At 43.4% G+C, this 57671-nt stretch carries 54 protein-coding genes and 3 pseudogenes (2 of these 57 only partly in view); 47 read left to right on the forward strand and 10 right to left on the reverse strand.

The features are described 5' to 3' along the window. A protein-coding gene (locus ACSYSN_RS02285) for a hydroxymethylglutaryl-CoA synthase (RefSeq protein WP_491712588.1) crosses the window boundary here: on the forward strand, positions 1-221 show its final stretch. The gene continues 943 nt to the left of window position 1, outside the view; 221 of the gene's 1164 nt are visible here — the last part of the coding sequence; its start codon lies beyond the left edge, outside the window; it ends in the stop codon at positions 219-221. A 104-nt stretch (positions 222-325) separates the two neighbouring features. Here ACSYSN_RS02285 and ACSYSN_RS02290 read toward each other — a convergent pair whose 3' ends face one another. Together ACSYSN_RS02290 and ACSYSN_RS02295 are read right to left on the reverse strand one after the other, a co-directional pair. Continuing rightward, on the reverse strand, positions 326-1090 hold the full coding sequence (locus tag ACSYSN_RS02290; RefSeq protein WP_491712589.1) for a MerR family transcriptional regulator: 765 nt from the start codon (positions 1088-1090) through the stop codon (positions 326-328). 91 nt (positions 1091-1181) lie between these two features. Further along, positions 1182-1466, reverse strand: coding sequence for a hypothetical protein (locus ACSYSN_RS02295; RefSeq protein ID WP_491712590.1), 285 nt, complete (start codon positions 1464-1466; stop codon positions 1182-1184). Between the two features lie 69 nt (positions 1467-1535). Here ACSYSN_RS02295 and ACSYSN_RS02300 point away from each other — a divergent pair, with 69 nt between their 5' ends. After that, positions 1536-2483: an alpha/beta hydrolase gene (locus ACSYSN_RS02300; RefSeq protein WP_491712591.1), complete on the forward strand. Its 948-nt coding sequence runs from the start codon at positions 1536-1538 to the stop codon at positions 2481-2483. Positions 2484-2524: 41 nt separating this feature from the next. Here the strand turns inward: ACSYSN_RS02300 and rlmD are convergent, their stop codons facing one another. After that, a complete protein-coding gene (rlmD, locus tag ACSYSN_RS02305; protein ID WP_491712592.1) occupies positions 2525-3901 on the reverse strand; it encodes a 23S rRNA (uracil(1939)-C(5))-methyltransferase RlmD in 1377 nt (458 codons plus the stop codon). Positions 3902-4026: 125 nt separating this feature from the next. On the opposite strand from rlmD, the gene recX reads away from it, so the two are divergent. After that, positions 4027-4842 carry a recombination regulator RecX gene (recX, locus tag ACSYSN_RS02310; RefSeq protein WP_491712593.1) on the forward strand — a complete coding sequence of 272 codons (816 nt, stop codon included), beginning with the start codon at positions 4027-4029 and terminating at the stop codon, positions 4840-4842. A gap of 9 nt (positions 4843-4851) precedes the next feature. Then, positions 4852-5337 (forward strand): hypothetical protein, encoded by a 486-nt coding sequence (locus ACSYSN_RS02315; RefSeq protein ID WP_491712594.1) that lies wholly within the window; start codon positions 4852-4854, stop codon positions 5335-5337. Here the strand turns inward: ACSYSN_RS02315 and ACSYSN_RS02320 are convergent. Continuing rightward, positions 5334-5795 (reverse strand): hypothetical protein, encoded by a 462-nt coding sequence (locus tag ACSYSN_RS02320; protein WP_491712595.1) that lies wholly within the window; start codon positions 5793-5795, stop codon positions 5334-5336. The two genes, ACSYSN_RS02315 and ACSYSN_RS02320, sit on opposite strands and share 4 nt — an antisense overlap. A 100-nt stretch (positions 5796-5895) precedes the next feature. Here ACSYSN_RS02320 and ACSYSN_RS02325 point away from each other — a divergent pair, with 100 nt between their 5' ends. Together ACSYSN_RS02325 and ACSYSN_RS02330 are read left to right on the forward strand one after the other, a co-directional pair. Then, positions 5896-6765, forward strand: coding sequence for a hemolysin family protein (locus ACSYSN_RS02325; RefSeq protein WP_491712596.1), 870 nt, complete (start codon positions 5896-5898; stop codon positions 6763-6765). Further along, positions 6765-8336, forward strand: coding sequence for a peptide chain release factor 3 (locus ACSYSN_RS02330; protein WP_491712597.1), 1572 nt, complete (start codon positions 6765-6767; stop codon positions 8334-8336). Before ACSYSN_RS02325 ends, ACSYSN_RS02330 begins: the two co-directional genes overlap by 1 nt. 44 nt (positions 8337-8380) lie before the next feature. Here ACSYSN_RS02330 and ACSYSN_RS02335 read toward each other — a convergent pair whose 3' ends face one another. After that, a complete protein-coding gene (locus tag ACSYSN_RS02335) occupies positions 8381-8662 on the reverse strand; it encodes a DUF1827 family protein (RefSeq protein WP_491712598.1) in 282 nt (93 codons plus the stop codon). Positions 8663-8763: 101 nt separating this feature from the next. Continuing rightward, complete coding sequence (locus ACSYSN_RS02340; protein WP_491712599.1) at positions 8764-10956, reverse strand: ATP-dependent Clp protease ATP-binding subunit; 2193 nt, start codon at positions 10954-10956, stop codon at positions 8764-8766. Between the two features lie 203 nt (positions 10957-11159). On the opposite strand from ACSYSN_RS02340, the gene ykzS reads away from it, so the two are divergent. From ykzS to ACSYSN_RS02370, 6 genes are all read left to right on the forward strand, one after another. After that, positions 11160-11342, forward strand: a complete 183-nt coding sequence (gene ykzS / locus ACSYSN_RS02345) for a protein YkzS (protein WP_317637923.1) — start codon at positions 11160-11162, stop codon at positions 11340-11342. Positions 11343-11452: 110 nt separating this feature from the next. After that, positions 11453-11719, forward strand: a complete 267-nt coding sequence (locus ACSYSN_RS02350) for a phosphocarrier protein HPr (RefSeq protein WP_317637924.1) — start codon at positions 11453-11455, stop codon at positions 11717-11719. Continuing rightward, positions 11719-13452, forward strand: a complete 1734-nt coding sequence (ptsP, locus tag ACSYSN_RS02355) for a phosphoenolpyruvate--protein phosphotransferase (RefSeq protein ID WP_491712600.1) — start codon at positions 11719-11721, stop codon at positions 13450-13452. Before ACSYSN_RS02350 ends, ptsP begins: the two co-directional genes overlap by 1 nt. 144 nt (positions 13453-13596) lie before the next feature. Beyond that, positions 13597-13995: a transcriptional regulator SpxA gene (gene spxA, locus ACSYSN_RS02360; protein ID WP_317637926.1), complete on the forward strand. Its 399-nt coding sequence runs from the start codon at positions 13597-13599 to the stop codon at positions 13993-13995. A 102-nt stretch (positions 13996-14097) separates the two neighbouring features. Next, the gene (locus tag ACSYSN_RS02365; protein ID WP_491712601.1) at positions 14098-14829 is read left to right on the forward strand and encodes an adaptor protein MecA; all 732 of its coding nucleotides are present in this window, start codon (positions 14098-14100) and stop codon (positions 14827-14829) included. Positions 14830-14883: 54 nt separating this feature from the next. Then, complete coding sequence (locus ACSYSN_RS02370) at positions 14884-15741, forward strand: competence protein CoiA family protein (RefSeq protein WP_491712602.1); 858 nt, start codon at positions 14884-14886, stop codon at positions 15739-15741. Here the strand turns inward: ACSYSN_RS02370 and ACSYSN_RS02375 are convergent. Together ACSYSN_RS02375 and ACSYSN_RS02380 are read right to left on the reverse strand one after the other, a co-directional pair. Beyond that, the gene (locus ACSYSN_RS02375; protein WP_491712603.1) at positions 15719-16351 is read right to left on the reverse strand and encodes a DsbA family protein; all 633 of its coding nucleotides are present in this window, start codon (positions 16349-16351) and stop codon (positions 15719-15721) included. The two genes, ACSYSN_RS02370 and ACSYSN_RS02375, sit on opposite strands and share 23 nt — an antisense overlap. A gap of 81 nt (positions 16352-16432) precedes the next feature. Next, entirely contained in the window at positions 16433-17053 is a 621-nt protein-coding gene (locus tag ACSYSN_RS02380; RefSeq protein ID WP_491712604.1) for a CYTH domain-containing protein, read from the reverse strand. A gap of 390 nt (positions 17054-17443) precedes the next feature. On the opposite strand from ACSYSN_RS02380, the gene yjbM reads away from it, so the two are divergent. From yjbM to ACSYSN_RS02395, 3 genes are read left to right on the forward strand one after another with little or no spacing between them, the layout of a single operon-like run. After that, entirely contained in the window at positions 17444-18073 is a 630-nt protein-coding gene (gene yjbM / locus ACSYSN_RS02385) for a GTP diphosphokinase (protein WP_491712605.1), read from the forward strand. Next, complete coding sequence (locus ACSYSN_RS02390) at positions 18073-18879, forward strand: NAD kinase (RefSeq protein ID WP_317637932.1); 807 nt, start codon at positions 18073-18075, stop codon at positions 18877-18879. The genes yjbM and ACSYSN_RS02390 overlap by 1 nt, the downstream gene beginning before the upstream one ends. Further along, positions 18866-19768, forward strand: a complete 903-nt coding sequence (locus ACSYSN_RS02395) for an RluA family pseudouridine synthase (RefSeq protein ID WP_491712606.1) — start codon at positions 18866-18868, stop codon at positions 19766-19768. The genes ACSYSN_RS02390 and ACSYSN_RS02395 overlap by 14 nt, the downstream gene beginning before the upstream one ends. A gap of 19 nt (positions 19769-19787) precedes the next feature. Here ACSYSN_RS02395 and ACSYSN_RS02400 read toward each other — a convergent pair whose 3' ends face one another. Then, the gene (locus ACSYSN_RS02400) at positions 19788-20822 is read right to left on the reverse strand and encodes a lactonase family protein (RefSeq protein ID WP_491712607.1); all 1035 of its coding nucleotides are present in this window, start codon (positions 20820-20822) and stop codon (positions 19788-19790) included. Between the two features lie 111 nt (positions 20823-20933). Between ACSYSN_RS02400 and ACSYSN_RS02405 the strand changes: the two genes are divergently transcribed. From ACSYSN_RS02405 to ACSYSN_RS02485, 17 genes and pseudogenes are all read left to right on the forward strand, one after another. Beyond that, on the forward strand, positions 20934-21344 hold the full coding sequence (locus tag ACSYSN_RS02405; RefSeq protein WP_491712608.1) for a PTS glucitol/sorbitol transporter subunit IIA: 411 nt from the start codon (positions 20934-20936) through the stop codon (positions 21342-21344). A gap of 14 nt (positions 21345-21358) precedes the next feature. Continuing rightward, complete coding sequence (locus tag ACSYSN_RS02410) at positions 21359-22561, forward strand: AI-2E family transporter (RefSeq protein WP_491712609.1); 1203 nt, start codon at positions 21359-21361, stop codon at positions 22559-22561. A 48-nt stretch (positions 22562-22609) separates the two neighbouring features. Then, a complete protein-coding gene (locus ACSYSN_RS02415) occupies positions 22610-23167 on the forward strand; it encodes a tRNA (cytidine(34)-2'-O)-methyltransferase (RefSeq protein WP_317637937.1) in 558 nt (185 codons plus the stop codon). A 1-nt stretch (position 23168) separates the two neighbouring features. Beyond that, positions 23169-23561, forward strand: a complete 393-nt coding sequence (locus ACSYSN_RS02420) for a DUF1149 family protein (protein WP_491712610.1) — start codon at positions 23169-23171, stop codon at positions 23559-23561. Positions 23562-23580: 19 nt separating this feature from the next. After that, on the forward strand, positions 23581-26010 hold the full coding sequence (locus tag ACSYSN_RS02425) for an FtsK/SpoIIIE family DNA translocase (protein ID WP_491712611.1): 2430 nt from the start codon (positions 23581-23583) through the stop codon (positions 26008-26010). Positions 26011-26190: 180 nt separating this feature from the next. Further along, on the forward strand, positions 26191-26919 hold the full coding sequence (ymfI, locus tag ACSYSN_RS02430) for an elongation factor P 5-aminopentanone reductase (RefSeq protein ID WP_491712612.1): 729 nt from the start codon (positions 26191-26193) through the stop codon (positions 26917-26919). 65 nt (positions 26920-26984) lie between these two features. Continuing rightward, positions 26985-28088, forward strand: a complete 1104-nt coding sequence (locus ACSYSN_RS02435) for a helix-turn-helix domain-containing protein (RefSeq protein WP_491712613.1) — start codon at positions 26985-26987, stop codon at positions 28086-28088. Between the two features lie 19 nt (positions 28089-28107). Beyond that, complete coding sequence (gene pgsA, locus ACSYSN_RS02440; protein ID WP_317637942.1) at positions 28108-28668, forward strand: CDP-diacylglycerol--glycerol-3-phosphate 3-phosphatidyltransferase; 561 nt, start codon at positions 28108-28110, stop codon at positions 28666-28668. 169 nt (positions 28669-28837) lie between these two features. After that, positions 28838-29986, forward strand: a pseudogene (locus ACSYSN_RS02445) (ABC transporter ATP-binding protein). A 1-nt stretch (position 29987) separates the two neighbouring features. After that, positions 29988-30610: pseudogene (locus tag ACSYSN_RS02450) on the forward strand (ABC transporter permease). Between the two features lie 12 nt (positions 30611-30622). After that, a complete protein-coding gene (locus ACSYSN_RS02455; RefSeq protein ID WP_491712614.1) occupies positions 30623-30793 on the forward strand; it encodes a hypothetical protein in 171 nt (56 codons plus the stop codon). Further along, positions 30754-31069: pseudogene (locus ACSYSN_RS02460) on the forward strand (ABC transporter permease subunit); the annotation flags it as partial. The gene ACSYSN_RS02455 and the pseudogene ACSYSN_RS02460, both read left to right, overlap by 40 nt. Before the next feature lie 146 nt (positions 31070-31215). Then, complete coding sequence (gene recA / locus ACSYSN_RS02465; RefSeq protein WP_317637945.1) at positions 31216-32328, forward strand: recombinase RecA; 1113 nt, start codon at positions 31216-31218, stop codon at positions 32326-32328. 145 nt (positions 32329-32473) lie between these two features. After that, the gene (gene rny / locus ACSYSN_RS02470; protein WP_491712615.1) at positions 32474-34105 is read left to right on the forward strand and encodes a ribonuclease Y; all 1632 of its coding nucleotides are present in this window, start codon (positions 32474-32476) and stop codon (positions 34103-34105) included. A gap of 154 nt (positions 34106-34259) precedes the next feature. Then, the gene (locus tag ACSYSN_RS02475) at positions 34260-35240 is read left to right on the forward strand and encodes a helix-turn-helix transcriptional regulator (protein ID WP_491712616.1); all 981 of its coding nucleotides are present in this window, start codon (positions 34260-34262) and stop codon (positions 35238-35240) included. Between the two features lie 40 nt (positions 35241-35280). Continuing rightward, a complete protein-coding gene (locus ACSYSN_RS02480) occupies positions 35281-37086 on the forward strand; it encodes an FAD-binding protein (protein WP_491712885.1) in 1806 nt (601 codons plus the stop codon). 223 nt (positions 37087-37309) lie between these two features. After that, positions 37310-38464, forward strand: a complete 1155-nt coding sequence (locus ACSYSN_RS02485; protein WP_491712617.1) for a glycosyltransferase family 4 protein — start codon at positions 37310-37312, stop codon at positions 38462-38464. Positions 38465-38480: 16 nt separating this feature from the next. Here ACSYSN_RS02485 and ACSYSN_RS02490 read toward each other — a convergent pair whose 3' ends face one another. Beyond that, positions 38481-39137: a YigZ family protein gene (locus tag ACSYSN_RS02490; RefSeq protein WP_491712618.1), complete on the reverse strand. Its 657-nt coding sequence runs from the start codon at positions 39135-39137 to the stop codon at positions 38481-38483. Positions 39138-39184: 47 nt separating this feature from the next. On the opposite strand from ACSYSN_RS02490, the gene ACSYSN_RS02495 reads away from it, so the two are divergent. From ACSYSN_RS02495 to rapZ, 15 genes are all read left to right on the forward strand, one after another. Next, positions 39185-40468, forward strand: a complete 1284-nt coding sequence (locus ACSYSN_RS02495) for a helicase-related protein (RefSeq protein ID WP_491712619.1) — start codon at positions 39185-39187, stop codon at positions 40466-40468. Then, entirely contained in the window at positions 40465-41154 is a 690-nt protein-coding gene (locus ACSYSN_RS02500; protein WP_491712620.1) for a ComF family protein, read from the forward strand. The genes ACSYSN_RS02495 and ACSYSN_RS02500 overlap by 4 nt, the downstream gene beginning before the upstream one ends. Before the next feature lie 81 nt (positions 41155-41235). After that, on the forward strand, positions 41236-41781 hold the full coding sequence (hpf, locus tag ACSYSN_RS02505) for a ribosome hibernation-promoting factor, HPF/YfiA family (RefSeq protein WP_317637951.1): 546 nt from the start codon (positions 41236-41238) through the stop codon (positions 41779-41781). A gap of 129 nt (positions 41782-41910) precedes the next feature. Next, positions 41911-44310: a preprotein translocase subunit SecA gene (gene secA / locus ACSYSN_RS02510; RefSeq protein ID WP_317637952.1), complete on the forward strand. Its 2400-nt coding sequence runs from the start codon at positions 41911-41913 to the stop codon at positions 44308-44310. 70 nt (positions 44311-44380) lie between these two features. After that, positions 44381-45497 (forward strand): peptide chain release factor 2 gene (gene prfB, locus ACSYSN_RS02515; RefSeq protein WP_491712621.1). Its coding sequence is split into 2 segments (ribosomal slippage): positions 44381-44452 and positions 44454-45497, totalling 1116 coding nucleotides; the frame shifts between segments, so codons are not numbered across the junction. Between the two features lie 8 nt (positions 45498-45505). Then, positions 45506-45775, forward strand: a complete 270-nt coding sequence (locus ACSYSN_RS02520; protein WP_491712622.1) for a hypothetical protein — start codon at positions 45506-45508, stop codon at positions 45773-45775. An 18-nt stretch (positions 45776-45793) separates the two neighbouring features. Next, positions 45794-46753 (forward strand): HPr(Ser) kinase/phosphatase, encoded by a 960-nt coding sequence (gene hprK / locus ACSYSN_RS02525; protein WP_317637955.1) that lies wholly within the window; start codon positions 45794-45796, stop codon positions 46751-46753. Then, on the forward strand, positions 46754-47590 hold the full coding sequence (gene lgt / locus ACSYSN_RS02530) for a prolipoprotein diacylglyceryl transferase (RefSeq protein ID WP_491712623.1): 837 nt from the start codon (positions 46754-46756) through the stop codon (positions 47588-47590). A gap of 27 nt (positions 47591-47617) precedes the next feature. Beyond that, entirely contained in the window at positions 47618-48637 is a 1020-nt protein-coding gene (locus ACSYSN_RS02535; protein WP_491712886.1) for an NAD(P)H-dependent glycerol-3-phosphate dehydrogenase, read from the forward strand. 56 nt (positions 48638-48693) lie between these two features. Continuing rightward, the gene (gene trxB / locus ACSYSN_RS02540) at positions 48694-49623 is read left to right on the forward strand and encodes a thioredoxin-disulfide reductase (RefSeq protein WP_491712624.1); all 930 of its coding nucleotides are present in this window, start codon (positions 48694-48696) and stop codon (positions 49621-49623) included. A 116-nt stretch (positions 49624-49739) separates the two neighbouring features. After that, a complete protein-coding gene (locus ACSYSN_RS02545; RefSeq protein ID WP_491712625.1) occupies positions 49740-51464 on the forward strand; it encodes a phospho-sugar mutase in 1725 nt (574 codons plus the stop codon). A gap of 96 nt (positions 51465-51560) precedes the next feature. After that, positions 51561-53603, forward strand: a complete 2043-nt coding sequence (uvrB, locus tag ACSYSN_RS02550) for an excinuclease ABC subunit UvrB (RefSeq protein ID WP_491712626.1) — start codon at positions 51561-51563, stop codon at positions 53601-53603. Beyond that, positions 53593-56445, forward strand: a complete 2853-nt coding sequence (gene uvrA / locus ACSYSN_RS02555) for an excinuclease ABC subunit UvrA (RefSeq protein WP_491712627.1) — start codon at positions 53593-53595, stop codon at positions 56443-56445. Before uvrB ends, uvrA begins: the two co-directional genes overlap by 11 nt. A 51-nt stretch (positions 56446-56496) precedes the next feature. Next, complete coding sequence (locus tag ACSYSN_RS02560) at positions 56497-57039, forward strand: HdeD family acid-resistance protein (protein WP_491712628.1); 543 nt, start codon at positions 56497-56499, stop codon at positions 57037-57039. Between the two features lie 93 nt (positions 57040-57132). After that, positions 57133-57671: the 5' portion of an RNase adapter RapZ gene (gene rapZ, locus ACSYSN_RS02565; RefSeq protein ID WP_317637962.1), read on the forward strand. Its footprint extends 340 nt past the window's final position; only the first 539 of its 879 coding nucleotides appear in the window; the start codon lies at positions 57133-57135; its stop codon lies beyond the right edge, outside the window.

Genomic DNA, 57671 nt, shown 5'->3' on the forward strand with positions numbered 1-57671 from the left:
CCGGCCAGGTGGTTGCTGGCTATACTGACCACTTGAATCCTGAAAAAGACCTGGCGCTGCTGCAGCGGCGTCAAAAGGTGAGCGTGGCTGAATATGAGCACTTGTTTAATGAGGCCCTACGCCAGCCGGCAGATAACGTGGAACTGGTTAGTGATGAGGAAGAGGGCTACTGGTACTTTGCTGGCTGCAAGGATCATGTTCGCCAATATAAGCAGAAATAATAAAATCAATTGACCACTAGCACCATAACATAAAAGCCACAATGATTATTGTGGCTTTTATGTTACGTTAAGCACGTCGGGCTTGCTGGCTTAGTAAGTGGCAACTAGGCATAGTAGTCGATGATTTCTTTTAATGTCTGAGCAGCGTTCTGTTTACCGGTACCTGTTTCATAATATTGTTTAAACCGGGCATCGCAAGTATACATGGCGGCTAAGTTTTTGTGGGCTGCAGGTGAATAATTACCTGCTGGCCATGACATTTGTAAAAATTTTTGGTGCAAGTCAAAAAGATGTTTTGCGGCTGGTTGAGCCAGGTCACTAGTACCAACCAGCGGCTCAAGTTCGGTTAATATTTGCTGTGTAATTGCCTCTAAGTGGGTCATTTCGTTCTCCGTTAATGATGTAAATTTGCGGTAAGTATCTGCAATTGTTTGCTCGCTGTACTTGGCTCGTAATTCCTGGCCGTATTGCAGTTCGTTCTGTTCAACTGCCTTAGTTTTAAAGGCAGCAAATTTTTCTGTATCAGTCATTTTTGAGACTCCTTTCATTCTTGCAAGTGTTTTATCTAAATTAACTAACAAATTCGCTAACCGCTGTTGCTCAGTAATGATCTTTTGGCGTTGACGCTTCAGCATCTGGTACTGGACATCTTCAGAATCTTGCAAAACCTGTTTTATTTGGGCTAGTGATAAGTCAAATAACCGTAAAAATAAAATTTTTTGCAGTTGATTTACCTCGGTTTCTTGGTAATAACGATAATTATTTTGGGGATCGCGGCGCGCTGGTAAGAGCCCCTTTTTATCGTAGAATCGTAAGGTTCTGGTTGATACTCCAGCTAGTTTGGCTAATTCTGCGATTGAATATTGCATGGTTAATTCTCCTCACTTGCAGGGCAAAGTATAAGCTTTGTCGTAAGGTCAAGGTCAAGTAAAAAATAAAAAAGCGTCTGGCAACGCTTTTTTATGTTAATCTAATAGAGTTGCTTTCTGGCCTAATTTGAATACCGTATACCGGCACTTGTTCACCTTCGCCTTGAATAGCTAGGGGGAGGTTGCGGTCGTGCAAATTTTTGACTAGTTGCGTCAACTTGGTTAGCGTCATTGGACTGGTCCCTGGATACAAAATACAGGCCCTACTGGAAATTTTTAAGCTGGTTAGTGGTCGGACCCGGTCAGCAAGTGTCAGATAGAGGGTAGTCTGCTTGTTTAAGTCATTGGTTAACTGTAAAAAATCCGTCAGTCGCATAATTATATCCTATATGAAATTAAAGTGTGATACTATTAATACCAAATTATAAAAAGGTGGTTTTACCAATTGAAACATAAAAAGCTGTGGCTTGCACTAATTACAGTTGTGCTGGTGCTTGGCGTAGCACTAGTTGGAGCAGGCTATTATTTTTTTCAGGTTGCTTGTGTGCCAGGTGAAAAGAGCTTCTTGAGTTCTGAAAGCAAGACCATCAAGAAGTCTGATCCGCTCTACCGCGAGAAAAGTTGGTTTAAACGGACAGCCAAGCAAAAGTATCGGATTAGGTCAGCTAACCATAAGTACGAGCTCGTGGCCAACTATATTCCAAGTGCTGGGTCACGTAGGACCGCCGTAATTTTACCCGGTTACATGGACCGAAAAGAAGACATGGGTACATACGATGCACTCTTTCACGAGTTAGGGTACAATACTCTAACGCCCGATCCCCAGGCCCAAGGTGAAAGTGGAGGAAAGTATATTGGCTACGGCTGGGTTGAAAAGGATGATATTAAAAAGTGGATCGACTTTTTATTGCAGAAGACAGGCCGCCAGCAGCAAATTGTGGTTTTCGGCTTGAGTATGGGCGGGGCCACGACCATGATGGTGAGTGGGCTTAACTTACCCCAGCAGGTCAAAGCCTTGATTGAAGACTGCGGCTACACCAGTGTCAAGGACGAAATTGAGCATGAAGCTAAAGAACTATACAGCCTACCACTGATTCCTCGTTTTCCGTTAGTTGAAATACTCAGTGGCATCAACCGGCTCAAGGTGGGCTACTTGATGGGGGATGCTTCTAGTATTAAGCAACTGCAAAAAAATCACCGGCCGATGCTGTTTATCCATGGTGGTCGTGACAACTTTGTTCCAACGACAATGGTTTACCAAAATTATCGAGCCAGCAAAGGTCCCAAGGAAATTTGGGTGGCGCCAGGTTCCAAACATGCCAAGTCTTTTGCTGATCATCCTAAGGAATATCGGAAGCGAATAGCTACTTTCTTGTCCAAGTATCTTAAATAATAATAGTAAAAAAGTTGTTGCAATTGGCAACAACTTTTTTGTTATCTTAAGGTAAGCTTGACCACACATTCGCAGCGCGGCGTTTGCGGTAACATGTCAACGTTTTCGATTAAACGGACATTGTAAATTTCACTGAGTAAAACAAGGTCTTGAGCCAGTGTTGAAGGGTTACAGGAGATATAAACAAAGGTGCGTGGTTTAACCTTGAACAAGGTCTTAATCAGGCTTTTAGCTAGGCCAGTTCGAGGCGGATCAACAATCAGGGCATCAATTGGTACACCATTGTTGACCAATTCAGGTAAAACTTTTTCAACACTTCCCTGAATATAGTTAGCATTTTTGATGCGGTTTAGTTCAACATTATGTTGAGCATCAGCCACCGCATCTGGAATGGTTTCAATGCCGATGACCTGCTTTACTTGGTCTGCGGCAAGTATCCCGAGGGTACCAACTCCGCTATAGGCATCGATTAAGGTGTCTTCTGGACTAAGGTCTAAAAATTTAAGTGCCTTGGTATAAAGGGTAGCAGTTTGCACCGGATTCAATTGAAAAAAGGCCCGTGGCGATAGTGCGAATTTTTTACCCAAAATTTCATCAATGATTTGATTTTTACCAAGCAACTTTGCAGTCTTATTGCCCCAAACCTGCGGATTACGCCAGTCTGTTTCGTTTTGGTAAACGCTGACCACATTGGCTAGCTTCATTATTTTCTGAGCTAGATTTGGTAAATTGGTGATTTGGTGACCAACTGTGATGAGCGTGACCTGAATTTCTTTCGTGGCCTGGGCCTGGCGCACGACAATTGTCTTGAGACCATCAAGGTGACGGAAGGGGTCGGCGATTGGGACGCGGAGTTGCGCTGCAAGGTCTTTAATCGCGAGTTCTGTTGCTTGAGTGGCTTTGCTCTGGGTTGGCATCACCGGCAGGTCATATAGCTTGTGCGAATTAGGTGCAAATAAGCCTAGTATAGTTGCGCCATGATCCTGTTCAATCTGATATTGCGCCTTGTTGCGGTAGTGCCACTGATCCGGAGCAGGGATGGTTTTTTTAACCTTATACTTGTTAAAACCGCGGGGATGGTACTTGCTAAGTGCAGCTAACACGTTATCACGTTTGAATTCTAATTGTTGCGGATAGGATAAATGTGCCAGTTCTAGCCCTCCCACTGCGGGATCGACGCCCTGCGGAAAAGCTACCCGGTGCGGACTTTTTGCTTTGATGCGAATTAATTCACCCTGCAGGTGGTGGGGGAATTCGGCGGTGATTTTGGCGACAACAACTTCCTCCGGCAATGCGCCGGGAATAAAGATGATTTTTTTGCGGTAGTAACCAATGCCTTCGCCATTGATGCCAATCCGTTTAATCGTAATAATAACGTCTTTCTCTTGGTGACTTTGCGAGTTGAATTTTTCTTTCATAATTTTTCTTTCTACAAATAAATGGTTAACTGATAACAGTTTATTGTACTACCCAGGAAAAGTTTTTAGCAAGAATGAAGTAAATTTGCTAGCATATAAGTAAGTAGATAGAAAGGTGGAACAAGATGCCAATTATTACGAAAGTTAGCAGTCAAAAGCGGCCAGGTCGCTATAACATCTTTTTGGACGACCAGTATGCTTTTTCGGCCAGTGAGCAAACCGTAGCAGAGTTCGTGCTCTTAAAGGGACAAGCAGTCAGTACCGCCAAGGTTGCCGAGATCAAGCAATTTGATGCGGATGCCCGGGCAACTAATCTAGCTTCAAAATTTCTTAGTTATGAGCCGCGAACCATTTTTGAAGTTTTGCAATATTTGGGCAAGCATGAGATTGATGATCAAGCGGCACAAAATGCAGTTGTCCAGCTCAGTGAAATGGGCTTCTTGGATGACCGTAAGTATGTTAAGCTAGCACTTAAGCAGGACCTGCGGATCGGCACGGATGGACCACTCGGAGTCAGTCGCAAGTTGACTCTGAAGGGCGTTGATCCAGAGCTTGTTCAGGCAGAATTAGCTGCAATCGAGGATGAAGAGTGGCTAGAGCCCGGTCTGCGAGTGCTCAAGTCGATGAAGAGTAAGGTGGGGAGGATTGCTCAGCGTGAGCTTGAACGAAAAATGCGTACCAAGTTGATGAGTCATGGCTTTTCTGGACCGTTGGCTAGCATGGTGATTGCCGAAGTGGACTTGCAGGCAGGCGATGCTGACCAGGCCGAAGCCTTAAAAAAGCAAGGGGTAAAAGCTTATAAACGCTTTCGTCGTTTGCCCGAAGGTGAGCGCAAGAGCAAGATGCGCAATTACCTTTATACACATGGCTTTAGCAGTGGAGAAATTGATTCATTCTTGGCTGGTGAAGTTATTCCACTAGCTGAATTAGCAGATTATTAGGAGAATTTTATGAAGAAGTCACTAGAAAAGGCCAACTTTATTGGCCGGCCCTTTGCCGATCAGTTAATGGACGAGCAAAAGACCTTTACCAGGTGTAATTTAGAGCTAGAACAAGATCCAGTCTTCCAGCAATTCTTGGCTGACCACCACCTAGAAACAAAGCGAAGTAGTATGTTGGTTTTTGGCTTGGAGAACTTTATGTATTGGTATGGCGTCTTGGTATCTGATGAGGTCAAATGTCCGCAGGGCTTGATGCGGTTTGCGTTGCCACCAGCTGAGGTTGCGCTGGTTGAAAGCGATGCGGCAGGGCTTGCTAGTCTGAATCAGCCGCTCAACCAAGTTTTGCCAGCATTTTTAGCAAAAATTAGCAGTAATGGTATTCAAGTATATGAGAATCCCGGTGATAGCCAAACGCCTTATATTGTCCAGGACCTAAATTTGGCTACAAAAAAACTGGCCCAGATGTTATATCTTGATGCCAGCGAGGTAAATTAGTGTTGTTTAGGATCAATTGATAGGTTGTCATATTCAACATAGGCACCCAGACAGGTCGACAAGAGCATAATCAAAAAGACCACGCCAACAGATTGACCAACAATCTGGTCCAAAGTGAGGAAGGACCGAACTACGAAGGTGGCTGCAAAGCAGAGCATAAAGTCCAACAAGAAGTTAGCAACTTGAATCATGAGCCGTCGTCTAATGCTGAAAAAGCGCAACAATTGTTTGAGCACACCATCATCAACTTCTACTGCAAGCAAGTCAACCGGCCGCTGAATAGTTGCCTTGATGGCGAACATGATTAACGCTCCAACTGCTGCCCCAACTGTTGTGCGGAAGAGATCAGCAGAGTGTAAAACCAGGGCATCGTAGCCAATACCTATGATTGTCAGGCTACAGATATAGGGAATTAGCAATAAAAATGTAAAGACCAGCAGGACGTGACTTTTTTTCATGACTGAACCTCTTTTCTTACCTGCTATTCTAACATAACGGTTAAGTACATGATATAATGTTAGATACTTAAGTTGTTTTTTAAGAAAGAGAGCAAAAATTATGCCTAGCGACCCTGCTAAGGGGAGTTTATTAGAACGTTTCAAAAATAAACTTTCCCCTGCAAGCGATGAAGAAACCAAAGAGCAGTTAACTGAAGAAATTAAGGACTTGCATAATCACCAACAGATTAACGACAGCGAATACTCGATGTTAAATGCAGTTTTGGATTTCCAGGGACGGATGGTTCGAGAGGTGATGGTGCCCCGAATTGATGCCTTTATGGTTGATTGTGGTGATAGCTTACAAAGCAATCTGGAAGAGATTTTGCGCGAACCATACTCACGGATCCCGGTTTACCAACATGATAAAGATAAGATTGTTGGTGTCATCCATATTCGAACTGTACTGCGCAAGGCCTGGGAGAAAGGCTTTAAGCATTTGGACTACGATGATGTGATGAATCCGCCCTTGTTTGCTCCTGAAACCACAGAACTTAGCGAGCTTTTGGTGGAAATGCAGCAGACGCAGCAGCAACTAGCCGTTTTAACGGATGAGTATGGCGGTGTCGTTGGGCTGGCTACAATTGAGGATTTGATCGAAGAAATTGTGGGCAATATTGATGATGAAGTTGACCGTGCTGAAGTACTGGTTAAAAAGCTCGCACCAGATAAGTTTGTAATTTATGGTAAAATGACGCTTGATGACTTTAACGAGCAGTTTGGGACCAATCTCGAAATGGAGAATGTTGATACAATTGCAGGATATGTGATTACTAAATTAGGCATTATTCCGGCCAAGGGTGAAAAATTATCGGTTAAACTGGCTAATGGGATGGTTTTGACTACGCGAAGAATGATTAGATCAAGACTGCTGACGGTTTTATTGACAATCCCTCAATCAGCAGATAAGGAAGAAGAGCAAGGTAGTTAATGAGTGACGGACTTTTAGACAAGGTTAACAAGCGCAGAACATTTGCAATCATTTCCCACCCCGATGCGGGGAAAACAACGATTACGGAGCAAATGCTGCTTTTTGGTGGTGTAATTCGCAGTGCTGGTACGGTTAAAGCCCGTAAAACCGGCCACTACGCCACTAGTGATTGGATGGAAATTGAAAAGCAACGTGGCATTTCTGTTACCAGTTCGGTAATGCAGTTTGAATATCAGGGCAAGAGAATCAATATTCTCGATACGCCGGGGCACGAAGATTTTTCGGAAGATACCTACCGAACACTGATGGCAGTTGATGCGGCAGTGATGGTAATTGATGCGGCCAAGGGTATTGAGCCGCAGACTAAGAAACTTTTTAAGGTGGTCAAGCAACGCGGTATTCCAATTTTTACTTTTATGAATAAACTTGATCGCGACGGGCGGCCTCCGCTCGATCTGATTGCTGAATTAGAAGACTTGTTGGGCATTGAGGGGATAGCGATGAACTGGCCGATTGGATCGGGTCAGACGCTCAAAGGTCTCTATGACCTCGCTAATAACCAGGTCGAGTTATACCACCAGGAGGGGGAAGACCGGTTTTTACCGCTGGATCAAGCGGGCTTGTTACCAGCCACTGAACCTTTTAGTCAAAATCCTGAATTCCAGGACACCTTGGGTGAAATAGAGCTGATCAAGGAAGCTGGTAATAGCTTTGATCAAGGCAAAATCGCCAAGGGAGACCAAACTCCAGTCTTCTTTGGATCAGCCCTGACTAATTTTGGGGTTGAAACTTTTTTGAAGAGTTTCGTCCAATTAGCGCCTGCTCCAGCTAGCCATACGATTAATGAAGGTGAAGAGCTTAGTGCGGAAGATGCAGAGTTTTCCGGTTTTGTTTTTAAAATCCAAGCCAACATGAATCCTCACCACCGCGACCGGATTGCCTTTATTAGGGTTGGTAGTGGCGAGTTTAAACGGGGGCTTGACGTTACTTTGGCAAGAACCGGTAAGCCGATTCGCTTGAACAATGCGACTGAGTTTATGTCCAGCGAGCGTGTTCAGGTAACTGATGCCGTTGCCGGAGACATTGTCGGACTATATGACACGGGTAACTTTCAAATCGGCGATAGTATTTACGCGGGTAAGCGCAAGATTGTTTATCCGCCGCTGCCAGAATTTACGCCAGAATTGTTTGTGCGGGTAACGGCTAAGAATGTGATGAAGCAAAAGTCTTTCCACAAGGGGATGAACCAGTTGGTTCAAGAGGGTGCAATCCAGCTCTACCGTAACTACCAGACCGATGAGTATATCCTGGGCGCTGTTGGCCAATTACAGTTTGAAGTATTCAAGTTCAGGATGAAGAACGAATACAATTCAGATGTTGAGATGACCAGCATCGGCCATCGGGTGGCTCGGTGGATTGATCCCGACCAGCTTGATCCGGCGATGTCAAACAGCCGCAACCTGCTGGTCAAGGACCGCTATGACCAACCACTATTCCTCTTTGAAAACCAATTTGCAGAGCGCTTTTTCCAGGACAAGTATCCGGAAGTGAAATTGACTGAAAAATTATAAGTAACCAAAAAGACTGGCTTCATGCCAGTCTTTTTGGTTACTTATCACTTATCAATGTGAATTTCAATGACGTGTTGGCTTTTATCAGCAATTAACTCATATGCTGGATTCTTTTCTTTAATCAACCGTTCAATAACAAAGTTAGTCTCTTCCTTGCGAATGCGGCGATCATGATTCTCCAGTACAATGCCAATCGCCTCGTCACTTTCAGTATAAATGACGGAGGTATTACCCAAGGAGTATACCTTGACGTAGTTGACATTGGTTGTATTTAACTGGCTGTGAACTAATTCCCTATAACTATTGGTTACATCGATCAAATGCATGGATTTCACCCGTTTCTTTTAGTAGTTCTTTCATAGTTTAGTATACCGCTAATGGGGAAATTTTTCTTTAATAAATCATTCTTAACGTAAATTTGTTCTACTTAGCGTGGTTCTTCACTTTCAACGGGCGAGGTAACCGGTGCGGGTTCACTGATAACGATTTGGTCATCTTTGACGCTGGCTAAAAGATTCTTAGCGGCTAGGTGGTCAAGCTTGAAATCGGCTACCTTGTCTTCGATTTCTTCTTGAATAGTACGCCGCAGTGGGCGTGCACCCATTGCTGGGTTGTAGCCTTCTTCGACCAGCTTCTGCTTAGCATCGCTTGTTACGGTGATTTGCAGGCCCTGGGTTTTGACCATGTTGTTAACCTCTTCAAGCATTAGGTCAACGATTTGAACCAGGTCATCCTTAGTTAGTTCGTTGAATTCAATTACTTCATCCAGGCGGTTTAAAAACTCTGGCTTAAAGAATTGACTCATTGAACTTCTAGCCGAATCTGCTTTCTTATTGCTGCTTTCGGACGCAAAGCCGACGCTGGCCTGTTTGATATCTTGCCCGGCATTAGAAGTCATAATAATGATTGTATCCTTGAAGGAAACCGTCCGTCCTTGGGAGTCGGTTAGTCGACCATCATCCAAAATCTGTAAGAAGAGGTTCATGACAGATGGGTCGGCTTTTTCAATTTCATCTAGCAAAATTAGGCTGTAAGGGTTGCGGCGAACGCGTTCGGTTAATTGTCCAGCTTCCTCGTAGCCCACGTATCCTGGTGCAGAGCCAATTAACTTGGAGACTGAGTAAGATTCCATGTATTCAGACATGTCGAAGCGAATTAAGGCATTCTCTGAGCCAAACATTTGCTGGGCTAGTTGTTTGGCTAGTTCAGTCTTACCGACTCCGGTTGGTCCAACAAAGAGGAAGGAACCAATCGGTCTACCTGACTTGTTGAAGCCGATCCGGTTACGCCGGATGGCCCGTGCGACCTTGTCCACTGCCTTACTCTGACCAATCACATGGGCCTTCAGATTAGGTGCAAGGTTTTGCAATTGGTTTTCTTCTTGCTTTTGCAAGTCACCAACCGGAATACCCGTTTTTTCTTCAACAATCTTGTTCATAATTTTGTCAGTGATGATCGGCGATTTATCAGGATCAACCTTTTGGTCCTTCATCTCACTATACTTTTCAATTTGGTCCCGGTAATAGGCCGCTTTTTCGTAATCCTCATTTTTAAGTGATTCTTGCTTTAACTGTTGCGCTGCCTCAATTCGCTCTTTCATCTTTTCTTTGTCGACGTAAGGAATGGTTAGGTTCATCCGTGAGCCTGCTTCGTCGAGCAGGTCAATTGCCTTATCCGGTAAAAACCGGTCCTGGATGTAGCGCTCAGATAATTCAGCTGCCGCCTTAATGGCGTCATCGGTGTAGTGAACATGATGGTAGCCTTCGTAGCGCTTTTGGATACCCTTTAAAATTTTAATGGTTTCTGCAATTGAGGGCTCTTTCACATCAACTGGCTGGAACCGTCGTGCTAGCGCTGAATCTTTTTCGATTTCACGATATTCCTTCAGGGTGGTCGCACCAACTAGTTGCAAATCACCGCGAGCTAGCGCTGGTTTAATGATATTACCGGCGTCCATACCGCCTTCAGCGTTGCCCGCGCCTACAATCTCATGGATTTCATCAATAAATAAAATGATATCATCATGACTTTGCAATTCTTTGATTAACTGCTGCATCCGTTGTTCAAATTGCCCGCGAATTCCGGTACCTTGGACTAACGAGACTACGTTAAGTGAAATAATCCGCTTGTCTTGTAATTTGGCTGGCACTGAGCCATCAACAATTTGTTGGGCGAGTCCTTCAACGACTGCTGTTTTACCAACACCAGCTTCACCAATTAGGACCGGATTGTTCTTGGTTCGACGATTTAAAATTTCGATTACACGAGCGATTTCCTTGTCTCGGCCAATAACTGGGTCAATCTTGCCCTTTTTGGCCATAGCAGTTAGGTCTGTCCCAAACTGATCAAGCAGTGAGCGCCCGCCACCAGCGTTATTACCACTGCCGTTACTCATTTGTGGTCCATTGGGATTGTTGCCAGTATTTCCGTTATTAAAACTATTAAAGAGGTCGTTAAAGTCACCAAAGAACCCGTTGTTGTCGTTGTTCATATTGATATTTCCTTGTTGTTTCAATTCTTGATAACATTGTCCACATAAGCTGATTTCACGGCTCTGGCCATTCACCTTAGCAAAAAGATGGATGGATGCAGGCCGCTTTTGACAATTTTGACAAAGCAATTAAATTACCGCCTTTCACTTCAAGTTATGTTTATTAAATTATATAATTAGCACTCCCAATAATCAAGTGCTAAAACTTGGAACTTATTTTTTGTAAGCATCATCTAGTAGCACTGGTGTGATAGAATACAGCTGAGCAAACTAACCAAAATTTGCTAAAGCCGGTAGAAGTTAGTTTTAGTAAGAAAGAAATGGTGGTATATTTGGATTACCGAATAATTCTGGAGCAGCTTGCGACTGGTGAACTTGATCATTATGAAGTCAAACCAGAAGAGGCCTTTGCCTTCCAGGCTGCTTTAAGAACATTTGGCAAACGGCAGAATATAACCGGTAGGGCCTTACGGGGTGGAAAAATACTGTATTCGCAGTCAAAGACTGAACTTTGATGATGTAAACTGTTACATTTTTGTTGTTTAATTCACAAAAAAATGATAATCTAATACTCGAATAGGTAAATACTACCGGTTTGATTTTTTCAATTTAAAGGAGATATATAATGGAAAAACGCGATTTTCATGTCATTGCAGAAACAGGTATTCATGCTCGTCCAGCAACCCTTTTGGTCCAGGCTGCTTCTAAGTTCGGTTCAGACATCAACTTGGAATACAATGGCAAGTCAGTCAACCTGAAATCAATCATGGGTGTGATGTCACTTGGCGTTGGTAAGAATGCTGATGTTACAATCAGTGCCGACGGTGATGATGAGAAGGATGCAATTGAGACAATTTCCGAAACCATGAAAAAAGAGGGATTGGCTGAATAATGACCAAGACATTAAAAGGAATTGCTGCCAGTGATGGTATTGCTGTAGCTCCAGCATATCTCTTGGTAGAACCCGATCTTTCGTTTTCAAAAACTAATGTCAGTGATGTTGAAAGTGAAGTAGCCCGCTACAAGGATGCAATTTCAGTGTCAACGGCCGAAGTTGAAAAAATCCGTGATGATGCCAAGCAGAGTCTAGGCGAGGAAGAAGCTCAAGTTTTTGAAGCGCACCTGATGATTTTGAATGACCCTGAATTTACGGGTGCCATTGAAAATGAAATTAAGGAACAAAAGATTAACAGTGAAGCTGCGCTTGACGAAACTGCTCAAAAGTTCATTAGCATTTTTGAAGGTATGACCGATAATGCTTACATGCAACAACGTGCAGCGGACGTTCGTGATGTTTCGAAGCGGATTATGGCGCACTTGCTCGGCAAAGAATTGCCTAATCCAGCGGCCATCGACCATGAAGTAGTAGTTGTGGCCCATGACTTGACTCCAAGTGACACCGCTCAATTGAACAAGCAATTTGTTAAAGGCTTCGTGACTGATATTGGTGGCCGGACAGCGCACTCTGCCATTATGGCTCGCTCACTTGAATTGCCAGCCGTTGTAGGGACTGACTCAATTACTAAGGATGTTCAAAATGGTGACACTTTGGTGGTTGATGGTTTAAGTGGGGATGCAGTTATTGATCCAAGTAAGGAGCAGATTTCTGATTACCAGCAGAAGAGCGACACATTCTTAAAGCAGAAGGCTGAATGGCAGAAGCTAAAGAATGAACCGTCAGTGACTGCAGATGGCAAGAAGTTTACGATTGCTGCCAATATTGGTACGCCTAACGATATGGCAGGCGTGAACGAGAATGGTGCAGAAGCAGTCGGCTTGTACCGGACAGAGTTCTTGTACATGGATTCTAAGGACTTTCCTACTGAAGATGCGCAATATGATGCTTATAAAAAAGTTATCGAAGGCATGCATGGCAAACAAGTTATCATCAGAACCATGGACATCGGTGGCGACAAGCACTTGGATTACTGGGATTTGCCAGATGAAATGAACCCATTTTTAGGCGTTCGGGCCATCAGGTTATCTTTACAGAACGAAGAGATTTTTCGGACGCAGCTGCGTGCACTGCTGAGAGCGTCTGCTTATGGTAGTCTAGGAATTATGTTCCCAATGATTGGTACACTGAATGAATTGCGCAAAGCTAAGTCAATCTTAAATGAAGAAAGAGACCAGCTGACTAGTCAAGGTATAAGTGTTGGCAGTGACCTGCAAGTAGGAATGATGATTGAAGTTCCAGCTGCTGCAGTCTTGGCTGATCAATTTGCCAAGGAAGTTGACTTTTTCTCCATTGGTACTAATGACCTGATCCAATACTCAATGGCTGCTGATCGTGGTAATGACAACGTTTCTTACCTGTACCAACCGTCCAATCCAGCTGTCTTGCGGTTAATCAAGAACACAATTGACGCAGCTCATGACAATGGTATTTGGTGTGGCATGTGCGGCGAAGCTGCCGGTGATAGCACGATGTTCCCAATTCTATTAGCAATGGGATTAGATGAGTACTCAATGAGTGCAACTTCAATCTTACGGATTAGAAGTTTAATGAAAAAACTTGATACTAATGAAATTAAGGAATTGGCTAACCAGGCTTGTTTTGAATCTAAAACAGCTGAAGAGAACGAAAAGTTAGTTAGTGACTTAATGGCTAAAGTAGATAAATGATAAAAAGCACGTTAACGAAAGTTGATGTGCTTTTTTTAAATAAGTGCAAAGAAATGAATTATTTGCAAAAATCACTTACAAAAAAGAAGCATTGTGTTACAATGTTCACAGTAAGAAAAAAATGTTCAAAGGAGCGTGAAATATATGGTAAATTTATATATATCTCCAAGTTGTACCTCATGTCGGAAAGCCAAGGCGTGGTTAAAGAAGCATGATATTGCTTTTAAAGAAAGAAATATTTTTTCAGAACCACTGACAAAGGATGAACTAATTCAAATACTGCGGATGACTGAAAACGGCACTGAGGAAATTATTTCTACGCGTTCCAGAGCATTTCAACAGTTAAAAGTTAACCTTGATAATTTATCAATCGATCAACTGCTTAATTTGGTCGAAAAGAACCCTAGTTTGTTGAGACGACCAATTATCATGGATGACCGACGCCTACAAGTTGGCTATAATGAAGACGAAATTAGACGTTTTCTGCCAAGAAAGGTTCGGCGACTTGAGCTTGAAGAAATGCAAAAGATTGCTGACTTATAATTAATAAAGATTTACAAAAAAGTGTTAGTTTAGACTAACGCTTTTATTTTACAGGTGAAATGGGCTACAATAGATAAGAGAAACTGATGGAGGTGAGATTTCATGCAGGTAGATCATATTAACGAAAACACTATTCGCGTTCGTATAGATAAGAATGAGCTAGCTAGACGTGGCTTAAAAGTGTTAGATTTGCTGGGCGATAAAAACAAAATACAGCATTTCTTCTATTCAATTTTGGATGAAATTGATACAGATCATACTTTTAGCCAAGAAGCGCCGGTTACTTTTCAGGTGATGCCAAATAGTGGTGGCCTTGATTTGCTGATTACTAAGGTATCTGCTAAAGATCGTGATAGCTTGGCACAATTACTTGATGGCGAAGATAGCAGTGCAGGCGGTCAGGATTCACGGAGGACGTCATTTATGGATCTAGCAGATGAGGATGAAGCAGACGAGCAGGCTGAGGATGCTCAGTCTGAGGACAAATCTGACGATCAACCGCACAAGAAGCAGGGCACCAGTAAAAAAGCACCAAGGAAGCAGGCATACTGCTTCGCTGACCTGGGTACAGTTACGGAACTAGCAGAAAGCTTGCAAGCTCGCGATCTTTCCTCCAGTCTTTACTTTGAAAATGGGCAATTTTTCCTTGATTTGGTTTTTAATGATGAGAATTATACAGAACTCAAGCCAGTTGATGCTTGGGCAATTGCTAATGAATATGGATTGAAAATCAGACAAAGTGAACTGGCTCGGATTAAGCTGACGGGTAAGTGCCTGATTGAACACAGTGCGCTGGATCAGTTGCGGCATTATTTTGGTAAAATTAAGCATTAAGGAAAAAGGCAAGGTAAAACTTGCCTTTTTGCGTACTTAATCGAGGGTGATTTTTTGTATGCAGCACTGCTAAATAATGAACTAGTAACAGCGGTCACAATGGCTAGCAAAAGTCGGGATGAAAGCAGGTTGGCCGCAGCGCAGCACTATTTTTGTCCGCACTGTCAAAAAGAAGTACGGTTAGTGGTCGGGTCTAAGACGGCCTATTTCAAGCATTTAGCTCGTTTTACTAACCAGCAGAATGAACGGGAAGAGCATGCCTTAAGCAAGAAATTACTTCAATTAGCGCTAACGGAGGCACATTTTGCGGCTGCGACTGAAGTTACACTGGCAGCTGGACAACTGCGCTCAGATATTCGGGCTAGTTCAAATCTGGCCTTTGAGATCCAGTGTGCTCCGTTAAGCCAGACGGAATTCCAGCACCGGCATAACTTGTATAAAAAAAGTGGTGTGTTAGATATTTGGTTGGTGGGCCAGCAGCATTACCTTCGCCATCAACTCAAAAAAACACAGCTGATTTATTTTCGAACAAATCAGCTGTGGCAAGATTATTATTTAGAAATTGCCCCATTTCAAAGGTGTATCCGCTTAAAGTACAATGTCATGCTTGAGCCTTTGACTAACCGCCTGCACTACCAGCTGGCCACCTTTAGCTTAAGCGGTCAGGGGTTGACTAAGTTGTGGCAGTTTAAGCCGAAATTAAAAGGCTATTCGGTAAACCCCCTTGCCCAAAAACAGTATTTAAATAGACAAATAACCCAGAAAAGCCTTAAAGGACTGGAAATTGCTTCCAAGTTGTATCAAATGCAGCTGACCGTCGATGATTTACCGCAGTGGGTCTTTAGGACATTGCGCTGTGTGACCGCCACTGATAATGCCGCTAGTTATTTCAGATTAAGCGCAGATGACTGATGGTTGAATAGCTATCTTCTTGGTCTTCTGCTGCCGGTTCAATACAGCCGGTGTTTTTAAGCAAGGTAATTAACTTGTCGTGGGCGACGGCACCTTCAAGCAAGATACCGTTATAGTTACCGCTTTCGTTAAAAATAATCGTGGTTGGGATGTTGCGGACATTGAACTTGCGAGCCAAGTTTTTGTCTTGCTGAATTGAATCATCAACGTAACCTTTGATTTTGGAATCAATAATCTTGTCATAATCCAAATCAAGGTTAAACGCGACTTGGCGGGCGAGGTTTCTAGTGTAATGATTAAAGTCACGACTAACTGCTTGTTGAAAGCTAAGCAGGTATGACCTGGCTTTTTTGTTGCCATAGATAAACTTAATCGCATGGTAGTCGCGCAGAGCTTGAAATGATGCCATTGTATACTGCGACAGATCTTTCATCCGCTGGCGCTCTTTTTTTCGTCTAATAATATCTTCCTTGATTACGCTAACATTGGTAATCGGGACAAAATGCAAGGTTGAATTGATATCTAGGTCGTCAATCGCTGTTTTAATTGAGACTTCTGTATCATAGCAGTAAATACCGATTGGATTAACAAAGATAAAAATCTCAAACATGACTAGATTCCTCCATAGTTGACGGGACAAGTTGTTTTGTCAAACGTCTGTTTAACAAAATAAAATTGTATACTCGTACAATCATATTTTAGCACGATGCCTGAAAGCGCGTGCAATTTTTGCTTGGTTAATCTTGGTGTCAGCGGTAGAAAAGTCATAAGTTTTTTGCAGTTGCTGGAAAACAATTTTAATTAGGCCCGGATCAGTATTTTCAATTTCTAATTCAAAGTCGGTATAACCATCGGGGTATTGTGTTTCATCCAGGGTAAGTTCACAATTTTGGGGACCATTAACCAAAGTACGGTGTGTTTTGCTAAAGGTCTGCAAGGGTAGATTAGCTTGATCAAAATGCTGGCGTAAGTATTCCCCAACCGTTCTAGAGAACGAAAGTGAACCGGTATGTTGAGATCTTTCAACCAGGCTGGTAGCCTCTTGAAAGGATAACTCGTCCGTGACTTCAACCGCTTCATGAAAATTCTCCTGGGTGGGGTTAGTGCTTGGAACTTTTAAAGTCTGTTCACCCCGGTCGCTGAACAGGCGAATCCGGCAGCTGATCCGCTTGGTCTTAAGCAGGCCATTAGCGGTGTCAAAGTAATAATTTGCTTGGTTAAACATACTTTTACGAGCAAAAGCAGTGCAGAGTTTATGATATGTCTTTTCAGGCAAAAGCACCTTGGCCTCAATTTCGTTGCTTTGGGTCATAATTCACTCCAATTTCTGTCAGACTTAATTACTATATAGTTGCGACAACATTACTATTTTGTGCTACTTGGGTCATAATAGTCAAAAATTAAGTTTGTGCAAAGAATTCACTTAAAGCCCATTTGAAATTCAAAACCTAGCTAGCAGCGGTTGTTAAGCAGCTTAAAGGGGCTGGTGCGCACTTGACAAAATTAATCAGTTTATCATAATCTTGGGTAGTCAATTGAGGTCGCGGCCAAGAATAAAGTGGCGTTAATTATCCTCAGATTGAGGCTGCGTGCGCTTAGGGATACTGGCATAGATACATGAGTCAAGTCTGGGGCTAAATGAAATTGCTATCATCGGTTTTATGTTAGAATGGGAATGCTGTTTGAGAAAGGAATTATTTCTATGAAAATTGATTGGGATAATCTTTTATGGCCCTATGCTGAAGCTGTTCGTGAGTTGAAAATCAAGTTTCGCTCATTGCGGCAGAGCTTCTTAACTAAGGGTGAACATTCACCGATAGAATTCGTGGTTGGCCGGGTAAAATCGGTTGATTCGATTAAAGAAAAAATGCAGCGGCGGGTTATTAACCAGGACGTGATTGAAACCGACATGCAGGATATTGCGGGCATCAGAATTGTTTGCCAATTCGTCGATGATATTTATAAAGTGGTTGATTTGATCCATGATCGTGAGGACATGGAGGTAGTGGAAGAGCGCGATTACGTGCAAAACGCTAAGCCTTCAGGGTACCGGTCATATCACATGGTAATTTCTTATACGGTTTACCTACCCGAAGGTCCCAAAAAGTTGCTAGCTGAAATTCAGATTCGGACCCTGGCGATGAACTTTTGGGCGACCGTTGAACATACCTTAAACTACAAGTATCAGGGTTCCTATCCTGACGATATTTCACAGCGGTTAAAGTCGACGGCGGAAACAGCATATAAGCTGGATGAAGAAATGTCTTTAATTAAGGATGAGGTTCAGGAAGCCCAAAAGGTTTTCACTAAGAATAAGGGTAAGGAAAAATAATGAGAATCGCAATTGCCCACAACAATAATGGAGAAACGCTAAAAGTGGTCTCTCACCTCAAAAGCCGCTTGCAAGCAAAAGACGCGGTCGTCTTTGATGACAAGTACCCAGACATTGTGATTACGGTTGGTGGTGACGGTACCCTGATCAATGCCTTTCATCGCTATGAGCGGCAAGTTAATTCAGTTCGCTTTATTGGTATCCACACCGGTCACTTGGGCTTTTACACCGATTGGCAGGGTAATGAAGTGGACAAGATGGTTGATGCCCTGTTTTTACGCCAGCCAGAGACGGCTGCCTATCCACTTCTTGAGGTAGAATTGATTACTGAAGCTGGTGGTAAGCGGCACTTCTTGGCCTTGAATGAATCGGCAGTCAAGCGAGTGACGCATACCTTAGAAGCCAACGTTTATATTGATGATCAATTATTTGAAAACTTCCGCGGTGATGGTTTGTGTGTCTCTACGCCAACGGGGTCAACGGCCTACAATAAGTCAATTGGGGGAGCAGTGATTCATCCCCGCTTAAAGGCCTTGCAGATGGCTGAAATCGCCTCAATCAATAACCGCGTGTTTAGAACCCTGTCCGCGCCGATTGTGATTGCTCCAGACCAACAGATTACGCTGGTACCTAATGCGGACCACTTTGTGATGACGGTAGACGGTAACCGCATTGACGTGCGTAATGCACGGAAAATCAATTATCGTATTTCAGACCAGGCAATTTTATTTGACCGGTTTGGTCATACGCGCTTCTGGTCGAGAGTGCAAAATGCCTTTATTGGAGGCAAAGATGACGCTTTATAAGTTAGTCGTTCAGGATAAAAAGCCCAGAAAATTAGGGGCTTTTTTGGTAAAAAATGGTTTTTCCAAACAGGCAATTAATGATGCTAAGAACCACCAGGGCCTGCTTCTAGTCAACCATAAACGCCGCTACACTAGTTTTCAACTACAGCAGGGGGATGAGGTTATCTTTGTACCAGGAAAAGAGAAGACTAACCCCTGGTTGCGTCCGATCTCGGCCCAAGTGGAAATCATTGCGGAAAATACCAACTACCTAGTGGTTAACAAGCCGGCGGGTCTATTGTCAATCCCTTCCCGTTATGATGACGATGCCTTGGTCAATCGCGTACTTAGCTACTTTGCTCAAAATAAGGTGCCCGATGCCAAACCCCATGTAGTGACGCGCTTAGATCGGGATACTTCGGGACTCGTCTTAATTGGTAAAAATGCGATTGCCCATGCGCGATTTAGCAAGCTGAGTAAAGCAGATTTCGTGAAAAAATACTACGCGATCGTGCATGGTAACTTTGCAGCCGGGAAAACTACCGGGATAGTCGATGCACCGATTGGACGAGTTGGAACGGCAGTGTTGCGCGGGATTCAAAGCGACGGTAAACAGGCAGTTACAGCTTACCGCGTGCTAGACCAGTTGCCCGGGGTTAGTTTGGTTGAATTGCGGCTTTATACCGGCCGAACGCACCAGATTCGGGTACACCTGCAGTACTTGAACCATCCGCTGTTTGGTGATCCATTGTATGGCATCACGGATGAGTTTAACCGGCAAGCATTGCACTGTTTTTACCTAGCCTTTCCTGATCCATTCACGGGCCAGCCGGTGGAACTGGAGATTCCAGCTGCCAGTGATATGCAGCAGTTATGGCAAAATTTACAAAGAAAAAAGGGCTGTCAATAAGACAGCCCTTGCTCTTAGTCTATTCTGCAAAAAGCACCCGGGTTCCTTCTGGAACAGAGACGTCTTTTTGTAATGGCGTTAGGCAACCATCTTCACTATTACGTAGATAGAGCGTGGCATTATTTGAATTTTGATTGGCGACCACGACATATTTTTCGTCCTGGTCCCAGTTAAAATCACGTGGGAATTGGCCAAAGCTTGCAATCCGTTGCCGCAATTCCAAGGTGTGATCCTGCTTAACTCCAAAAACAGTCAGTGAGTCATGGCCACGATTTGAAACGTAAATGAAGTCACCCGCGCGGCTGATTTTGATGGCAGCGGCACCATTGTGCCCGGTAAAGTCAGCTGGAATGGTGGAATAAGTTGCAATATTAGTAAAACTCCAGTCTTGCTCGTTAAATTTGACTACGTTAATCTTACTTGCCAGTTCGCCGACAACATAGAAATAGGCCCCATCAGGACTGAAAACAAGGTGCCGACTACCAAATCCAGGTTCATTTTGGTAGCTAGCTCGGTGCTCTAGATGGTTGTTTTGTAGTTGATAAAAATCGACGCGATCATTACCCAAGTCGCAGCTAACGAGGTTGCCAGCAGGTGTTTGGTCAAAGTAATGGGGATGGGGACCGTCACTTTGTTCAGGACGAGGCCCCAGGGTGTCGGCAGTATGGGTAACCGTGTCAAGCAAGGTCAAGGATCCGCTGCTGGTATAGGCAAAGACCGCTAAAACTGCCGTGTGGTAGTTAGCTGTATAAAGCAGCTTTTGAGTGCGGTTAAGACCAATATATGCTGGTGATGAACCAGCTATTAGGTAGGAATCTTTTGCTTGGTATTTGCCCTGGCTTAACTCGTATGAGGCAATGCCGCCCTGGTCACCTGCATTCTTAATAGTAAAGAGCAAGCTGCCATCCTGGACAAAATATGTTGGTCCGCCCAGCTTGATGACCGCTTTAGCTGGTCCCAGTTGCAAGTCTGGTTTATCTTGGGTCGGGATCACGGGCAATTCATAAATGCCTGTACTCGTGTTTTTGGTGTAGCCGCCAATCAATAATTTCATTATTAGCCTCCATGTTTAGGTAAAGTTCTATTCTAACAGTATAGCATGATGCAAAACTGACTAAGTTAAAAAAAGAAAAACTACGCTTAAATTAGTTAAGCAGCTGGAGATATGCTAAAATTAGTCCTTAAGGAGCAGCAGATGAAGTGGATAGCAACGATTATTAAAGTTGGACAAAAAGCCTGGGCGAGTGATCAGGAAATGGTTTTGTTATTTGGTAAAGCCGTTCCGCAAGACTTAGTCAACGTTTCAGTGATTCAAGAGTTTACCAATGACTCGCTTTTGAGTTCCTTTGTTTTGCAAAAAGGTGATACAGTTACAGTTGCTGGTCAAACCTACAAGGCCACGTTCGTGGGTGAAATGGTTAGGCACAATATGAAATATCTGGGCCACCTGACTTTGATTTTTACTGTAAAAATGCCCTCTAAACCGTTAGCGGATGCTGTTTACCTGGATTGTGTGGGTGGTCAACCACGGCCTGCATTTAACCTTGGCGATGTTATTAGCTATGAACATATTTAATTTAGGATGATTTAATGGATTACGAAAAAAAAACCAAAAAGCCGTCTGTTTTCCAAAAATGGTTTTTGAATAACCGCTTTAGTATTGCGTTATTGAATATCTTTTTGTTCTTGCTCGTAATTTGGTTATTCAATCAAGTTTCTTTTGTCTTGAATCCCGCTTGGCTCTTTGTCAGTGCCATTTTACCGCCCCTGCTGCTCGCGCTTATTCAATTTTACATTATGAATCCCTTGGTTGATTGGCTTGAGCGCAAGTTCAAGGTGCCACGGGTAGTAACTATTGTTGGGCTGTTTTTGCTGGTAGCAGTTTTACTGGTGTGGATTATTAATACCTTGCTGCCAATTGTCCAGGGCCAGATTAACGCCCTGATTGAGCACTGGCCATATATCTGGAAGGACGCCACGGTTGCTATCCAAAAAACATTGAGTGACCCGCACTTGCATAGTGTCAAGAATAATATCAACGATGCAATTAGCCGGGCCCAGAGTATGCTGTTCAAGTCGGGACAGGACACAATCAATGCCACGCTGAATAATATTTCCTCAGCAATCAGTATTGTGACCATTATCTTTATGACGATATTGACCGCTCCGTTTATCCTGTTTTTCATGCTGAAAGATGCGCACCAGCTGCGCCCGTATTTGACTCAATTTGCTCCTCAGCGGTGGCAAAATGGTTTCAGCGAATTGCTATATGATATTAATACTGCCTTAGCTTCATATATTCGCGGGCAGATTACCGTGGCCTTCTGGGTGGGGGTGATGTTTTCAATCGGTTACAGTGTCGTTGGGTTACAGTATGGTATCGCCTTGGCGGTTGTAAGTGGCTTTTTGAACTTAATTCCGTATTTTGGGACCTTCATTGCCTTTATTCCCGCAATTGCGATTGCAATTATGACCTCGGTACCGATGGTTATTAAGGTAATAGTTGTGTTTGCCCTCGAACAGACGATTGAATCGCGCCTTATTAGCCCGCTAGTAATGGGTAACAAGATGGAAATGCACCCCGTTACCACTATTTTAGTGTTGATTGGTGCCAGTGCAGTTGGAGGCCTCTGGGGTGTCATTTTTGGGATTCCGACCTATGCGATCCTTAAAATCATTACGCTGCGGGTATACAATTATTATCGTAAAGTTTCACAGGTGTTTGATGAGGATGAGAGTACTGCTTTGCCTTCAAAGAACACGGGTAAAAGTCAAGAAGTGACGAAGAATTAATGAAAGTGTGGTCACTGGACCGCACTTTTTAAATTAAGGAGTAAAAAATTGACAAATCACGTTGTCTTATATGAACCACTAATGCCGGCCAACACTGGTAATATTGCCCGGACGTGCGCGGGTACGAATACGGTACTCGACTTAATAGAGCCGCTGGGCTTTCAAATTGATAATAAGAAAATGAAACGAGCAGGGTTAGATTATTGGGACCGAGTTGAGGTCCGTCGGCATGATGACCTGGCCGATTTTTTAGGAAAGCTAGGACCACAGGATGAGCTTTATTTAATTTCGAAATTTTCATCCCGAAATTATGCCGAAGTCGATTATTCTGCTACTGAAAAGAATTACTACTTCGTTTTTGGTAAGGAAACAACTGGTTTACCTGAAACGTTTATGCGAGAATATGAAGAGCGCAATTTACGAATTCCGATGTCGGACAATATTCGTTGTTACAACTTAGCTAATTCGGTTGCCATTGTCTTACTGGAAGCCCTGCGGCAACAGCATTTTGCTGGGTTGGAGACCACGCACCACTATGAAAATGACAAATTAAAAGATAACTATCAGCGGTCAAGCCGGTATGAGCGCAATTTAGGAGGAGAATAAAATGGACTTTAATAAAGAGACCCCTGTCCTAGTTAAGAACTTTCACTATGATATTAACGAGGAGCCTGAAACTAAGGATCAAGTTAACTTTGGACTGAAACAGGTGGAGCGACAAAACCAGGACGGGACGACTGATGCTGGTGATAATGGTAACTATTTTGAAGTGGCGATAGTTTTTGATGTTGCGCCGGAACCGGGACATTTTTCTGTTAGCGGAATGATTAGCCAAATTGTCCAAATTAAAGAATACTTTGGTGACGGCAGTGATTTGGCTAAGACCGACTATAAACTGCTTAGCCGACCGCTGATTGAATATATTGAAACCCTCACCTATGAAGTTACTCAAATTACTTTGGATGAGCCGGTTAATTTAAACTTTCAAGCAAACTTTTAATTTTTGATTAGGGGAAGATATGCCTAAGAAAAAAAGAAAAACGACTAAAGCAAGAAAAAAACGGCAGAACTCGGGCCTGACATGGTCCATTATCGGACTTGTACAACTGGTGGTTGCCAGTTTGTCCTTGGTTAAATCCGGTAGCCTAGGTAAGCAGATTGCTAATGTCTTTCGCCTCTTTTTTGGCGATGCTTATTTGCTGGGGGCGGGTTTGTGCGCTCTTTTTGGCCTGGTTTTATTAATTTATAATAAGCCACTACATTTTAAGTTTAAGCGTGGAAGTGGCTTGTTCTTAGCTATTTTAGGCGTATTACTAATCCAAAGCAGCCTATACTTTGAGCATGAATTGGTCAATAACAACTTTATGAATGCCTTTTGGCATGAAATGACAGCTGAATTTGGTCGTGCCGCCATTACTGAATCCGTGGGCGGCGGCCTGATCGGTGCAATCGGCTACCAGCTCTGTTACTCGTTATTTGGCCATATTGGATTGCGGGTAATTGCAGTGTTGTTGATTCCAATTGGTGGCTTGATGTTTTTTGACGTAAAATTCACAAATCTTATGCATCAAGTCCAAGCTTTTGGTCAACTTTTTGTCAAAAAGAACCAAGAGGCGGGGACTAAGCTTAAGGACAAGTACAGTACAGTTCGTGAGCAAAAGACCCAGCAGCTGGAGGCAAATGTGCGTGACGTGGCGGATTCACCTGCCACTGAAACGCCGGTCTTTCCTAACGTTGACGATTTTGCCACAAAAGAACGGCAGACCCAGTCAGCTGAAGAAAACGATCTTGACCAAGCTTGGAGTGCAGAAAATGAGCCTGCAGCTTCCAGCGATGAACCACAAATTCAATTTGCCAGTCAGCCCGCTCCAACTGACGAAGACCGTTCACCCCAGGCAAATGACTTTCTGCCTAAGTCCCATTCATTTGCCGATGAGGATAAGGCACTTCAGCAGGAATTGGCTGGAATTGATCATGGCAAGTTAAAGCAAACTACAGCAGTAAATCCGCAGTATCAGAAGCCACCATTATCCTTGCTTGACCCTGCGCAAAATATTGACCAGAGCATGGACAAAGCTTTGGTTAGAAAAAACACCCAAACGCTGCAGACCACTTTTAAGAGTTTTGGGGTTAATGTCATCATTAAAAAAGCAATTCTCGGTCCGACTATTACCCGCTACGAAATTCAACCGGCAGTTGGGGTCAAGGTTAGTCGGATTGTGAACCTAGCCGATGACCTAGCTCTAGCTCTAGCAGCTAAGGATATTAGGATTGAGGCCCCGATTCCAGGCAAACCTTTCATTGGAATAGAAGTTCCTAATCAGACGACCTCCGTAGTGGCCTTTAAAGATGTGATGCAGAATCAGGATCTTGAGGCCCAGGAGGATCCAATGGAAGTACCTTTGGGCAAAGATGTTAGCGGCCAAATCGTTTCAGTTAACCTGGCTAAAATGCCCCACCTGCTGATAGCGGGTTCAACTGGGTCCGGTAAGTCAGTGGCCATTAACACGATTTTAACCAGTATTCTAATGAAATCAACTCCCGACCAGATAAAGATGATTTTGATTGACCCTAAGATGGTTGAGCTATCAGTTTATAAGGGCGTCCCCCACTTACTGATTCCGGTTGTAACAGATGCCAAATTGGCGGCTAACGCTTTGAGCAAGGCCGTCAAGGAAATGGAACGACGCTACAAATTGTTTGCCGCAAGCGGTGCCCGCAATATGGCGGAATTCAATGAAAAAGTTCGGCTTAATAACCAGGACAAGTCTAAACCGGCGATGTCTGTGCTACCCTACATAGTGGTTGTAGTCGATGAACTGAGTGATCTAATGATGGTTGGGGGTCGCGATGTTGAAGGCGCAATTGTCCGCTTAGGACAAATGGCCCGGGCCGCTGGTATTCATATGATTTTAGCGACCCAGCGCCCAAGTGTTGATGTGATTACGGGGTTAATCAAGGCTAACGTGCCGTCAAGAATATCTTTTGCTGTTTCCAGCGGGGTTGATTCACGGACGATTTTAGATCAAACGGGAGCCGAAAAATTGATCGGCCGGGGCGACATGCTGTATATGCCAGTTGGAGCCGCCAAGCCTGAACGAATTCAGGGGGCTTATATTGCTTCCCATGAAGTAGAAAAAGTTATTACCTGGGTTAAAGACCAGCAAAAGCCTGAATATGACCAAGAAATGATTCCGCAAAAGGGAGAGGCAGCAGCTGAAAGTGTAACTGAAGAACCTCAGGATGAGTTTTATGATCAGGCAGTTGATTTGGTCAGAAGACAGCAGGGCGCCAGCGTTTCGATGTTGCAGCGCCGGTTTCGAATTGGTTATAATCGAGCGGCACGAATTGTTGATGAAATGGAAAAAAGAGGAGTAGTGGGCCCACCAGAAGGGTCAAAGCCCCGACAAGTATTCCTTCCTCCTGTAAAAGACGAAAAAAATAACTAAATTTTTTAAAAAAAGTTTATCATATGATAGTTTTGCGCTATTTTACGAGAAATTAATGGTAAAATTATAACGAATCAAAATATTGGGATTTGGTGTAGAAATAAGGCCACAATTGTTATATAATTATTTCGCTGTTTATAAGCAATTAATTAATAAATAGCCTAAAAGGATAAAATAAAAATGCAGCGAGCAATCATATTTGGTGCTAGCGGTGGGATAGGTCGTGCAATCAGTGAAGTTTTAGCAGGGGCTGGTTGGTCTCTTTATATTCATTGTAGTACTAACTGGTCTGCGGCCAGTGACCTGAGTGCAGAGCTAAGCCATCGATTTCCGCAACAGGATTTTATTCCGGTTAAGTTTAGTTTTTTGGCTGAAGATAGTGCTGTAGTGGCATTTGTTAATCATCTTTTGCCAGTTAACGCGCTTGTTTTTGCCCAAGGAATAACCGATTATCATCTGGTCAATGGCCAGGAACTGACCAAGGTTGACCAGCTGATGCAAGTTAATCTAATAACGCCGATTAAGCTGACTAACTTGCTTGAGTCAGTACTAACCAAAAATGAGTTTAGTCGGATTGTTTACTTAGGGTCGGTTTATGGTGGTGATGGTAGTGCTATGGAGGCGGTGTATAGCTCCTCTAAAGCGGGGCTTGAACGGTTCGCACAGAGTTATGCGCGTGAAGTGGCTTCAGCCAATCTCACCGTAAATGTGCTCGCGCCTGGTGCAGTTGACACCGCGATGAATGCCCAGTTTGATTCTGAAGCCATAGCAGCACTAAAGGCTGAGTTACCGATTGGCCGTTTAGCCACAACCAGCGACATCGCTTTTTGGGTTAAGACACTGCTTGACCGCCAATCTGGCTATTTAACTGGCCAGACAATCTATGTGAGCGGTGGTTGGCTTAAATGATAGTAAAAAATTATGGCAATATGTGATATGCTCAAAGTATAAATAAAGAATAAAAGAGGGTAATTATGGCAGATATCGGAGAAAAATTACAGCACGCCAGAGAAGCAAAAGGATTTTCAATTGAAGATGTTGAAAAAGCGACTAAGATTCAAAGTAGATATCTGATAGCGATTGAGCAGAATGATTTTGCTAAACTTCCTGGCGACTTTTATGTCCGGGCTTTTATTAGGCAATATGCGCAAATTGTTGGCCTTGATGGTAAGCAATTATTGAGTGAATATCATAAAGAGATTCCTAAGGCTGAACCAGAAGAATATGTTGAGGAATCACTCGATAATAAGAGTGAAGAAGTCCGAAAGACGACCAGTAAGAAGAAAAAGCTGTGGCAGGACTATTTGCCCCGAATTATTATTGGCCTCGGTGTAGTTGTGGTTCTGCTGGTTTGCTACGTTGTTTACGCGCACTTCTCAGCTAACAACAACCAAGACAATTCGGCTAACGATGTGGCTGTTTCTTCGGAAAGTTCACAAAAACGCAAAAAGTCTCGGCCTAAAGTGGTTAATCCGGTCAAAATACGACAGTTGGCTGATAATCAGTACCAGGTTACTGGTCTAAAGAAAAACGGCAACCGTGACTTAGTCGTCCGTGCTGGTGATCAAGCTACGACTGTGACTATTACCATGAATGGGGTTAGCCAAAGGGCTCAGCCGCTAGCTGCAGGGCAAAAGCACACCTTGAAGCTGCCGGCCAATGTCCAGTCGGTAGTGGTGACGTTAAGCAATGCATCTGGTACCGCCATTTCAATTGGTAAGAAGAAGGTTCCCTACAATGGGCAAAACACCGTCCTTTCTTTAACTTTCTTGATTGGAAAACGTAACTCTAACCAGAATCAAGCTAACTCAACTAATTCGAACCAGCACCAGCAATCTGACTCAACTGTTAATAACTCTAATTCAAACCAAACTAATACTAACCAAGGCCAGCAGAGCCAACAAAACCAGGGACAACATCAGTCAACTGGCAATAATACTACAACTAATAACCAACATAGTGGCCAGTCTACCCAGAGTAACCAGCAGACTGGACATGGGAACAATCAGACCAATGGTAGCGATCAGAACAAGCAAAGCGGGAGTGATTCAGCTAACAATGATGGTGATAAGAAATAGTGAAATAAGGAGATAGAGCATGAATTTACCTAATAAATTAACGGTATTTAGAATTTTGTTAATACCAGTCTTTATGGTGATTGTCATCTTTGGTGGTAATGCCAGCATCAAGGTTGGTAATACTACGGTATATTGGAATTTACTAGTGGCCGCGGTTGTATTCGCGGTTGCTGCGGCTACGGATTGGTTCGATGGACACATTGCCCGGGCGCAAAATTTAGTGACTAATTTTGGTAAATTTGCTGATCCGCTGGCAGACAAAATGCTAACGATGACAGCCTTTATCATGCTTATTTCTTTGAACTTGGCGCCAGCCTGGGTGGTGGCAATTATTGTCTGTCGAGAATTGGCAGTTACCGGACTGCGGCTTATTCTCGCTGAGAACAAGGGACAAGTGATGGCGGCGGAGATGCCCGGTAAAATCAAAACCACCTGTCAGATGCTCTCAATCATCTTTTTATTAATTGGTAATTTTTTCAATCTTGGTACAATTTTACTCTATCTCGCCTTGATCTTTACCATCTATTCGGGCTGGGATTACTTCCATAGTTCATGGTCTGTCTTTAAAGATTCAATGTAATTTACCTACATAATAACCAAAAACACTAATTTTATTAGTGTTTTTTGTTTGCACTTAAATAGGCAGTAAAGGTTGTCTGAACCCGACTTAATTGATTAACAATAATGAAGTTGCTAGAATTAACTTAAATAGTTCTTGAAAAAAGGGGGGTTATGGTAAAGAGACTCTGATGGTTGAGTTCAAAAAGGTGACTAAGTTATATCCGAAGGTCAAAAAAACCAGCCGTAGCAAATATTAGTTTTGCAATAAATAAGGGGGGAATTTTGCTGTTTGATTGGGACTTCAGGGTCCGGTAAAACAACTTTAATGCGCATGATTAGTGTAACTAAAGGGCAAGTATTAGTAACTGGCAAGGATGTGCGGACCTTTAACCCGGTTAATTTACGGCGTCATATTGGCTATGTGATCCAAAACAATGGTTTGATGCCGCATATGACGATTAGGGAAAACATTGTTCTAGTTCCCAAATTACTCAAGTGGCCCAAAGACAAACTGACAAGTGCGGCGCAAAGACTAATCAAACTGGCTTAGCTCTCCGCATCATGCTTGACCGTTATTCAATGGAGTTGTCTGGGGGGCAGCAGCAACGGATTGGTGTTGTTCGTGCGCTAGCTGCCAACCAAAACCTAATTCTGATGGTTGAACCCTTTGGTGCCCTGGACCCAATTACGCGTGAAAGTTTACAAAAACTGGTTCAAAACCTGCAAATGCAACTGGGTAAGACAATTGTGTTTGTCACACATGACATAGATGAAGCCTTAAAATTAGCAACTAAGATTGTTGTTTTGCATGATGGAAAGTTAATTCAAGTGGGTACACCTGATGAGATTTTACATCATCCGGCAAATGATTTTGTTAAAAGTCTAATCGGAGAAGAGCGGCTTGCGGAAGCAAAATATGAAACGGTTAAGGTCAAAAATGTGATGTCAACTGGGCCAGTTAAGATCAATCTGGGAGCAACTCTGATTGACGTCTTGACCATGATGAAAAAACGTCACGTTGACACTTTATTAGTCGTTGACGATGGTAATCACCTTAAGGGCTATATTTCTATTGATGACTTACCGTGTAGAGATTTTAAAGTAAGTAGTGTGAGTGATATTTTACTAACCGATATTGCTAGTGTAGGTCCAGAAAAATATTTGCGTGACAACTTCCGGCGGTGTTGAGTCGCAATGGGCAGTATATTCCGGTAGTCGACGCGGATCGGAAGCTAGTTGGAATAGTTACTAGGTCAAGTTTGGTCAACGTCGTTTATGAAAAAATCTGGAGCGATAAAAGTTCCCTAGACGAGCGGTCATCAAAAGAGGCGAAATAAAATGACAACGTTTTTGGCTCAACATGGTTCAGAGCTAATTGTTAAAACGTGGCAGCAAATATCCATTTCATTTATTGCATTGGCTTTGGGTATCATTGTGGCAGTGCCACTTAGCCTTATTCTAATGAAGTTTCATCGCATTGCCAAAGTAGTAATTGCGCTTGCTAGTATGTTGCAGACGATACCTGCCTTGGCTCTTCTAGCAATGATGATTCCTTTTTTGGCGTGGGTCGGGTGCCGGCAATTATTGCGCTTTTCTTATACAGTCTGATGCCGATTTTGCGTAATACCTATGTTGGCTTGACTAGTGTAAATCCCGATACGATTGATTCAGCGCTCGGACTTGGAATGACAGAGGTGCAGCTGATGCTTAAAGTTGATATTCCCCTGGCAATGCCGGTACTCATGGCGGGTATCCGATTATCAGCAATCTATATCATTGCTTGGGGCACCCTCGCTTCTTATATCGGTGCGGGTGGATTGGGCGATTTCATCTTCAATGGGCTTAGTCTGTATCAACCTGATTTAATTTTTGTTGGCACAATTCCGGTAATTATCTTAGCTTTGCTGACAGACTATTTGTTAGGGAAGTTGGAACACAAAATCACGCCCCAGGGAATATAAAGGAGGATCATCATGAAAAACAGCTTTAAAAAAATCCTGCTGCTGGTGCTGACTTTTTTGCTAGTAATGGGGACGAGTGCTTACGGCTTACCAGGTCTGGCTGATACCCAAGTAAGTAAAGCAAATATTCGCATTACGGCCCTGACCACAACGTCATCGATTCGGGTAAGAGCATGGGTATGACCAGACTACAGTTATTGTATCTGGTGCGTTTGCCACTGTCGTTATCGGTAATTAGGCTTGAAAAATGTGCTGGTCATCGCAAACTGAATTACGTCAATCGGTTCATTTGTGGGCGCTGTGGGCCTCGGTGACATTATTATTCGCGGAACTAATGCAACCAATGGCAGTGCCATTATTTTAGCCGGGGCTCTGCCAACTGACTTGATGGCAATCCTGGTCGATACGGTCATGAATTTTGCTCAAAAGTGGCTACAACCCAAAGGTCTTAGCAAGTAAATTTTTAAAGAAATTATGTTTTTTTGGCGTAGTTACTAGTGCAGGTTAAAAGTTTAAACGTTTGTTCGGTTTTCCTTGCAAATTGCGCGTTAATCAAAGTATAATTAGTAAGTATTGAAATGATCATTATTTAGGAGGAAAAATTCTTGGCCAAAGATGAAAAGAAGGCTGCACTAGACGCGGCACTAAAGAAAATTGAGAAGAATTTTGGCAAGGGTGCCGTTATGCGGATGGGCGATAAGGCAAACACCAAAATTTCAACCATTCCTTCTGGTTCACTTGCACTTGATGCTGCACTTGGCGTAGGCGGTTACCCCCGGGGAAGAATTGTTGAAATCTATGGGCCAGAATCTTCTGGTAAAACTACGGTTGCTTTGCATGCAGTGGCTGAGGTGCAGAAACGTGGTGGAACTGCAGCTTATATTGATGCAGAAAACGCGATGGATCCTGCTTATGCCGAAGCATTAGGAGTAGATGTCGACTCACTTATCTTGTCGCAACCGAATACCGGGGAAGAGGGTTTACAAATTGCTGACACCCTGATTACTAGTGGCGCAATTGATATTTTAATTGTCGATTCCGTTGCTGCCTTGGTACCGCAAGCCGAAATTGACGGTGAGATGGGCGATAGCCATGTTGGATTGCAGGCCCGACTGATGAGTCAGGCCCTGCGTAAACTTTCGGGCAATATTAACAAGACCAAAACCATTGCAATTTTTATTAACCAGATTCGGGAAAAAGTTGGCATTATGTTTGGTAACCCAGAAACCACTCCCGGTGGTCGGGCACTTAAGTTCTATGCAACTGTTCGATTAGAAATTAGAAGAGCCGAAAAGATTAAACAGACCGGTGGTGAAATTACTGGTAACCGGGTTAAGATTAAAGTTGTGAAGAATAAGGTTGCGCCACCCTTTAAAGTTGCTGAAGTTGACATGATGTACGGGCAAGGGATTTCCCAAAGCGGTGAGCTACTCGATATGGCTGCAGATAAGGATATCATTGATAAGGCTGGTTCATGGTATTCTTACCATGATGAGCGCATCGGGCAGGGCCGTGAGAATGCGAAAAAATATCTGGAGGACCATTCTGATATCTATGATGATGTTCAACAGCAGGTTCGTCATGCCTACGGCATCGATGAAGATGCTATTGCAGAACGGGAAGACCCAGAAAAGGTCAAGGCCAAAAAGGCTCAAACTGCTAGCGCTACCGACAAGGAGGCTTCTGCAAGTGAAGAAGCCAGTAACAAAAGTAAGTAATTTTGAAGAAATAAACCTTGACCTGTAAACGGGGTCAGGGTTTTTTGGTCAATTCACATGCAGTTGTTTGACATCAGCGGCCCGGTTCTTTATCATTAAGACTGTGTGAATAATCTAAAAGAAATAAAAAAAGGCGATAGTAATCATGACAAAAATATTTTTGATTCCCGTCGCGATTGCTTTTATTTCAATTTTATTGGGTGCCGGTATTGGGTTTTATTTCCGAAAGCAGATTTGGGAAAAGAAAGCGCAGCATGCGCAAAACGATGCAGACCATATTTTAACCGAAGCAAAAGCACAAGTAGCTGCCGCTAAAGCAGAAGTCAATGCCCAGAAGCAGGAAGCTGATGCTTTGAAGCAGAGTGCACAAAACACTAAGAAAGAAAAAATTCTTGAAGCTCAGGAAAAGATTCAAGATTATCGACAAAAAGTTGAAGATGAGTTGCATGTCAAGCGCGATGAGATTGCGCGTGACAATAACCGCCTGAAGCAAAGAGAAGATACACTTGATCATAAGAGTTCTTTACTAGTAGAGAAGGAAAATAACCTTTCTGCTAAAGAGGAGCAACTAAAGCAGGAACAGTCCGAACTAAGTAAAAAAATTCAAACTGCCAATGATTTAGTTGAGCAAAGGAAAGAGAGACTCTATGAGGTTGCCCAGTTAGATGATGAGCAAGCGAAAAAGCTGGTTCTGAGTCAACTAGCTGAGGAATTAAGCAAAGAGCGAGCAGAAATGATTCGTGATAGCAACGAAGAAGTTCAAGCTAAGGCCGATCATTATGCTCGTAAGGTGATTATTGATGCGATTCAAAGCAGTTCAGCAGATACAGTAGCCGAAACTACAGTTTCGGTGGTTGATTTGCCTAATGAGGAAATGAAGGGTCGGATTATTGGCCGAGAAGGTCGCAATATCCGTTCTTTTGAAGCCCTCACTGGAATTGATTTAATCATTGATGATACACCAAAAGTTGTCACTCTTAGTGGGTTTGATGCAATTAGGCGTGAAATCGCTAAAAGGGCAATGGAGCGTCTGATTAAAGATGGACGAATTCACCCAGCTCGAATTGAAGAGACGGTGGACAAGGCTCGTAAAGAAGTAAATGATGACATTTATGAGGCCGGTGAAAGCGCATTGATGGAGTTAGGGATTCATAAAATGAATCCAGAACTTGTGAAAGTGCTAGGCAGACTTAAGTACCGCACATCTTATGGACAGAATGTCTTGGGACACTCGATTGAGGTTGCTAAGTTAGCCGGAACAATGGCGGCAGAACTCGGTTTAAATGAAAAATTAGCGGTTCGCGCGGGATTATTACACGATATTGGAAAAGCCATCGATCATGATATTGAAGGTTCACACGTTGAAATTGGTGTGGAATTAACTAGAAAATATCATGAACCCGATGTAGTAGTTAATGCAATTGCGGCCCACCACGGTGATGTGCCGAAGTTATCGTTTATTGCCGAACTAGTAGTTGCGGCAGACACGATTTCTTCTGCTCGACCCGGTGCTAGAAGTGAGAGTTTGGAAAACTATATTAGACGATTGACCGAACTTGAACAAATTGCGAAAAAATATGACGGAGTCAATCAAGCATATGCCATTCAGGCGGGACGAGAGATCCGGGTAATGGTAGAACCTGAAAAGATTTCAGATGATCAGATAACCGTTTTGGCACGAGATATTCGTAACCAGGTTGAAAAAGAACTTGATTACCCCGGTAATATTAAGATTACCGTGATTCGTGAGAAACGGGTTGTAACAGTTGCAAAATAAGAAAAAGATTGAATTGAAAAATTCAATCTTTTTTTATTTACCAATTTTGTAAAGAGTTTAAAAATGTGGCGTGTTCAGACCTAAAATATCGCACTTAATCATTTTTTGCTAAAATGAAAGGGATTACAATAAGCGTATGGTGGAGGAAAATGAGATGCAGAAAAGTGTGATACAGAAATTCAGAAAATTTTCACAAAATCTAGGTTATCCATTTGATAAAATTTCTACCTTACTTGATTTTGGTACAACAGATAAAAGTTTAGATTTAAAATGGCTGAAAAATGCGCACGCGTTTGAAATATTAGATCAAGCAGCAAGCGATGAACAATTGTTGGCATGCAGTGATGTAAGCAATATCTATCAATTTATTCCACCATATTTTGCTGCACTTTCTAGTAAAAATGGGATGCAGGCAATATCGCGTCTCGCGTCATATGAATTATTTGTAGGACCGATTATTTTAGACACATTTGAGGAAGGTGATAAATTACGGATTCACGTCAGTTATTTAAAACAGTATCGAAAAAATTCACGATTTAGTTTGTTAGTTGATCAAATTTCACTAGTAAGCTTGCTTAGAATTGGTACTAACAAATTGATCAAGCCAGTATCAATTGGTAGTAAATTTCCCTATGGTGCTAAAATCAATCATTATTTAGGGATAACAGCTCAAAAAAGTCTTGATAATTATATAGTTTTTAGAAAAGCTGATTTGCTGGAGCCGTTTGTCACCCAAAATGATGTTATCTGGGAATTCATAGAACCAGGGCTAAAAAAATACATCAACAAGGTAAAGGTTGATCAACCCTTTTCGGCAGTTGTTCAAAACACTCTGTTTAGGCTAATTGCTGGGGGTGATTTTCGTTTAAAAGATACATCAGAAGCAATTGGCATTTCTCCGAGAACGCTTCAACGTTGGTTGAAAAAAGAGAATACCACATATCAAAAACAATTAAACATAGTTCAAAAAATTTTGGCACTTAACTTGCTGCAAGATGAAACGATCAGTACTGCAGAAGTCAGCTTTTTAGTTGGCTTTAGCAATGTTACCTGTTTTTATAAAGCATTTAAAAAGTGGACTGGTAAAACCGTTCTAGCTTATCGGCATCAATTGATTTTGGAAAAAATCAGATAGATAGCCAAAGATGAAACTTAATAATGGAAAGGAAAAAATGATGTTTTTAACTGAAAAAGAAAACTGGAATGCAAATTATGATGTAATAGTGGTTGGCTTTGGCGGTGCGGGCGCAACAGCAGCTCGTTTTGCAGCTGATAAAGGAGCTAAAGTACTCTTAGTTGATAGTGCGCCAGAAGGGCACGAAGGTGGTAATACCAGATATTGTGGTCAAATTGTTCATACTGGAAGTGATTTTAATAAACTTAAAAAATATTACCAACATTTATCTGAACCTCTTGATTTAGATGAAAAGGTAATGAATACTTACGTCAAGGGCATGGTTGAACTACCTGACTATTTTGATAAGTATTTGGGCGTTAAGGCCTTTAGTGCGAAACAACATGCCGCTGATAAAAATATTGCGCAGCTGGTCTTTATGGCTGTTGAGTATCCTGAATTTGAAGGCTCTGATACCAGCGATATTTTATTGGTGCATAATCGTATTTTCGATGGAGCATTGTGGAAAAAGCTGCGGCAAAACGTGCTTGATAGAAATAAGTTGATTGATGTTTTTTATTCAGCTCCAGCCGAACACTTAATCCAAGCTCCGGATAAAACAATCTTAGGTGTTCAAATTAGAAAAGAGGGAAAATCATTCAATGTTAAAGCCCAAAATGGCGTTGTTTTAACCTTAGGAGGCTTTGAAAATAACGAACAGATGGTTCAGGATTATTTGGGTGAAACCAACCTTTTACCATATGGTAGCCTATATAATAAGGGTGATGGTATCAAATTAGCCATTGAAGTTGGAGCTGATTTGTGGCATATGCACAATTATGAACCAGGTGGAGCAGTGAGCTTAGCCATGCCTAAAGGACAAAGAGCTCACAATACCATGCCATGGAAAGATTTTCGCGAAGGTTCAATGATTACGGTGGGTGACGATGGTACACGCTATGTTCCAGAGGATGATATGACACGGCATGGCCACCGCTATAATCACGGTATTTGGCGTATTCCTTTAGCTCAAGTTCACCCACACATGATCTTTGATCAAAAGAAATATGATGAATTGATGGCTAGTGCCAATGATAACTTCCAGAAGGAAACCATGGGAAAGGTAGTTAAGTCAGACTCGATTGAAGAACTTGCTGAAAAAATCAAAGTTGCTCCAGCGACCTTAAAAAACACAATAGAAACATACAACTTCTTTGTGGATCAAGGTGTTGATTACCAGTGTGGTAGGAAATCTGAAACAATGGCTAAAATTTCAATGTCTGGGCCATTTTACGCACTGGCTCAGCAACATACCATGCTCAATACCCAGGGTGGACCGCGTCGTAATGAAAAGGCAGAAATTTTAGATACTGACATGCAGGTCATTCCGCATTTATATGCTGCTGGTGAGTTAGGTCACGTGAATGTCAGTCAGTACAACGGTGGTGAAGACGTGGCTGACTGCCTGATTTTTGGTAAGATTGCCGGGGAAAATGCAGCGAAGCATAAAGGAGCCAATGGATCAACTAATGTAAGTAAAAATAATGGCATAGATGATGCCGATTTCCCGACTACTGATATTAAAGAAGAGCATTACAAAACTAATAAAAATCAATTTGTTGGTAAATCGACCAGTGGAATGGGCAATGAAATTGTTGTGCGAGTAACTGTTGACGATCAAAAACAGCCGGTTAAAATTGAAGTGCTAAAAGAAAGTGAGTCTCCTGACTACGGTGGCAAAGCAATTAAGCAACTAAAAGAGAAGATAATTGAAGCAAAATCAGTTAATGTTGATGCTGTTTCCGGTGCCTCGACAACTAGTAGAGCTTTTAAGGAAGCGGTTGCTTCCGCACTTAGCCAAGCTTAATTAATAAAATACATAAAAAGTCGGATTGATGTGAATCCGACTTTTTTATTGTCAAAAAATTGAAATATTTAAAGCAAAGTACGCTAGCAAGAAGACTAAAGCTATATCTTAAAGTGATGAAATCACTGAATGATTAACTTTTAGCAGGTATTTGTCCAGTAATTTGTGCATTCTAAGTCAAGCTTGTATAATTAAAGCAACTTAATTATGAAAGTAGCCGACTATGTTTAAAATTATTGTTGAATTATTCTTTTTAGTGATTATTCAAGCTGCAATCACGCCCTTCATCAGACGGCTGGCCTTTGTGTTAGGGGCAGTTGATATTCCTAATAAACGACGGGTTAACAAGCAACCAATGCCCACATTGGGTGGTCTAGGGATTTTTGTCACCTTTAATATTGGGGTATTTATCCTACTACGAGAGCAATTTCCTACGCATGAGGCCTTTAGCATCCTTTTGGGTTCTAGTGTCATCGTTTTGACGGGGATCATTGATGATATTATGGAACTTAAACCCAGACAGAAGATGTTTGGCATTTTTATTGGCGCACTGGTTATTTACTTTTTAGCAGGGATCAAGATGAATGTGCTCAACCTGCCCTTTGTAAATAAGCAGATTAATTTAGGCTGGTGGAGTTTGCCGATTACAATTTTTTGGATCCTGGCCTTGACGAATGCAGTGGACTTGATTGATGGTTTGGATGGGTTGGCTGACGGAGTCTCAATGATTTCGCTGATCACAATGGGAGTCGTGGGTTACTTTTTCTTGCACACCGGCCAGTTATATATTCCGATTGGCTGTTTTATGTTAGCGGCCTGCCTGCTGGGCTTTTTGCCTTATAATTTTTATCCAGCAAAAATGTTCTTGGGCGATACGGGGGCGCTTTATATCGGTTTTATGATTGCCATTTTTTCACTCAAGGGTTTGAAAAACGTCACTTTCATCTCTTTGCTGGTACCGATCACAATTCTGGGTGTGCCAATCACTGATACAATTTATGCGATGATTCGGCGCAAGCTCAACAACCGACCAGTTTCGCAAGCTGACAAGCACCACTTGCACCATCAATTGATGAAGATGGGCCTCACGCACCGCCAGACTGTCTTAACGATTTATGCGCTGTCATTGATTTTTTCCTTTATCTCGCTATTGTTCTTGTTGTCACCAGCTTGGGGGATGTGGCTATTAATCGCTGGGTTAATTTTGGCCTTAGAAATTTTTGTGGAGTCAATCGGCTTACTTGGAGAAAAGTACAAGCCGCTCTTGGCATTGACCCAAAAATTTATTAATTCACGCAGTAAAAAAGACCCGACGGTTGAGGTTTGGCATTTAGGTCAGGAGAAACCGGAACAATTGAAAAGGCATCAAAAAGACTAGGACCAGCTAGTCTTTTTTAGTGGCTGTGGTAATTATGGTCGATAATGGGAAGTTCATTGTAGCGCTTAATGCCGACTTTAAACTGCACTTTACCCGCTAGTAAGTTAGTAAGCTGGTCTGCTAGTTGTTTTTGACTATCAGTATAAACATGCAGGACGACATCTGTACCATAGTCAATGTGGTCGACCAAAAACTGTTCCGTCGCCAAAAAATGCTGTACTTCGTCGAAGCGGTTATACGGTACGTGGAAGATGAGCTCTTGCTGGAGCACCCGCTTGACTACGCCGATGGCTTCTACGCCTTTGGTAACACTGTTAGCATAAGCGCGAATTAGTCCGCCAGCACCCAGCTTAACCCCACCGAAGTAGCGGGTAACGACCACTGTAACATTTTTTAAATTCATCAGTTGCAGTGCCTTTAATTCGGGTACACCGGCAGTTCCAGCTGGTTCACCATTGTCGCTTGCTTTCACGTGCTCGTCGTTTAAGCCTATCGTGTAAGCAAAAGTATTGTGGCTGGCATCGCGGTATTTTTGCTTTATTAAGCCAATTGCAGTTTCCGCTTCAGCAATGCTTGTGGTTCGAATTAGCGTGGCAATGAAACGACTCTTTTTAATGGTAAGTTCGTGACTACCGTTTGCTTTAATGGTTAGGTAATTATTCTCTTGGGTCAAAAAATCAACCTCCTTTTTTGCGTATTTGGTAACTGGAGGATAAGTCAATGGAAAATTTAACCAACCTCGCAGGCCGTCAATGGATTAGCAGTCAAGAGGATTTTATCACAAGTGCAGGCTTGACCAAAGTTAGTGCAATTGTCAACAAGCATTGTCAGCGGTGCGGTGCCCGTGTAAGTGCGACCTTGCCTAACGGTAAGTTTTATTGTCGCGCCTGCATTGGGATAGGGCGTGTAGTCGAAGGAGATTTGCTGGTGCGTAATGGGGCAAGTATAACTTTTCCGCACTGGCAAAACGGTGGCTTGACCTGGCGAGGACAATTAACAAGCCAGCAAGCGGAAATTTCTCATAAATTGGTGATGAACTTCCAAAAGGGCCAAAATACATTGGTTCACGCAGTAACTGGTGCCGGTAAGACTGAAATGATGTTTTACCAGGTGGCTGCATGTCTAGCTATGGGTGGACGCTGCTGCATTGCCAGTCCGCGAATTGATGTGGTTAACGAACTGTTTCCCCGCTTTAAAGCTGCCTTTACCGACTTAACAATTGGAAAATACCACGGACGCGACTTTAATGAACCTGGGTTAGAACAACTGACAATATGTACAACGCACCAGTTGTTGAAATTTTTTCGGGCCTTTGATCTACTAATAATCGATGAAGTTGATGCCTTCCCCTATGTGGCCGATCCGCAGTTGCACTTAGGTGCCCGGCATGCGGTCAAAAAACCTGGCGTGTGTACTTATCTGACGGCGACTCCAACAAAGGCCTTGCTTGAGCAAGTTAAGACGGGTGAGCTTGAGCTGGTGCGGCTTCAGCGCCGTTTTCATGGTGGACTTTTACCAGTTCCGCGCGAACGGTTGTTTTTGCGTCCCTATTTAGCAAAAGGTAAAATCCACCCGCAACTGCTAAAAGAAATTCGACTTGCCGTTAAACAGGACCACCCCTTGCTACTCTTTGTCCCGCGGATCGAGCAGATTCCGCGCTATTTAGCCGCGCTTAAGCAGGTGAGCGCGCTCAGCGGGCTTGGCATTGCCGGTGTGCACGCCAGTGATCCGCACCGGCTCGAGAAGGTTGACCAATTTCGCCGGGGTGAATTGCAGTTACTGGTGACTACGACAATTCTGGAACGGGGCGTCACCTTTAAACATGTGTGGGTAATTGTCGTCCAGGCCGATGATCAAATTTATACGGCTGCGAGTCTGGTTCAAATTGCTGGGCGGGTCGGTCGTGCAAAAGATGATTCCGCAGGGCTGGTTTTATTTTGCTACCACAAGTACACAGGCAATATTCGGCAGGCAATGCAGCAGATTAGGAGAATGAATCAGTGAAGAAATGCTTACTCTGTGGCCAGCTTTTTGTACCGCGAACTGCACTGCTGCACCTGCTATCATGGCATTTATACCGCCAATCAGCTATTTGCAGTCCTTGTTTGGCTAAGTTTGAGCGGTTGGCAGAGCCAAAGTGCCGAATTTGCACTGGCCAATTAGTGGCAGGCCAAGGGTGTGCTGATTGCCAACGCTGGCAACAAATTTATGGCAAAAAGATTTTGTTTAACCATGCTGTTTACCGCTATAATGAGGCCTGCCACGACTTGATGGTAAATTTTAAGCGCTACGGTGACTACCTGCTGTATCAGGTTTTACAGGAATTATGCTACCGCGAATTAAGTAAAATCAAGGCTGACTTTTATGTACCAGTGCCAACTTCACCTGAACATCTTGTCCAAAGGCAATTTGACACAATTAGTGCAATCTATGGCGATTTAGTTCCCCTCAGTAATATTTTGTTAAAGGGGCCGGGCTACGGTGCACAAGGCGAAAAAACGCGTGCGGACCGCTTAAGCAGTCAGCAAAGTTTTACCGTTGCCGAAAAAACAACTTCCAATTTAAACAAGCATAAAGTCTTGCTGTTGGATGATATCTATACTACTGGTAGGACACTGTATCATGCTCGGGATGCGCTTTTAAGCGTTTTTCCTCAGGCTCAGATTACTAGTTTCACAATTTGCCGGTAGATTAACTTGGTCAGTGCATTTTGGTTTTGGTATAATATGGGTAACAAAAAACTGCAGATACAGTTGAAAGGAGAATCTCAAATGTTAAAGTATAATGTTCGTGGAGAAAATATCGAGGTAACCGACGCTTTAAGAAGTTATGTTGAAAAGCGACTTAAAAAGCTAGAAAAGTATTTTGAATTGAATCAAGATATGTTAGCCCATGTCAACTTAAAAGTGTATCGTGACCGGCAGGCCAAGGTTGAAGTTACTATCCCACTGCCATACTTAGTTTTGAGAGCAGAAGAGACAACTGATGACATGTATCGCAGTATTGACTCTGTTTCCGAAAAGTTAGAGCGCCAGATTAGAAAATACAAGACAAGAATTAACCGGAAGAGTCGTGAAAAGGGGATTAGCGATTTCTTTGTCGACGGTGCTGCGGAAGAAGCAGATAAGAAGGCCAGCGATTTCACGATTGTCCGCAACAAACATATCGGTTTGAAGCCAATGAGTCCAGAAGAAGCAATTTTGCAAATGAATATGTTGGAACATGACTTCTTCGTTTTTCGTGATGCTGAAACAAACGGTATCAGTATTGTCTACCGTAGAAATGATGGTCGTTACGGTTTGATTGAAACCAAGTAAACAAGCTACTAATTAACAAAGACCTCGCATTTATTGTGGGGTCTTTGTTTCGTTTGTTTTTCATTTAGCCTCAATCATGGTAAAATTATTATGTGTTTTTATACTTATCTACATACAAGGATCGATTAAATGGCAAACATTTTAAAGAAGTTATACAACAACGATAAAAGAGAACTAAAAAAATTTGAAAAGATTGCGGCTCAGGTCGAGAGTTATGCTGATGAATATGCTGAACTGACGGATGAGCAACTACAGGAAAAAACACCTGAATTTCGTGAACGCTTGCAGAGCGGGGAAGAATTAGACGATCTTTTGCCAGAGGCCTTTGCGGCTTCACGTGAAGGGGCTAAAAGGGTCCTAGGTCTGTACCCGTTCCACGTTCAAATATTAGGTGGGATTGCATTGCATTTTGGTAATATCGCCGAAATGATGACTGGTGAAGGTAAGACTTTGACGGCAACGATGCCGGTTTATTTGAATGCTTTGACTGGTAAAGGCGTTCATGTGGTTACGGTCAACGAATACTTGTCTAGCCGTGATGAGGAAGAGATGGGCCAGCTCTACAAGTGGATGGGCCTAAGTGTTGGTTTAAACCTCAATGAGAAGTCACCGGATGAAAAACGGGAAGCATATGACTGTGATGTTACCTACTCGACTAACTCCGAGCTAGGTTTTGACTACCTACGTGACAATATGGTGGTCTACAAGGAACAGATGGTTCAGCGCAAGCTTAATTTTGCAATTATCGATGAAGTCGATTCAATTCTGATTGATGAGGCCCGGACGCCGTTGATTATTTCGGGTGAAGCTGAACAAGCGAATGGCGACTATGTACGTGCTGATCGCTTTGTTAAGACTTTGCAAGAAGATAAGAGTGATGATGATGCCGATGACATTGAAGATTATGGTGACTACAAGATTGACTGGCCGACCAAGACTATTTCTCTGACCCGGATGGGCATTCAGAAGGCCTGCGACCATTTTGGCTTGAAAAACTTGTATGATGTTGAAAATCAGAAACTGGTTCACCACATTGATCAAGCCATGCGCGCAAATTACATCATGCTCAAGGATATTGACTATGTTGTGCAAGATGATGAAGTCTTGATTGTGGACTCATTCACTGGCCGGGTAATGAGTGGGCGCCGTTATTCAGACGGCTTGCACCAGGCGATTGAAGCCAAAGAAGGCGTTAAGATTCAGGAAGAATCCAAGACTCAGGCGACGATTACTTATCAAAACTTCTTCAGAATGTACAAAAAGTTGGCCGGAATGACTGGTACAGCCAAGACGGAAGAAGAAGAGTTCCGTGAAATTTATAACATGCAGGTTATTTCAATTCCAACCAACCGTCCGTTGCTGCGAAAAGATCGTTCAGATATCCTATACCCAACACTGAACTCAAAATTTGCAGCAGTAGTTGAAGAAATTAAGGAACGACATGCAGCTGGTCAACCAGTTTTGGTGGGAACTGTTGCGGTTGAAAGTTCTGAGCTGTTGAGTGACCTACTGAAAAAAGAAGGTATTCCGCATGCTGTTTTGAATGCCAAAAATCACGCTAAGGAAGCCCAGATTATTATGAATGCTGGTCAACGGGGTGCAGTTACGATTGCGACTAACATGGCTGGTCGTGGTACCGATATCAAGCTGGGGCCAGGCGTCAAGGAATTAGGTGGCTTGGCCGTTATTGGTACTGAACGGCACGAGTCACGCCGGATTGATAACCAGTTACGGGGACGGTCAGGTCGACAAGGAGACCCAGGTGTAACCCGCTTTTACCTTTCACTTGAAGACGACCTAATGAAACGCTTTGGTGGGGAGCGGGTTAAGGACTTCCTTGACCGTCTGTCTAATAATGATGATGACAAGGTAATTGACAGCCGCTTGATTACGCGCCAAGTTGAGTCAGCGCAAAAACGGGTTGAAGGTAACAACTACGACACCCGGAAGCAGACCTTGCAGTATGATGATGTGATGCGGATTCAACGGGAAATTATTTATGGCGAGCGGATGCAAGTCATTGATGAAGAAGACTCACTTAAAGATGTCTTGGTGCCAATGATTCGCCGGACGATTAATAGTCAAGTTGACATGTTTACTCAGGGTGATCGCAGCAAATGGCGGTTAGATTCTCTGCGTGACTTTATTACGTCGAGTCTAACTTCTGAACAGGAGACCGATTCGCTTGATTTCAAGACGATTTCTATTCCTGATTTAAAGCAAGAACTATATGAGATAGTTGAAGCTAACTATGAAGACAAGCAGGATGCCTTGGCAGATCCAGCTGAAATGTTGGAATTTGAAAAGGTAGTTATCTTAAGGGTGGTTGATGACCGTTGGACCGATCACATTGATGCAATGGATCAGTTACGGCAGTCAATCAGTCTACGCGGATATGGTCAGCTTAATCCATTGGTTGAATACCAGGATTCGGGCTACAATATGTTTGAAGAAATGGTTTCGAATATTGAGTTTGATGTAACTCGTTTGTTTATGAAAGCTGAAATCAGACAGAATCTTACCCGGTAAGCGATAATTTTAAGGAGAAAGCAGAAGCTTTCTCCTTTTTACTAAGAGGGACAAAGGAGAAAATTTGACAATGGAACTAAGCGAAATTCAAAGCGAACTAGATAAGCTGAAGCGTCGTCTAGATCACTTTAGGGGGTCTCTTTGACCTGGATGCAATTAATGAGAGCATCCTTGTTAACGAAAACAAGATGCAGGAACCAACTTTCTGGGATCATCAAGAGCAAGCCCAAGAGTTGATTAGTGCAACCAACTTATTAAAAGAAAAAAGAGATTCCTTCCAGAGTCTGGAGCAGAATTATCAAGACGAGCTGACCGCAGTTGAATTGTTGCGAGAGGAAGCTGATCAGGACTTACAAAAAGAAGTTGAAGAAAATCTGGTCAGGCTAAAGACAGAATTTCATCACTATGAGCTGGATCTGCTCTTGTCCGATAAGTACGATAGCCACAATGCACTGCTGGAAATTCACCCTGGTGCCGGTGGTACTGAAGCGATGGATTGGGGACAAATGCTTTTGCGAATGTATCAACGTTATGCGGACATTCAGGGCTTTAAATTTGAGCTTAACAACTATGAACCTGGCGAGGAGGCTGGCCTAAAAAGTGTCAGTGCAAAAATTTCGGGCAAGAATGCATACGGTCTACTCAAGTCAGAAAATGGGGTTCACCGCTTGGTGCGAATTTCCCCCTTTGACTCAGCCAAGAGAAGGCACACTTCTTTTGCTGCGGTTGAAGTTATTCCGGAAATTGATGATAGCATCAAGATTGACATTAATCCAAAAGATTTGCGTATTGATGTTTATCGTTCAAGTGGGGCCGGTGGCCAGCATATTAATAAAACATCCAGTGCAGTGCGAATTACCCACCTGCCGACCGGCTTGGTGACTACTTCACAGGCCCAACGGTCTCAGCTGCAGAACCGTGAAACCGCAATGAATGAACTGCGGGCAAAACTTTTTCATTTAGCAGAAGAAAAAAAGCGGCAGCACAAAGAGGTGCTTAAGGGTGATCAAATGGAAAACGGATGGGGCTCGCAGATCAGGTCCTACGTTTTTCATCCTTATAATTTAGTTAAAGATTTACGTACCAGCTATGAAACTTCAGATACAAATGGTGTAATGGATGGTAAGCTGCAGCCATTTGTATACAGTTACTTGCAATGGTTGCTTAGTCAGGATAATCCAGAATAGGTGAGAAAATGACTTTTTGGGGAATTATTGGTATTGTGCTCTTAGCGGTAATTATTTTAAGCATGTTTTTTGCGGTTTTTCATATTTTCTTGATGCTCTTACCCGCAGTGGTGGTGATAGCTGTCATTATTTGGCTGATTAACCACTTTACCAAGGATGATCGCCATAGCGGCTCAAGTAGCCCGGGTTTTCAAGATGATGAGTGGCCAGACAGAAACAGTGATAGACCTAAACGTAAAAAAGTACGTGATGCAGAAACCAAGGATGTTGACAAGTAGGCTGGGGGAACGTTTGAGATGGCAAGTGCAGTAAAATTAAAAAATCTGATTCGTGATAATAAGATTATTCAGGTCGTACATGGGCAGCAATATATTGCTAACCAGGAAATTACGGTGTCTGATATCTACCGACCGGGCTTGGAGTTAACCGGATACTTTGATTTTTACCCGAAAAGGCGCATTCAACTGCTCGGCCGCACCGAGATTTCATATGCTGCAAGACTTGATCATGAAAGCCTCGTTCGGGTCTTTACTAGATTGTGCAGTCCCCACACACCGTGCTTTTTTGTTTCACGTTCGCTGCGGGTGCCCGCAGAATTGGTAGCAGCGGCTGAGCAAGCGCAAATCCCGATTTTGTCTTCGAGTGAGTCGACCACTTATGTTTCGAGCATTCTGACGGAATACCTGCGTGAACGCCTGGCGGTACGTGATACAATTCACGGCGTATTGGTTGAAGTAAAGGGCTTGGGTGTTTTGTTGACGGGGGATTCTGGCGTTGGAAAGTCGGAAACGGCCCTAGGCTTAATTCATCGCGGGCACCGCTTAATTGCCGATGACCGGGTCGACGTCTACCAAAAAGACGTTGAAACGGTTATGGGGGAGTCACCGCAAATTTTAAAGCACCTGATGGAAATTCGCGGGATTGGAATTATTGATGTAATGGACTTGTTTGGCGTTGGTGCGGTAAAAAACCGTGAAAGTATTAGATTAGTTATTAAACTAGTTAACTGGAACAAGGAAGCTAACTATGATCGGCTTGGCTTTGAGGAGAGCAAGCGTGATATTTGCAATGTTGAGGTGCCACAAGTCACGATTCCCGTTAAAGTTGGGCGCAACATGGAAGATATTATTGAAATTGCAGTGATGAATTATCGGGCAAAGAAGATGGGGCATAATGCGACCGCGACCTTTGACCATAACCTGACTAACCTAATTGCAGAAAATGCAAAAGAAGATTCACCGAAGGATAAGAATTAAATGATGTTAACAATCAGCCCAGTGGCCTTTAATTTAGGCGGGTTAAGCGTTAAATGGTATGGCGTAATTATGGCCTGCGCAATTATTTTAGCAGTCTCAATGGCCATTGTTGAAGGTAGAAAAAGGCAGATTGCCAGTGATGACTTTCTGGACCTGTTGCTCTGGGCAGTGCCACTAGGTTATCTTGGTGCGCGACTCTATTACGTGATTTTCGAATGGCCTTATTACGCCCAACATCCTGACCAAATTATTGCCATTTGGAATGGCGGAATTGCCATCTATGGCGGATTACTTGCCGGCTTAGTCGTTTTACTGGTATTTTGTTATAAAAGGATGCTCCCGCCCTTTTTAATTCTTGATGTAATCACGCCCGGGGTAATGGCCGCCCAAATTATTGGACGGTGGGGCAACTTTTTCAATCAAGAGGCCCATGGTGGTCCGACAACGCAGGCTTTTTTGCAAGGGTTGCATTTACCGGCATTTATCATTGATCAAATGAAGATTGGTGGTGTTTACTACCAACCAACTTTTTTGTATGAATCGTGCTTTAATTTGCTTGGGTTAGTTATCATCTTAGCCCTCAGGCATAAAAAACACTTATTCAAGCAAGGTGAAGTCTTCATGCTCTACCTGGCTTGGTATGCCGTTGTCCGCTTTTTTGTTGAAGGACTGCGGACCGACAGCCTGTACCTGTCAGGTACAATTAGGGTGTCGCAGATGTTGAGCCTGGTTTTGTTAGTCGCGGTAATCGCCTTGTTTGTATACCGCCGGATGGTGGTTAAGCCGAAGTGGTACCTGGATGGCAGTGGTCTCAAGTATCCCTATACAAGAGATTAGCTAATATTTTAAGAAAGTTTGGATAAAATAATGAAAATAGCAGTTTTAGGAGCAGGTTCATGGGGGTCAGTCTTAGGCTCAATGCTTGCTGATAATGGTAATGAGGTTGTGCTGTTTGGTAACAACGAAGAGGTTAACCAGGAGATCAATGACCACCACACCAATGACCACTATATGAAAGATTGGCAGCTCAATGAAACAACCCGGGCAACTGGGGATTTATCCCAGGCCCTGGACGGTGCAGCGCTAGTGCTCTTTGTTTTACCGACGCAAGCAATTCGATCAGTTGCTAAAAACGTCGGTAAGATTTTAATTCAAACTGGCAGTAAGCCACTCCTAGTCACAGCTACCAAGGGAATTGAACCCGGAACTAAGAAGCTGATCTCTGATATTCTGAGTGAAGAGATCTATCCCAACGACCAGGACAAGATTGTGGCTATTTCTGGTCCAAGTCACGCTGAAAGTGTTGCACAAAAGGATTTGACGGCAATTTCTTGTGCCTCCACCAGTTCCAGCAATGCTCAGCAGGTTCAGCAAATTTTTTCAAATGATTATTTCCGCTTGTACACTAATGATGACTTGGTTGGGGTCGAAGTTGCTGGTGCCGTCAAAAACGTGATTGCGATTGCAGCCGGGATTTTAGTGGGTAAGCACTATGGCGATGATGCCAAGGCAGCACTTATGACTAGAGGATTGGCCGAAGTTACTAGACTTGGTGTTAATTATTTTTGTGCCCAACCAATGACATTCAGCGGCTTAGCCGGTATCGGTGATTTGATTGTGACTTGTACTTCTGTCAACTCACGTAACTGGCGGTGCGGTAAGCAATTAGGTGAAGGCAAGAGCCTAGATTATGTTCTCGAAAACATGGGTCAAGTGGTTGAGGGTGCAACCACGGTCAAGGCGGTGCATGAACTATGTCAGGAAAAGCAAATTGATATGCCGATTAGCGAGGCGATCTACCGGGTGATGTATGAAAATTGTAACGTTGACGATGAAATTACCAAGATGATGGGTCGCAGTCCTAAACAAGAAATTAGACTTTAGGCGCGTTTCATTGTAAGATTTACTTACTTTAAATAAGAAAGGGTTCAGGGGAAAAAATGACTAAAAAATATGATGTTATTATTATTGGAGCTGGACCAGGCGGCTTAACAGCAGCTCTCTATGCTTCTCGCGCCAACCTCTCCGTCTTGTTACTTGACCGGGGACTATACGGCGGTCAGATGAACAACACCGATGCAATTGACAACTACCCCGGCTTCAGCGAAATTAAAGGGCCAGAACTGGGCGAAAAGATGTACAATTCAATTATGAAATTTGGGACTGAGTTTGAATATGGTGATGTTCAGTCCGTTACGCTAGCTGGTGAAAACAAGGTGGTTAAGACTGATGCGGGTGAATACAGTGCTCCGGCGTTAATCATTGCCACTGGGGCTGACCACCGTCACCTAGGCGTTCTGGGTGAAGAGGAATATTCTGGTAAGGGCGTTTCTTATTGTGCCGTCTGTGATGCAGCCTTTTTTAAGGATGAAGACATTGCGGTGATCGGTGGTGGTGATTCTGCGATTGAAGAGGGGATTTACCTCGCTCAAAGTGCCAAGTCAGTGACGGTAATTCACCGCCGCGATCAGTTACGGGCACAGCCAACCTTGCAAAAGCGGGCTTTTGCCAATCATAAGATGCACTTCATCTGGAATGGTTTAACCGCGGCAATTGACGGGGATGGCAGCCGGGTAACAGGCGTGACCTACCAGGATAAGGTCAGCGGTGTCAAGAAGCAGTTGCCCGTGCGCGGTGTCTTCATCTATGTTGGAGTAATTCCGCAAACCGCACCCTTTAAAAACTTAGGCGTGACCGATGAAAAGGGCTGGATTCCAACTGATGAGCATATGCGGACCAAGGTTGCCGGCGTTTTTGCGCTCGGTGATGTTCGTGCTAAAGATCTGCGTCAGATTGCTAATGCAGTTGGTGATGGCAGTATTGCTGGGCAAGCGGCCTACAATTACCTGCAAGATTTGCAGGATCGTTAAAGTAAAAAGAATTCACCACTAGGTGAATTCTTTTATTTTTAAGATTGGATAGCAGATAAATGTTAAAATAGAAACTAGCAAATTAATTACGGTAGAAATAGAGGATAGATGCTGGAATGAACGCAGAAGAAGCTTTTCACAAATGGCAAGATGCAAAAAATATACCCGATTATTTACAATTGCAACTAACAGAGCTAGGTCAAAATCCTGGTTGGATTAGTGATGCTTTTGGGCAGGATATCAACTTTGGGACAGCGGGCATGAGAGGGCGCCTTGAACCTGGCACCAACCGCATCAACCTCTTTACAATTGGTCGTGTAACCGAGGGGTTAGCGCGGTTAATTGACGAGGAGGGCGTAGCGGCGCAAAAGCGTGGCGTGGTGATTGCTTTCGACTCGCGTTATCATTCACGAGAATTTGCTGAACATGCTGCACGTGTTTTGGGTGCGCATGGTATTCACGTTTATCTCTTTGATGACCTACGGCCAACTCCGGAACTGTCTTATGCTGTGCGCCACCTAGGCACCTTTGCTGGTATCAATATCACTGCTTCCCATAATGCCAAAGAATATAATGGCTACAAGGTGTACGGTGAAGACGGTGCGCAGATGGGACCAGAACATGCTGACCGAGTTTTTAAGTATCTGCAAAAAGTAGATGACATCTTTAAGGTCAAGGCTGAGGCGGTCGAAACGCTCAGGGCCAAGGGCTTATTGCAATTAATTGGTGAGGATGTCGACGAGGATTACCTGGCTGAATTAAAGACCGTTAATGTTGATACTAGGCTAATTAAGGAAAATGCGAACAAGTTAAAATTGGTCTATTCACCGCTGCATGGGACGGGCAAAATGCTCTATGAACGGGCATTTAGGCAAAGCGGTTTTACTAATGTGATTCCGGTAGCAAGCCAGTCTATTTTGGATCCTGAATTTCCCACTACCCAAAAACCCAACCCGGAATATCGTGATGTTTTTGATGCGGGGATTGAACTGGCTAACCGCCAAGGTGCTGACCTGATTATTGCTACTGACCCAGATGCTGACCGCATGGGAGCCTGTGTCAGAACAAATGATGGTGATTTTCAAGTTTTGACTGGTAATCAGATTGCGACCTTGATGATTAACTACTTATTGCTTAACCTGAAAAAGCAGAACCAACTAAGCAGCGATTATGAGCTGATTACGTCCATTGTTTCGAGCAGTATGCCACTGAAGATTGCGCGTGATTTTGGAATTAAGACCAAGTCTGTTCTGACTGGTTTTAAGTTTATCGGTGAAGAAATTGACCGGATGACTAGAGACCATGATGGTAAGTTTTTGATGGGCTTTGAAGAGAGCTATGGTTACTTGTTTAAGCCATTTGCGCGTGACAAGGACGCAATGCAGGGTGCCCTTATGTTTGCCGAAGTGGCCTCATATTATGCTGCTCGCGGGATGACCGTGCTTGACGGCTTAATGGAAATTTGGCACAAGTATGGTACATCTTATGAAATCACTAAGGCAATTGAAATGCCAGGAATTGGTGGACAAAAGCGGATGGCTGCGCTTATGGCCAACTTGCGTAAAGAGCAGTTGAAGACAATTGCTGGGGTCAAGGTAGTTAAGACGCAAGACTTTTTGATGCAGCAAGAAACAACCGCGCAAAAGACTACGGTAATGACCGGCTTACCAAAGTCAAATGTGCTAAAGTACTTTTTGGCAGATGAGACCTGGTTGGCGCTCAGACCATCAGGTACAGAGCCCGTAATCAAGGCTTATGTTGGAGTTAACAAGCCCGATATTAAGGCTGCAGAACAAGCAGCTGCCGACTATCAAGGTGCTCTGGCTAAATTGTTGAAATAAAGCAAAATCTGTGCGAAAATACGTTCGATAGCGTAGAATTAATGTATGAACTTGAAGTTGGGCTTTTCGTCCAACTTTTTTACGAGGAGCCATTCAATGATTAAACGACAAGATAAGCGTAAATTCGAACTTGTGTCCAAGTTTCAACCAGCTGGTGACCAGGAACAGGCTATTGATAAACTAACGAACGGCTTTAAAAAAGGCTACCGTGAGCAGATTCTTGAAGGCGCCACGGGGACGGGCAAGACTTTTACCATGGCCAACGTGATTGCCAATCTGAACAAGCCCACTTTAGTTATTTCACACAATAAGACCTTGGTTGGTCAGCTTTATGGTGAATTTAAGGAATTTTTTCCGCAAAATGCAGTTGACTACTTTGTTTCATACTATGACTACTACCAGCCTGAAGCATACGTGCCGCAGTCAGATACTTACATCGAAAAAGATTCTGCCATTAATGATGAGATTGACCAGTTGCGGCACCAGGCGACCAGTGACCTGATGGAGCGCAACGATGTGATCGTGGTTGCTTCTGTTTCCTGTATCTACGGTTTGGGTGATCCCAAGGAATATTCTGCTAGTGTGATTACAGTTCACGAAGGTGACGATTACGGCCGCAATACCCTACTACGTAACCTAGTCAACATTCAGTATGATCGCAATGATATTGACTTTCAGCGGGGGCGTTTCCGGGTACGCGGAGATGTGGTCGAGGTTTTTCCGGCCGGTAACTCTAACCATGCTTACCGCATTGAATTTTTTGGTGATGAAATTGATCGCATCGTTGAGGTGGATTCGTTAACTGGTGAAGTGATCGGCGAACGTGAAAGTATTTCTCTGTTCCCAGCAACCCACTTTGTGACTAATGATGAGCAAATGCGCCGGGCCCTTAAGGCCATTTCCCAAGAAATGAAAATTCAGGTAAAGGATTTTGAGGGTCAGGGGAAGCTGCTTGAAGCAGAGCGAATTAAGCAGCGGACGACCTTTGACATGGAAATGATGGGCGAAGTAGGCTACACCAATGGTGTCGAAAATTATTCCCGGCACATGGAGGGACGAAAGGAAGGAGAACCGCCCTATACCTTGCTGGACTTCTTTCCGGATGACTTTTTAATTTTAATTGATGAGTCACACGCCACAATGCCCGAAATTCGGGCAATGTACAACGGTGACCGAAACCGCAAGAAGACTCTGATTGACTATGGTTTTCGTCTGCCGTCAGCACTTGACAATCGTCCGCTTAAGTTGGAAGAGTTTGAGCAGCACGTTAATCAAATCATGTACGTTTCGGCCACACCGGGTGACTACGAATTAGCCAAAACAGACCATAAGGTTGAGCAGATTATCAGGCCCACCGGTTTGCTCGACCCTAAAATTAAAGTTAAACCAGTTGAAGGCCAAATTGATGACTTAGTGGGTGAGATTAATCACCGAATCGACCACAATGAGCGGGTCTTTGTGACTACACTTACGAAGAAGATGGCTGAAGACCTGACCGACTACTTAAAAGATCTGGGCATTAAGGTCCAATACCTGCACTCAGACGTTAAGACACTGGAGCGGATGCAGATCTTACATGATTTGCGGCTAGGAAAATACGATGTGCTAATTGGAATTAACCTGCTGAGAGAGGGCATTGATGTACCAGAAGTATCCTTGGTAGCGATTCTCGATGCTGATAAGGAAGGCTTTCTGCGGGCATATCGACCGCTAGTACAAACGATGGGACGGGCTGCGCGTAATGCCAACGGTGAGGTAATTATGTATGCTGATACGATAACTGATTCAATGCGGCAAGCAATCGAGGCAACCCAAAGACGGCGAGAGCTGCAAATAAAGTTCAACGAAGAGCATGGCCTGACACCGCAGACAATTGTCAAGCCGGTCAGGGAGGTTATTTCTGCTACTAAGATAGCTGATGAGACTTTGGAGACTGACAGTTTTGCTGATTTGAACTTCGACGAACTAACTGGCAAGCAGAAGAAGTCAATGATTAAGGACTTGCGTCAACAGATGCAAGAAGCGGCAAAGAAGTTGGACTTCGAAGGGGCTGCTACCTTGCGTGATGCGATTATGGAGCTTGAAAGTTCTACTAGAAAGCCGATTAAGAAAAAGGGAAAGACATTAAATGGTAAATGATCAAATTGTTATTCGTGGTGCCCGCGAACATAACTTAAAAGATATCGACCTTGAGATTCCGAAAGATAAGCTGGTTGTTATTACTGGGTTGTCCGGTTCAGGTAAAAGCTCATTAGCCTTTGACACACTTTATGCGGAAGGTCGCAGACGTTATGTCCAATCGCTTTCTAGCTATGCCCGGCAGTTTTTGGGTCAAATGGATAAACCAGACGTTGATTCAATTGACGGTTTGAACCCGGCAATTTCAATTGATCAAAAAACGACCTCGCACAATCCGCGTTCAACCGTCGGCACGGTAACGGAAATTAATGATTACTTGCGGCTCTTGTGGGCACGGGTGGGACAGCCAATCTGCCCTAACGATGGTACCGTGATTGAACGGCAGTCCGTTGAACAAATGGTGGACCGAATTTTAGCCTTACCGGAACGCAGTAAGATTCAGTTGCTTGCCCCGGTTATTAGAGCTAAGCGCGGTGGTCATAAGGAAGTCTTTCAGCGGGTTCAGCGGGCAGGTTACGTCCGTGTTATTGTTGATGGTGAAATGCATGAAATTGGTGATGACTTTAACTTGGATAAGAACAAGCGCCATAGCATTGACATCGTTGTTGACCGTTTGGTCGTAAAAGAGGGCATTCGCTCGCGACTCTTTGATTCAGTTGAGGCCACGCTGCGCTTGTCCGATGGCTACATGAATGTTGATGTAATTGGAAGCGACTTGCTGAACTTTTCAGAATACTATGCTTGTCCTAAGTGTGGCTTTACCGTGGGGGAGATGGAACCGCGGCTCTTTTCTTTCAATGCGCCTTTTGGTGCCTGCCCTGACTGTGATGGACTAGGAGTTAAGCTAGCAGTTGATGAGGACTTGGTTATTCCAGATCAGGACAAGACACTGGCTGACGGTGCAGTGGATCCTTGGAAAAATTCTAAATATTACAGTGAGATGTTAGAACAGGCCTGCGCGGTGCTTAAGATTCCGCTCGATCAGCCCTTTGCCCAGTTAACAGCTAAACAGCAAACAATGATCCTGCATGGGTCGACCAAAAAAATCAAGTTTCACGTTACCGGTGATTTTGGGGTTAATGATACAACTGCTCCTTTTGAAGGTGCAATGGAAAACGTGGAGCGCCGCTATCTGCACCCAATGTCTAAGTTTATGCGGGATGTGATGGGGAAGTATATGACGGAGTTAACCTGTCCTACTTGTCATGGCAAGCGGTTGAACCGTAAAGCGCTGGCTGTTAAGGTGATGGATAAGGATATTGCCGAGGCATCAGAGCTTGCAATCAACCGGGCCCTTGACTTTTTCAAGGAAATTGAACTCGATGAGCAAAAAACAATTGTTGCTAAACCGATCTTAAAAGAAGTTTGTGATCGGTTGTCTTTCCTGAATAGCGTGGGGCTGGACTACCTAACCTTATCGCGAACAGCAAATACCTTGTCGGGCGGTGAGGCGCAGCGGATTCGGCTGGCGACCCAGATTGGTTCTAACTTGTCGGGTGTCATTTATGTTCTTGATGAGCCGTCAATCGGTCTGCACCAACGGGATAACGATCGCTTGATTGCGGCACTGAAACGGATGCGTGATTTAGGTAATTCGCTAATTGTGGTTGAGCATGATGACGAGACAATGCGGCAGGCTGATTACTTGGTTGATATGGGGCCTGGTGCGGGTACTTATGGTGGCCAAGTAATGGATGCTGGGACACCGCAAGAGGTTGAGGAACGGGCCAAGTCGCTGACGGGCCAATATTTAGCTGGCCAAAAGTTTGTCCCTGTGCCGGCTGAACGCCGCCGCGGCAATGGCAAGAAAATCACGATCACTGGTGCTATTGAGAACAACTTAAAGCAGCTCAAAGTAGATTTTCCACTAGGTAAGTTGGTGGTCGTGACTGGTGTTTCGGGCTCAGGCAAGTCAACGCTGGTTAACATCATTTTGAAGCGAGTGCTGGCCCAAAAGCTAAACCGGAATCAGACTAAACCGGGAAAATATAAAAGTATTACGGGCTATAAAAATATTGAAAAAATCATTGATATTGATCAGAGTCCAATTGGGCGGACACCGCGCAGTAACCCGGCCACCTATACCAGCGTTTTCGATGATATTCGGGCACTGTTTGCACAGACTAACGAGGCCAAGTTGCGAGGTTATACCAAGGCACGCTTTTCTTTTAACGTTAAGGGGGGCCGCTGCGAAGCTTGTCACGGCGACGGCATTATCAAGATTGAAATGAACTTCTTGCCGGATGTCTATGTGCCGTGTGAGGTTTGTCATGGTAGTCGGTACAACTCGGAAACAATGGAAGTGACCTATCGCAAGAAAAACATTGCCCAGGTGCTTGATATGACGATTAGCGAAGCGTGTGAATTCTTTCAAAAGATTCCCAAAATTGCCCGCAAATTGCAGACGATTGTCGATGTCGGCTTAGGCTACGTTAAACTAGGGCAATCGGCAACGACACTGTCTGGTGGTGAAGCCCAAAGGATGAAATTAGCTGCAGAACTGCAGAAATTATCAACTGGTAAGAATTTTTATATTCTGGATGAACCAACAACGGGTCTTCATACGGACGACATCAAGCGTCTCCTTGAGGTGCTACAGCGTCTGGTTGACCAAGGCAACACGGTCCTAGTAATTGAGCATAATCTTGACGTTATTAAAAGTGCAGATTGGCTGATTGACTTGGGACCTGAGGGCGGTGAAGCAGGCGGCCAAATTGTTGCCACCGGGACACCGGAGCAGGTAAGTGAAGTTAAGGAGAGTTATACTGGTCGTTATCTTAAACCCGTATTAATGCGAGATACGGCATTAACTAAGCAGGCTACTAAAAAAATGACCAAATAGTATTCATTTATTTAAGATAAAGTGTAGAATAGTCGAAAAGGAGGAAAAAAGATGGATAATTTTTCAAGTTACAGGGGAAATCGCGGCTTTAACTGGGCAGCTTTTATTTCCGGCATTTTAATGATCATCGCGGGCTTGTTCTTAATACTTCACCCCAATAAAGCCTTGCATGCCTTTGTCTTGCTGTTTGCAATTCTATCGATTGTTCAAGGCTTCGTTTGGTTAGCGGTATATAGTCGCTTTCGCTATATTATTTCCTTTAGCTGGCTCTCGATTATTTCTGGGGTTTTGGATATTATTATTGGGGTTGCTTTCCTTTATTCATATGACGCAGCGGGGCTGACTATTGCATATTTATTTGCTTTTTGGTTCCTGTTCGACTCAATCTCCGGGCTCCTGTTCTCGTGGCACTTGCGGGATATCTCAAGTTTCTACTTCTGGATCAACTTAGTTTTGAATATTCTTGGTTTGCTAATTGCGGTTAGTTTGTTGTTTAATCCGGCTTTGTCGGCGCTAACCTTAATCTGGCTTGTATCATTCTGGCTGTTGCTTTTTGGTATTGGCGAGATTCTAGCTGCATTTGCCCACCGATAAAACGAAAAAAGGCTCTCAAGAGTCTTTTTTTATGCTCAGGAAAGTTATGGCACACCCGGTATGTTATAATTTGCTTAAAAGGAGGCGGCAAAGATGGCAGATAAGAAAAAGCAGTTACTAATCGTGACTGGTATGAGCGGTGCCGGCAAAACAGTGGCTTCACATGCTCTAGAAGATATGGGCTACTTTGTAGTTGATAATTTACCCCCGACGCTGCTTTCCAGCTTTTGGGATTTGATAATTAATTCAGATGATTTTACCAAGGTGGCAGTTGTCCTTGATTTAAGGATTAAAAGTTTTTACAAGGACCTATTAAATGAGGTCAATTCACTTGAAGATAATAGTAGTGTACAAACAACCGTAGTCTTTTTGGATGCCTCAAATGATGCTTTGGTGGCCCGTTACAAGGAGACGCGGCGGGTCCCCCCACTTGCCACCAGTAGCCGGCTGCTTGATGGCATTTTGGCCGAGCGGCAGGTTTTGACTGGTATCAAAAATCGGGCTAATGACATTATTGATACCTCTAATTTGACGCCGAAAGAATTAAGGCAAAAACTACTTGCTGCATTTAGCGAAAAACATGAACAGCCTTTTTCCATTGAAGTGCTGTCTTTTGGGTTCAAGTATGGCAT

It is taken from the genome of Lactobacillus sp. ESL1191, from assembly GCF_058504435.1.

Coding starts and splice junctions, on each gene's coding strand:
- ACSYSN_RS02290 (WP_491712589.1), bottom strand. CDS start 1,090: ATGCAATATTCAATCGCAGAATTAGCCAAACTAGCTGGAGTATCAACC.
- ACSYSN_RS02295 (WP_491712590.1), bottom strand. CDS start 1,466: ATGCGACTGACGGATTTTTTACAGTTAACCAATGACTTAAACAAGCAG.
- rlmD (WP_491712592.1), bottom strand. CDS start 3,901: ATGAAAGAAAAATTCAACTCGCAAAGTCACCAAGAGAAAGACGTTATT.
- recX (WP_491712593.1), top strand. CDS start 4,027: ATGCCAATTATTACGAAAGTTAGCAGTCAAAAGCGGCCAGGTCGCTAT.
- ACSYSN_RS02315 (WP_491712594.1), top strand. CDS start 4,852: ATGAAGAAGTCACTAGAAAAGGCCAACTTTATTGGCCGGCCCTTTGCC.
- ACSYSN_RS02320 (WP_491712595.1), bottom strand. CDS start 5,795: ATGAAAAAAAGTCACGTCCTGCTGGTCTTTACATTTTTATTGCTAATT.
- ACSYSN_RS02325 (WP_491712596.1), top strand. CDS start 5,896: ATGCCTAGCGACCCTGCTAAGGGGAGTTTATTAGAACGTTTCAAAAAT.
- ACSYSN_RS02330 (WP_491712597.1), top strand. CDS start 6,765: ATGAGTGACGGACTTTTAGACAAGGTTAACAAGCGCAGAACATTTGCA.
- ACSYSN_RS02335 (WP_491712598.1), bottom strand. CDS start 8,662: ATGCATTTGATCGATGTAACCAATAGTTATAGGGAATTAGTTCACAGC.
- ACSYSN_RS02350 (WP_317637924.1), top strand. CDS start 11,453: ATGGAAAAACGCGATTTTCATGTCATTGCAGAAACAGGTATTCATGCT.
- ptsP (WP_491712600.1), top strand. CDS start 11,719: ATGACCAAGACATTAAAAGGAATTGCTGCCAGTGATGGTATTGCTGTA.
- spxA (WP_317637926.1), top strand. CDS start 13,597: ATGGTAAATTTATATATATCTCCAAGTTGTACCTCATGTCGGAAAGCC.
- ACSYSN_RS02365 (WP_491712601.1), top strand. CDS start 14,098: ATGCAGGTAGATCATATTAACGAAAACACTATTCGCGTTCGTATAGAT.
- ACSYSN_RS02375 (WP_491712603.1), bottom strand. CDS start 16,351: ATGTTTGAGATTTTTATCTTTGTTAATCCAATCGGTATTTACTGCTAT.
- ACSYSN_RS02380 (WP_491712604.1), bottom strand. CDS start 17,053: ATGACCCAAAGCAACGAAATTGAGGCCAAGGTGCTTTTGCCTGAAAAG.
- yjbM (WP_491712605.1), top strand. CDS start 17,444: ATGAAAATTGATTGGGATAATCTTTTATGGCCCTATGCTGAAGCTGTT.
- ACSYSN_RS02390 (WP_317637932.1), top strand. CDS start 18,073: ATGAGAATCGCAATTGCCCACAACAATAATGGAGAAACGCTAAAAGTG.
- ACSYSN_RS02395 (WP_491712606.1), top strand. CDS start 18,866: ATGACGCTTTATAAGTTAGTCGTTCAGGATAAAAAGCCCAGAAAATTA.
- ACSYSN_RS02400 (WP_491712607.1), bottom strand. CDS start 20,822: ATGAAATTATTGATTGGCGGCTACACCAAAAACACGAGTACAGGCATT.
- ACSYSN_RS02405 (WP_491712608.1), top strand. CDS start 20,934: ATGCTAAAATTAGTCCTTAAGGAGCAGCAGATGAAGTGGATAGCAACG.
- ACSYSN_RS02410 (WP_491712609.1), top strand. CDS start 21,359: ATGGATTACGAAAAAAAAACCAAAAAGCCGTCTGTTTTCCAAAAATGG.
- ACSYSN_RS02420 (WP_491712610.1), top strand. CDS start 23,169: ATGGACTTTAATAAAGAGACCCCTGTCCTAGTTAAGAACTTTCACTAT.
- ACSYSN_RS02425 (WP_491712611.1), top strand. CDS start 23,581: ATGCCTAAGAAAAAAAGAAAAACGACTAAAGCAAGAAAAAAACGGCAG.
- ymfI (WP_491712612.1), top strand. CDS start 26,191: ATGCAGCGAGCAATCATATTTGGTGCTAGCGGTGGGATAGGTCGTGCA.
- ACSYSN_RS02435 (WP_491712613.1), top strand. CDS start 26,985: ATGGCAGATATCGGAGAAAAATTACAGCACGCCAGAGAAGCAAAAGGA.
- pgsA (WP_317637942.1), top strand. CDS start 28,108: ATGAATTTACCTAATAAATTAACGGTATTTAGAATTTTGTTAATACCA.
- ACSYSN_RS02455 (WP_491712614.1), top strand. CDS start 30,623: ATGAAAAACAGCTTTAAAAAAATCCTGCTGCTGGTGCTGACTTTTTTG.
- rny (WP_491712615.1), top strand. CDS start 32,474: ATGACAAAAATATTTTTGATTCCCGTCGCGATTGCTTTTATTTCAATT.
- ACSYSN_RS02475 (WP_491712616.1), top strand. CDS start 34,260: ATGCAGAAAAGTGTGATACAGAAATTCAGAAAATTTTCACAAAATCTA.
- ACSYSN_RS02480 (WP_491712885.1), top strand. CDS start 35,281: ATGTTTTTAACTGAAAAAGAAAACTGGAATGCAAATTATGATGTAATA.
- ACSYSN_RS02485 (WP_491712617.1), top strand. CDS start 37,310: ATGTTTAAAATTATTGTTGAATTATTCTTTTTAGTGATTATTCAAGCT.
- ACSYSN_RS02495 (WP_491712619.1), top strand. CDS start 39,185: ATGGAAAATTTAACCAACCTCGCAGGCCGTCAATGGATTAGCAGTCAA.
- hpf (WP_317637951.1), top strand. CDS start 41,236: ATGTTAAAGTATAATGTTCGTGGAGAAAATATCGAGGTAACCGACGCT.
- secA (WP_317637952.1), top strand. CDS start 41,911: ATGGCAAACATTTTAAAGAAGTTATACAACAACGATAAAAGAGAACTA.
- ACSYSN_RS02520 (WP_491712622.1), top strand. CDS start 45,506: ATGACTTTTTGGGGAATTATTGGTATTGTGCTCTTAGCGGTAATTATT.
- hprK (WP_317637955.1), top strand. CDS start 45,794: ATGGCAAGTGCAGTAAAATTAAAAAATCTGATTCGTGATAATAAGATT.
- lgt (WP_491712623.1), top strand. CDS start 46,754: ATGATGTTAACAATCAGCCCAGTGGCCTTTAATTTAGGCGGGTTAAGC.
- trxB (WP_491712624.1), top strand. CDS start 48,694: ATGACTAAAAAATATGATGTTATTATTATTGGAGCTGGACCAGGCGGC.
- ACSYSN_RS02545 (WP_491712625.1), top strand. CDS start 49,740: ATGAACGCAGAAGAAGCTTTTCACAAATGGCAAGATGCAAAAAATATA.
- uvrB (WP_491712626.1), top strand. CDS start 51,561: ATGATTAAACGACAAGATAAGCGTAAATTCGAACTTGTGTCCAAGTTT.
- uvrA (WP_491712627.1), top strand. CDS start 53,593: ATGGTAAATGATCAAATTGTTATTCGTGGTGCCCGCGAACATAACTTA.
- ACSYSN_RS02560 (WP_491712628.1), top strand. CDS start 56,497: ATGGATAATTTTTCAAGTTACAGGGGAAATCGCGGCTTTAACTGGGCA.